This window comes from Alistipes sp. (genome assembly GCF_020026455.1).
In the GTDB taxonomy this organism is placed as follows: domain Bacteria; phylum Bacteroidota; class Bacteroidia; order Bacteroidales; family Rikenellaceae; genus Alistipes.
This window is the reverse complement of record NZ_JAHHQJ010000004.1, coordinates 171,868-216,785: the sequence shown is the minus strand read 5'-3', so window position 1 is coordinate 216,785 and position 44,918 is coordinate 171,868. Positions and strand designations below refer to the sequence as shown.

Genomic DNA, 44,918 nt, shown 5'->3' with positions numbered 1-44,918 from the left:
CATAGTGGCAGAAGCCGCTTAGCCAATATGTTGAATTTTTAACGGACTATTAATAATAAAGTTCTCATATTTATTGTTTATGATTTTTTTGCATTAAAAGGATAAACCTTTCCCTTAAATAAAGATTTTTTGCCTATAAGTGGCATTGGATCTTTTCCTATTTTAAAACCATGAGGTTCTTTTTCCCTACCATTGGTTACTTCCTCATACATTGCCTCTCCATTAATTGTTAATGTTATGCCGTCAAAATCTACATCAAATCCAAGAAACATCCCTTCTTCCGTATTGTAACCCATACTTGGCTTGAATGTAAGTCCGGTACTTGCGGGCGCCCGCGGAGCCAAAAACGGGAAATCCGGACAAGGGCATCACATCAGCCCCATGCGCTTGCGGGCGAAGGGCACGACCCATGCCGGGGCCTGCTGCTTCGACAACAGATCGCGCATGTAGTCCATATAGGGCTCCGCGTGGCGGAAATAGCGGAACAATCCCTCGCAGAGTGAATTCTTGCGACAGCCGTCGGACCCCGTCTCGAAGCGGTGTTTCGGACACTCGCCCCGGCAGGCGAAGTAGTATTTGCACCGCAGGCACTCGGCAGGCAAGGCATTGCGCTTGGCAAGACCGAAATCCACCCGCTTGCGCGAACGGTAGATCGCAGACAAGGGCGTGTCGCGGATATTGCCCAGTTTGTATTCGGGATAGACGAAGTGGTCGCACGAATAGACATCGCCGTTGTGCTCGACGACCAGCGCGTCGCCGCAGGTCTCGCCCATCGAGCAGACGCCCGGCTGCACGCCGCACCATTGGGCCAGCGTGGCGTCGAACAGCTGCACGTAGCAGCGACCCACGTCGCTCACGACCCATTCGTCGAACACGTCGCACAGGAAGTCGCCATAGCCCTTGGCCGTCACCGACCATTCGGCAAGCCGGGCCCCCTCGCGGTCGGGCGAGACGATCAGCGGGCGATGGAAATCCGGTTGGTCGACGACATGCTCCACGGCGGGAAGAAACTGCATGTAGCGGCTGTGCACCGTGTCGCGGAAGAAGCGGTAGATCTCTCCGCCGCGCCCCTCACACAGACGGTTCACCACGCTCAGCGTGTTGTACTCCACGCCGTTGCGCTGGAACATTTCGATCGTCCGCATCACGCGCCCGAAGGTCGGACGGCCGCCCTTCGTCAGCCGGAACGAGTCGTGAATGTCCTGCGGTCCGTCGAGCGAGATCCCCACCAGGAAGTTGTTCCCGGCGAACAGGTCGCACCAGGCCTCGTCGACCAGCGTGCCGTTGGTCTGGAGGATGTTCTCGATACGCTTGCCGGCGGCGTATTTCGCCTGGAAGGCCATCGCCTTCCGGTAGAAGTCCACCCCCAGCAGCAGCGGCTCGCCGCCGTGCCAGCAGAACTGCACCGTCGGGACTTCGTTGGCCTCGATGTACTGTTTGACATAGAGCTCCAGCAGCTCGTCGCTCATCACGGCCTGACGGCCGCCATACTGCACGGCCTTGTCCAGGTAGTAGCAATAGTGACAGTCGAGGTTGCAGGCCGAACCGGCCGGCTTGAGCATCGTCGAAAAGGCAACCGGACCTGCCTGTTTTTCCGCGTCGCGGAACGTGAAGATGTCCTTGGATTTCATAGGAGATTACCAGATTTACGCATGAAACGGACCGCGTCCGCAATTATTTTCGACAAATATACGGAAACGGCCGGGCAATCGGGAGCATTTCAGGCTCAAAATTTGTCGGACCGGGCCCAGCAGGCCCAAATTCCTCCCGAAAAGTCGGCAGCCGGTGCCCCTCCGCATCCTTTCGGACAACGAAAGGCGCGAAACTGCCGCACGCCGCCACGCGGGGAGTTAAGCCGCACGGGGAGTTCTGGCGTACGAGGAGTTCTGCAGCACGGAGAGTACTGCCACACGGAGAGCACTGCCGCACGGTGTCGAAAGCGGCGTCGCGCAGCGGGACGAGCCCGCCCGGCGGCCCGGCACGTCGTTGCGGGCTGCCGGCACCCTCTTCCGGCCCCGACGCAATACCGGGAAGGGTGCCTGGCGGGAAAAGCAGCCGATTTTTCGTCGGGAACGCCGACTTTCGTTTTTTTTCATTATCTTTCGTTCCCAAACCCAATGATCCATTATGAAAAAACTACTTCTGACCCTTCTGCTATTCGGAGCCGGGACCGGAATCTCCGCAGCCAAGACCTATGACCTGAAATCTCCCGACGGGAAAATCACCGTGCGCGTGGATGTAGGCGCCGATGCCGTCACCTACTCCATTGCACACAACGGCAAAGAATTGATCGCCCCCTCGCCCCTTTCGCTCACGCTCGCCGACGGACGCGTGCTCGGCCGGAAGGCCGCGGTGCGCAAGGCGTCGACGCAGCATGTCGACGAGACCATCGAGGCACCCCTTTACAAGCGCAGCACCGTCGAGGATCGTTACAACGCGCTGTCGCTTACGTTCAAAGGCGGCTACGGAATCGACTTCCGGGCCTATGACGACGGTACGGCCTACCGGTTCCGCACCTCGATGAAAGGCGAAATCACCGTCGCCGACGAGCTGGTGGACATCCGCTTCCCGGAGGACTTCACGACGCTGGTCCCCTACGCCCGCGACAGCAAGCGGGAATCGGGACTGGCCCGCTACTACTTCTCCAGCTTCGAAAACACCTACGACACCCAGCCCGTCTCGCAGGTCGCCAACGACCGCCTGGCCTTCCTGCCCGTACTGGCAGACGCCGGAACGGCGAAAATCGTCATCGCCGAGTCCGATCTGGAGGACTATCCGGGCATGTACCTCTACAACCCCACGGGAGAAAAGGCCCTGCGGGGCAACTTCGCACCCTGTCCGGCCAAGGTGGAGCAGGGCGGATACAACGAACTGCAGCTGCTGGTGACCGAGCGCGAGGAGTTCATCGCCCGCACCTCGGGGACCCGCACCTTCCCGTGGCGCATCTTCGCCATCGCCGAACGCGACATCCAGCTGGCCGACAACGACATGGTCTACCGCCTCGCCGCTCCGTCGCGCGTGGAGGATGTTTCGTGGATCAAACCCGGCAAGGTGGCCTGGGACTGGTGGAACGCCTGGAACCTCTACGGCGTGGACTTCGAGTCGGGGATCAACAACGAAACCTATAAATACTACATCGACTTCGCCGCCGACCACGGCATCGAATACGTCATTCTCGACGAAGGCTGGGCCGTGAACAAAAAAGCCGACCTTTTCCAGGTCATCCCCGAAATTGACCTGCCCGAACTGGTCGCCTACGGCAAGGAGCGCGGCGTGGGTCTCGTCCTCTGGGCCGGATTCCATGCCGTGGAGCGCGATCTCGAACGTGTCTGCAAGCACTACTCGGAGATGGGAATCAAGGGCTTCAAGGTCGATTTCATCGACCGCGACGACCAGAAGATCGCCGACTTCACCTACCGCCTGGCGGAAACCGCCGCCAAATACCACCTGTTCCTCGACATGCACGGCTATCACAAACCCGCGGGAATTCAGCGCACCTACCCCAACATGCTCAACTTCGAAGGGGTATTCGGGCTGGAACAGATGAAGTGGTCCAGCGCGAAGACCGACATGGTGACCTACGACGTGACGATCCCATTCATCCGCATGCTCGCCGGACCGATGGACTACACGCAGGGAGCGATGCGCAACGCCACACGCCAGAACTTCCGCCCCGTGCATTCCGAGGCCATGAGCCAGGGCACGCGCTGCCGCCAGCTGGCCGAATACGTGATCTTCGAATCGCCGTTCAACATGCTGTGCGACTCGCCGTCGAACTACATGGGCGAGCCGGAATGCACCGGGTTCATCGCCTCCGTTCCGACGACGTGGGATGAGACCGTGGGCCTCGACGGCCGTGTCGGGGAGTATGTCTCCATCGCACGCCGCAAGGGCGACACCTGGTATGTCGGCGGCATGACCGACTGGAGTGCCCGCTCCCTGACCATCGACCTCGGCTTTCTGGGCGAGGGCGACTACACTGCGGAACTGTTCCGCGACGGCGTCAATGCCGACAAGGCGGCCCGCGACTACAAACGCGAGCAGGTCGAAATCCCCGCCGACCGGAAACTGACGGTGGCGATGGCCCCGGGAGGGGGCTTCGCCCTGAAGATTACGCGCAAATAGCGCACGACGACACACACGGAAAACCCGGGCGGCCATCGAGGCCGTCCGGGTTTCGTTTCGAAAATCGGAATCCATGCCCGGGGGAACTCCCGCGCACGGAGCTCCCGACGGCAGATGTCAGGGCAGGCATCACGGCAGGAGTCACGGCGAGTGTCAGGGCGGGTGCCACGGCGAGTGTCACGGCGGGTGTCCTGCCGCCCGGATTGGAGGCTGTTTTTCGATCGGTCATGCGCCCGATTGTGCCCCACAATCGGGCAAATACACGAAAAGGACGCACGGAAGGCCCAAAAAACGGATGCCGCGTAGCAACCGAACTTCAAAATTCGTATCTTTGTATCACACACACATCATTTACATTACAACCCGAACAATGAAAAGAAAAAGCAACTGGTTAAAGAATTTGCTGCAGTGGGGCACGCTTGCGGCAATCGCGGGATTTGTGGTCTACGGGGTGACGCTCGGGGAGACACCCGCAGACGTGGAGGCCTACTGCCCGTTCGGTGGTCTGCAGGCACTGGGCAGCTACCTGGTCAACAACTCGCTGGCATGCACGATGTCCATGACACAGATCATGGTGGGCGTCATGCTCGCCCTGGGAGTGATCCTCTTCAGCAAACTCTTCTGCGGCTACCTCTGTCCGCTGGAAACTGTCAGCGAATGGATGGGCAGGGGCGGCAAAAAACTGAAGGTCAGCGTCACAATCCGCCCGGGGAGCATCGCCGACCGTCTGCTCCGCGCCGTCAAATACGTGCTGCTGTTCTACGTATTCTACATGTCGGCTTCGAGCAGCGAACTTTTCTGCAAGAATTTCGACCCCTATTACGCCATTGCCACGGGATTCAGGGGTGAGATCACCGCTTGGATGACCGTCATTTCGGTCACGCTGCTCTTCCTCGGCAGCTTTTTCGTCAAAATGTTCTGGTGCAAATACATCTGTCCGCTGGGGGCGTTGAGCAACATCTTCAAGTTCACCATCACCTTCGCGGGCATCGTCATCCTGATGTGGGTGCTCGGACTCCTGGGCGTGGCTTCGGCCTGGGTATGGGCACTGGGCGCCGCCTGCGCCGTCGGCTACCTCTGGGAGATGATCTATCTCAAGAGCAGGGTGTTCCCGCTGCTGCGCATCGTCCGCGACGAAGCCACGTGCACCGGGTGCGACGTCTGCCGCCGCAAATGTCCCTATTCGATCGACATCAAGAACCTCGACAAGGTGAGACACATCGACTGCACGCTCTGCGGAACGTGCGTCTCGGCCTGCCCCGAAGGCTCGCTGCAGGTCGGCGGCAAACGCTCGCTGCGCTGGCTGCCCGGCATGCTGGCCGTTGTGCTCTTCGCCTCGGCGCTGTGGTTCGGCAGCCACTGGGAACTCCCGACCATCGACGAGAAGTGGAGCGAATACGAACAGGTCGCAGGACTGCAGACCTACGAAATCGAGGGGCTCACGTCGGTAAAATGTTTCGGCAGTTCGAAAGCCTTCTCCGCGAAGATGCAGAAAGTGCCGGGCATCTACGGTGTGAAAACATTCGTGAAACGCCATGCCGTGGTCATCAGCTACGATCCCAAGGCGATCGACGAGCAAAGCATCGACAAGGCGATCTTCTCGCCGACGACCATGAAGTTCGCAACGCCCAAAGCCGGCGTCGACTCGCTGTCGGTGGTCCGCATCGGCGTCGAGGGGCTCCACGACAAGATGGACATGGTCTACTTCGGGGCCATCCTGCGCAAGATCGACGGCATCTGCGGCTTCGACGCCCAATACGACTGTCCGGTGGCCGTCACGCTCTACATCGACCCGTCGGTCGAAATCGCCGAAGAGATGCTCCGCGACTCGATCGAGGTCAAGGAGGCCCGCATGCCGGCTCACGGCGGCAAAATCCGCACGATTCCGGTTCACTACCGCCTCAAGAGCTACGACCCCGCCGCCGGCAGGATCGGACGCCGCGAGTTCCTCGACCTGATGTTCGAGCAGACCCGCAACCTCTCGGCTCCGTTCAGGCAGAACAGCGAGACGTACGGCGACGACGCAAAGTACCCCAAGGGAGTCTACGAAGTCGAGTGCCGGGGCATCGAGAAGCCGCTCATCAAGCGCAGCTTCCCCTATTTCCGCGGATTCCTCGCCCTCAAGGAGGGCATCACGCGGCTCGACGTGGCGCTGAACGACGAGGAGGTTCCCGTACTGAGGATCGTCTACGTCCGGTCGATGTGGGACGACGCGAAGATCTGGAACGAACTGCTCAACGCCAAGGTGTGGCCCGTGAAATACAAGGACGGATCGCTCAAGGACGAGGAACCGAAGTTCTCCTTCAGAGCCGAAGGGCACACGCTCTGAGGCAACATACATACGGGGGCTTGTGACAGGCAGGCCCCTTTTTCGCGATAAACCGAGAAGACTATGAAAAAAGCGATTTTTTACCTGCTGGGCTGTCTCCTGCTCCCGGGTGCGGCGACGGCCGACGAGGGTATGTGGCTGGTCAGCACGTTCCAGAACGTGATCTACCCCCGGATGAAGAAGGCGGGGCTGAAACTCAAACCCGGGGAGATTTACAACGAGGAGTCCCCGGCGCTGTGCAACGCCATTGTGGCCATCGACGGCGGCATGGGTACGGGCAGCGTGATTTCGGACCGGGGTCTCGTCATCACCAACCACCACGTGGCCTACGGCGACATCCACGCGTTGAGCACCCCCGCGAAGAACTACCTCGAAGAGGGCTTCTGGGCCCTCGACCCAAAGGACGAATTGCCGCTCAAGGGCAAGACCGTGACCTTCCTGCGCCAGGTCCGCGACGTGACGGACGAGGCTCTGGCCATACGCGACTCTCTCGAAAGGGCCAACAGTCTGGGGCTCTTCGGGACACGCAAGATCTACGGCATCCTCGAACGGAAATACGGCCGGCAGACTCACTTCGACGTGGAGTGCGCCTCGATGTGGAAGGGCAAAAAATTCCTGCTTTTCTACTACGAGATCTATCGTGACGTGCGTCTCGCAGGCGCGCCTCCCGCGAAAATCGGGGCCTTCGGCGGCGAGCAGGACAACTGGGGATGGCCCCAGCACAAGGGCGACTTCGCCCTCTACCGCGTCTACGGCGACGCGAAGGGGCGCCCGGCACCCTACTCGAAGGACAATGTGCCCATCACGCCCCGCAAGGTGCTGCAGATCGCCACGGGCGGCATCCACGACGGAGACTACGCCATGGTGATCGGATTTCCGGGCCGCACCAACCGCTATCTATCCTCGTCGGCCGTACGCGAAAAGGAGTATGTGACCAATCCCGTGGTGATCAAGGCGCGCCGCGAGCGTCTCGACATCATGCTGCGCCACATGGAGGCCGACCCGGACGTGCGGCTGATGTACAGCGACAAGTATTTCAACATCAGCAACTACGCCGACTATGCCAAGTGGGAGAACATCTGTCTGCGCCGTTACGACGTAATCGGCATCCGCGCCGCCGAGGAGGCACGCCTCGCCGCCTGGATCGACGCCAGCCCGACCCGCAAAGCCCAATACGGCGACCTGCTCGCCAACCTCAAAAAGGGTTATGAGGCCCGCGCCGAAGCCGTGCGCGAAAAGTGCTACTTCCAGGAGACGTGGATTCGCCCGAGCGACGTGATGATGACGGCCAACCGTCTCGGCATGCTCGTCGACCGCATGCGGCGCGACGGCATCGCCTCGGTGCAGGACGGCGACAAGAACTTCGCGGGCGTGAAGTCCAACACCCGCCGCATGATGAAGGACTTCGACCTGGCCACCGACCGAGAGGTGATGGCCCGGATGATGGAGCATTTCACCGACAACGTGCCCCGCAGGATGTGGGGCGAGCAACTGGCACAGCTTTACGACCGCTTCGAGGGCAATGTCCCGGCACTGGTCGACTACGCATTCGAAAACACCTGCTGCACCAGCTACGAAAAGCTCTGCGCCTGGTTTGCACAGCCCCGCACCGCCGAGGAGATCCTCTCCGACCCAATGGCGGCGATGGCCAATTCGGTCGGTTCGCGGCGCTTCACCGAGCAGCTCAGGCAGATCGGGGAGGCATCGGGCATCGACACCGACAAGGAGGAGCTCCGCTACGCCCATGCCATCTACGAGATGCGCGAATCGGAGGGCACGCCCCAATATCCCGACGCCAACGCGACAATGCGCCTCACCTACGGAAACGTGGGTCCGGTTTCGCCCAAGGACGCCGTGCACTACGACTCCCGTTCGACGATCGACGGCTACCTCGAGAAATACAACCCCAACGACTACGAATTCCGGGTCGACGAGCGAATGCAGTCGCTCATCCGCAACAGGGACTGGGGACGCTGGGGCGAAAACGGCCGGATGTATGTCAACTTCCTCACCAACAACGACATCACGGGCGGCAACTCGGGCAGTCCGGTGCTCAACGCCCGGGGTGAGGTGATCGGACTGGCGTTCGACGGCAACCGCGAGTCGATGTCGGGCGACATCTATTTCCACCCGACCAACTTCAAGACGGTCTGCGTCGATATCCGCTTCGTGCTGTGGATCATGGACAAATACGCCGGCGCCGGAAAGCTGATTGACGAAATGCAGCTGGTGGAATAATCCGCCCGGCGCATCCTTCGCCCGGGGACGGAGGTCTTTCGAAAGGCCTCCGTCCCTTTTTTCACGGATCCCCGACAACAAAAACCCCGCAGGACATTGCACACGCCCTGCGGGGTTTTCAACAACGGCCGGCCGATCAGAAGTTCAGACCCACGGCCGCAAACAGTCCGCCGCGCCGGCTGCCGTCCATCAGCCCGCTGCGTCCCCATGCCGCGCGACCCTTCAGATCGACGTACAGGCTTATTTTCTTCGCCGGGAAACAGTGCGTATAACGCAGGCCGGCCTCGCCGTTCAGGCGGTCGTTGGTCAGAAAGCCGTACTCCCGGGCCAGCAGATCGGCGCGGTAGTTCTCGTTGTCGATCTGCACTCCCTCGGGGCAGTTCTTCTCCTGCTCGGTCCCGCCGCCGAACGTGTAGCCGCCGCGCAGCGTCGCGTCGAGCCAGTTGCGGCTGCCCAACCAGAAATTCTTCGTAGCTCCCAGCATCAGTGTCGACCAGTGCAGATCCTGATTGTAGCGCGCCGGGGAGATCGTATACTCCGATCGGGTGCGGCAATAGGTATAGGCCGCATCGACGATCCACGAACTGCTCCACTCGTTGCGCTTGACGTAGAGTTTGTAATCGGCATCGACGCGGCGCTGCTGCCGGGAGAATTTCAGGAAGCGGCCATACTGCCTGTAGTGTTTCTGATCGGTATGCGGGTCGAGCTCCAGCTCCTGGATGTTGTTGTATTTCAGCAGGTCGCCGAACGACGCATCGACCGAAAGCCGCTGATCGACGTTGCGGCCCGCAATGTCAATCACCCCCAGATAGCGGTAGGTCAACTGATCGTTGTCGCCCAGACGCTGGTCCAGTTCGAAGCGGAAACGCTCCATTTTGCCGTATTCGGCCGAGAACTGGTTGAAGAACTTCACCCGCCGGCCCAATTTCAGCTCCAACTGGACGGCGCCTCCGTATTCGGACCCTTTGTAATAGATGTCATGGAAGGCCTCGCTTCCCCCGAGCTGCTGGCTGGTATAGAACCACAGGCCTTCAAAGAAATAGATCATGCCGCCGGTGGTATTCGTGCCGAAGGCCGCATAGCCGACCTGCTCCGTCGTTCGCCGATAGACGAAATTGAGACCCGCATTCACGGCCTTCGAGGTAAACATCACACCCGGCAGCACACTCAAAGACATGGAGGTGGTTTTATTGCGCGAATCCCGACGCTTTGCCAGGCTGCGATCCTCGTATTTCCCCATTGCTCCGATCACCCAGCGCCCCATACGGTAAGCAACCCCGGCCTCGATGGCATAGGTTTCATCGCGCGTATTTCCGGGAATCGAATCGCCGATCAGCATCGGAGAATCGCCGATGTCGGCATTTCCCGCCCAGCTGCGATCCTGCGAAGCCGCATAGTCGTAACGCAACTTGCCGTAGAAGGAAAGCCGCTTCCACCGGCGGTACGACTCGGACCCGACACCGAATGCGTGCACTTCGGCCCCATCGGTAACGTTGCGCAGGCCGCCCCGCCCGAATTCATAGTCCACTTCCGCAATGGAGAGCGACGCCCGATTGAGCATCAAACCCGCCGCATTGTCCGAAACGAGCCATCCGCTTTTCGAGCGGATCCGTTCCAGCGTATAGTATTTTTCCAGGTTCTCCTCCGGAGCGGAAGGCTGGGCAAAAACACCCGTTCCCGCACAGAACACAGTCAACAGGAGCACCGCATATGTCTTTTTCTTCATGGCTGTTTCGTTTTATCGATTTTTGTACTCCGTGCAAAGGGTCGGTTCATCGAGCGAGATCCAGTCGTCGGCCGAATTGTTCGTATCCTGATAAACCGTGCGGCCGACGATCGCCGACGCCGCCGCATCCACCCGACGGATATAGGACTGACCGCTGTACGAGGTCGTCGTGATAAACAGGGGCTGGAGGCTGATGTCGGCACAGAGGCGCGGAACATGCGTGTCGTTGTTGCGGAACTCCACACCGTCGAGAATGCACTCCTTGGGGACCATGATCGAGGGCATGCTCTGATACTTTGCCGGCTGGTACATCACCTGGCCGTAGGGCCGCCCCTTGACGGCTCCCTCCCGGACATAGGCATAAGGATCTCCGGGCAGCCGGTAGACGACAATCGCCGGCGAACTGATGGAAAGGACGATCGAATTGCCGGATGCCAGTTCGCAGAAGCATTCCAGCCGTTCAACGCCCGCAGCCGGGGCCTTTACCGCGGCCCCCGACCCGAAACGGTCGATATACATCGCCCAGACATTCTCCGCAGCAAGGTTCATCGGTCTGTTGGTCTGGGCCGCCGTATGTTCGACGGCACTCAGGGCGATCACAACCTCTTCGCCCGGCCGGATCGGATGGTCGCGGCCCGTACCCGGAAAAACAAAGCCGAAAGCGTTGACCGGAATCGAGTCGCGGAGTTCGGTACTGGTGCTTCCCAGCCAGAATTTATTGTAGACGACCGATTTCCCCGAATTGAACGTGGTGTGGAAGCCGACGCCCACCCCGTCGAGATACTGCACCTCATCCGAATTGTTGCAAAGCGTAAAATACTGATCGTAATTATATTTCGCACTCTCGTCGGCAGACATGGTCTTGTGGAAATAGACCTCCTTGAGGATGATCGCCCCGCGTGCCGTGGCCCTGATCTCAAGATGCTCCGTTCCGACCGACTGACCGTCCTTGTTGAGCACAAAATCCCGGGTAGCGTGCAGAAACTTGCTGACTCCGCCCACGTCGGCCACTTTGCTGACAATCACGCTGTAATTGCCATACTCGGCGTCAATGCGGACTTCGCCCCTCCCGTCGGTTTCGGCGGTATAGGTATTCCCGATCTTCGTATTGCGCATCGTCACCCTGAATCCCGCCTTGTCCAGCGATGCCAGTTCTCCGCCCAAATCGATGGAAATGAGCACCTCCCTGTTGCCATGGAGCAATTCGCCGTCTTTCAAATCCTTGAGGCAGCCGCACAACAGAAAGGCCGCCGCCAGAGGGATCAGGCAATATAAAATCCTTTTCATCTTCTGCGACTCTTTAGAATTTAAGTTTCAGTTCCGCACCAAAATAAATGTTCGTATTGACACGCTTGTAGGTTCCCGTACTCTTCAGCAACATCTTCGGGTGCGAATTGGTAAAGTTGTTGGCATAGAAGGAGATCTGGGCTATCCGTCCGATCTCTTTCGTGACACGGAGGTTGGCCATGAAATAGGGTTTGAACGAATTTTCGACGAACATCGTCGTCGCGTTGCCCGTCTGAAGATATTCCCGGTAAGCCGCCCCATAGGTGGGATCGTTGTACAGATCCCGATCGAAGGGCAGGAGCTGACCATCCTGATTCATGTAGAAATCGGGATCCCGGTAGATCGTCTTGCCATTCGTCCCGTGCGAAAAATCGCCGTAGACCGGATTGCCGTCCTCATCGAGGATGTAGACCCCGTCGGCCTGGAGACTCCGGGTCCGGTTGAGCCAGACACACTGAACCGTCAGTGTCGCGATCAGACGCAGCTTCGGAATGTGCGTGATCAGGTTCACATTGGAGTTGAACCGGGTGTAGACCGAACCGGAAGAGACGGACGGACCCCCGAAATAGGCCCCCAGAAACGGGTTGTAAATGTTCTTGCCCCCGGAAGGAACCTTCACCGTGGAATAAGCATCGTACGACAACACGCCCTCTCCCTCCTTCCGCGTTAGGGTCATGTATGCTCCGTTGACGACAACCGAGGTCCGCACCGCGCGAATCTGCCCGAAATCGAACGTGTACTCGACTCCCCACTTGTCGTATTTGCCGTCATTGGCCGGCTTTTTGACGGATGCCGTATTGAATATGCGCTCGTCCCGATAGGCGAGCGGGACGCCTCCCGCGCCCAGAACCGGTTGTCCCGGGCGGTTCGGATCGTCCATATACTCCGGGGCTTCGGTCCCCTTATAGGTCTCGTACTCCCGGAAGGTCAACACCTGCGGAACCATACGGAGCGTATAACCGTTACGCATCTTTTCGTTATAGTAGGTGATGCCTCCCTTGATCCCGAACATATCGAAGTCGAGACCCACTTCGAAGTTCTTGCTGTACTGCATCTTCAGATCGCGGTTAATCAGATCGGACCGCGGGGTCACGAACGTGGTCCAGGCCGCCACGGGACCCACCTCGGAAGTTCCGCCCCAGCTGAACGAAACCCGGTCGACATACGCCGGAAAAAGATAGAGCATCCGCAGGGACGGCAGTGTGGTCTGAATGCCCCAGCCGCCGCGCAGCGACAGCTCGCGGACCTTTTTCGGCGCACGATTGGCGATGATGGTATATTTGGCGTTAAAACGCGGATCGACGGCCCACCGGTCGTTCAACCAATCCGTCGCCATGCAGGTGAAGCGCCCACCGGCCTGCAGCGTAAGCGATGTCTTGCCGATCGGCAGCGTCGCCTTTTCCTCGGCGAAGAGAGCCACTTGATTCAGGAAGGGAATGGCGCTGAACGGCTCCGGACGGAACGACAGGGGACGCACTCCCGCGTAGTACTGTCCTTTGCCCGTGTTGCCCGAATTGTTCCACTCGATGCCGACCATCGCCTTGTTGTAGACCTTGCCGTAACGGCCCGAAAGTTCGGCCACCATTTTGGCTGTCGTGTAATAGGCCATGCTCAAATTCCGGATGTCGCTCAAGTAGTTGTCCGGGGTAAATTCGGTCAGATACTCCCCGTTTTCCAGGGCACCGGGATTGGCGACCCCCAGGGCGCCGGGCGCCATCCGCTGCCGGGCGTACTGGCGTATCATCGATGTGTTGAAAACGTATTTCAACGACGTGATCCACGACTTGTTGAGCAGCCACGAACCACTGAGGTTGACCGACAGGTTCCGGTCGTCGAGCTCCTTGCGCTCGGCCTGCGAGATATTGTCCGGATCAGCCTTGGCGGTGCCGCGCGAGAGGTAGCCGCTCACCTTAGCATGGAACTGAAACGGCGTGCGGTCCCGGTTGAAGGTATTGGTATAACCCACCGAAAAGGTTCCGCGGTCATAGGACTCCTCCACCGTGCGGATGTCTTTCATCGCATTGGCGTAGTCGATCGACACATTGAGGAAGCCCTTTTCGGACCCCAAGGCATAACCTTTCGTCAGCGACACGGCCTTGGTGTCCGGCACGGCCTTCACCCGGATCTCGTAGGGAGTGCGCCCCTGCTTGGTCTTGACGACGACCGCTCCCGCACTCATATTGCCGTATTGGGCCGACGCCACACCGCGAATCACCTCGATCGACTCGATGTTGTCGGTCGAAAGGGTGCGCATGTCTATCCCCCGGGCGGTCTGCTGCCCGAAAGCGGCCGCCTTGCCGCCCATCAGCATCGCGTTGTTATTCACAACGGCGCCATCGACATAGACTCCCACCGAACTGGAATTGAGGCTGTTCGCATCCTTGCCGTCCGTCATCGGGTTGGGCAGATCGCGGATGCCGACAAAATTCGACGCGGAGTTCGTCAACTCCGGATTCGACGTCAGCACTCCCGGCAACAGCTGCATCACGTCCTTGACGGAGGAGGCCTGCAGGTGGTCCATCGCCTGGCGGTCGATCGTCGACGAAGAGTTGATGCTGCGGCCCCTCTGGGCCGTTACGGTCACGGTGTTGAGCAGCAGGCTCGACTCCTTGAGGCGCAGCGAGAGCGCCTCGATCGGGGCATTGACCGTCACCTTGTAGGAAAGCGGCTCGTAGCCCAGGCAGCTCGCCTCGATGGTATAGCTGCCGGTGGTCACCGACGGCATCCGGAACCGCCCCCTGGCATCGGTCACCACCCACAGCTCAAGCGTCGGGATCGAGACCACACAGCCCGCAATCGGCTCCTTCGTGTCGTACTCCGTCACGGTCCCTTCGATGGAGATCTTCTTCGGAGCCTGGGTCTGCGCTTCCAGCGGAATGCAGACGACGACCAATAAAAACATCAGTAAAAATTTCTTCACGGCAAACAGGGTTATGTGAATAGTAAGCAAGTCGTTCGTTTTCGGGACAAGGACAGCATGCCGCACGACAGGCGGCACTCCCGAGGATGGGGAATTTTACCGGTCAGGGGACACAACAGCAACTCCCGGCGGCAGCACGACGCATCTGCCGGGCAGCGGAAAATGCGCGTCTGCCAACAGACGAGGCGGCAATTCCCGCGGGGGAGAGATCCCGGGCCGGGAATTCGTCGGCATGGACCGGAGAGTTGATCCAGGCGGTCGCCATGCGGCGGTATAATCCACTTTCCCTCATGCCTGTTTCCTTTGAAGCGAGACGAATTCAGCCCCGAAAGATAAGAAAAAAACGCCATTCCGGTTCCCTTTTCGCGCCATGAATTTCACAGAGGCTACAATCCGAACACATTCCGCGGCATATTGCACCCCTATCCGCCCGGATCATCGCCCTTGCCGCGACCTCCGGATCGGCCCCGCAGGAGCGGGGAACCGGGGCCGGGCCGATCCGCAGCGGACGGCTGCAACTTCCGTCCTCAAGGCCGCCCGGCGCACCGCCCTCACCGCTGCCGGCACACACCCCGGAATCCGGGATTCCACCCCGAGGGACAACAGGGACCGCTCCGCAGCGAAAGCCTCCCCGGGATTTGCCGTCGGGCGGCTTTTTCCTATCTTTGCCGCAGAACATTTTCCGAACATGATCGAACAAACCATATCCCGACGACTGCAAATACCTCTGCCCCAGGTGCAGGGAACCGTGCGTCTGCTCCGCGAAGGGGCGACGATCCCCTTTATCAGCCGCTACCGCAAGGAAGCGACCGGCTCGCTCGACGAAGTGCAGGTCGCCTCCGTCAAGGAGTGGCTCGACCGGCTCACCGAGCTCGAAGCCCGCAAGCAGACGGTGCTCTCGACCATCGAGGGGCAGGGACGGCTGACCCCGGACCTCCGCCAACGCATCGCGGAGTGCTGGGACCCGGTGGAGCTGGAGGACATCTACCTGCCCTACAAGCCCAAACGCCGCACGCGGGCCACCGTGGCGCGCGAACGGGGTCTGGAGCCGCTGGCCGAAATGATCCTGGCCCAGCAGTCCCGCAATGTCGCCGAACAGGCCCGGCGGTTCGTTTCGGCCGAAGTCCCGACTCCGGAGGAGGCCCTCGCCGGAGCGTGCGACATCGTCGCCGAGCGCATCTCGGAAGACGAGCGCGCCCGCAACACGCTGCGCCGCATCTTTGCCCGCGAAGGCCTCGTCCATTCGAAACTCGTCAGGGGCAAAGAGACCGAAGGGGCGAAATATGCCGACTATTTCGATGCCGCGACACCCCTGCGCAGCATCTCCTCGCACCGTTTTCTGGCCATGCGCCGCGGCGAGGAGGAGGGTATTCTGAAAATCACGGTCGACGTGGATGCCGCACATTGCATCGAGAACCTCCGCCGGCTGTTCGTGCGGCCCGGATCGACAACGCGCACATGGATGGAAGCGGCCGTCGCCGACTCGTTCAAACGCCTGATGCGCCCCTCGATCGAAACCGAACAGCTCGCGGCGGCCAAGGAGAAGGCCGACGACGAAGCCATCCGGGTTTTCGCCGAGAACCTGCGCCAGCTGCTGCTCTCCTCGCCGCTGGGGCAGAAGCGCGTCGTGGCCATCGACCCGGGATTCCGCACGGGATGCAAGGTCGTGGCACTCGACGCACAGGGCAACCTGTTGCACAACACGACCGTCTATCCCCATCCGCCGCAAGGCCGGCAAAGCGAAGCTGCCGAGACGCTGAAATCGCTGGCCGCCAGGTACAGGGCCGAGGCATTCGCCATCGGCGACGGCACGGCGGGCCGCGAGACCGAACAACTGGTCCGCGGGCTGGGGCTGGAAGGCGTGGAGATCTTCATGGTGAGCGAGGACGGCGCGTCGGTCTACTCGGCATCGGCCGCGGCCCGCGAGGAGTTCCCGGACTACGACGTGACGGTGCGCGGGGCCGTAAGCATCGGGCGCCGCCTGATCGACCCGCTCTCGGAGCTGGTCAAGATCGAACCCAAGTCGATCGGCGTGGGCCAGTATCAGCACAGCGTCGACCCGGCGAAACTCAAGGCACGTCTCCAGACGGTTGTCGAAAGCTGTGTCAATCGGGTCGGCGTCAACATCAACACAGCGTCGAAACACATCCTGACCTACATATCGGGGCTAGGCCCCGTACTGGCGCAGAACATCGTGGACTACCGGGCGGCGAACGGCGCGTTCAAAAGCCGCAGGGCACTTCTCAAAGTGCCGCGGCTGGGCGCCAAGGCCTTCGAGCAGGCGGCCGGATTCCTGCGGGTCGTGGGAGGAGCGAATCCGCTCGACAACAGCGCCGTGCACCCGGAATCCTATGCCATTGTCGAGCGGATGGCCGCCGATGCGGGTGTGACGGTCGAACGCCTCCTGGCCGACAAACAGCTGCGCAGCAGCCTCAAGGCCGAACGATATGTGAGCGGCGAAGTGGGTCTGCCGACTGTGACGGACATCCTCGAGGCGCTCGACAAACGGGGCCTCGACCCGCGCGAACAGCTGCAGGTCTTCGCATTCGACCCCAACGTGCACACGATCGGCGACCTGCGCGAAGGGATGCTTCTGCCGGGTATCGTCACAAACATCACGGCTTTCGGGGCCTTCGTCGACATCGGCGTCAAGCAGGACGGACTGGTGCACATCTCGCAGTTGGCCGACCGCTATGTGGCTTCACCGACCGACGTGGTGCACCTGGGGCAGCACGTCGAAGTGCGGGTGACGGGCATCGACACGACCCGCGGGCGCATCTCGCTGACGATGCGCCGCGAAGGATAGAAACGCCCATGCCAGAATCATCAGAGTCCGCCGCCCATGACCCGACGCCCACGACCCGACGCCAGCCGCCGCCAGCCCGCCGCCACTCCATCAAGCGGTAACTCCCCGCCGCCAGCCCGCCGCCCACGCCTCCGCCGCCCTCAGCCTGCTGCCGTGACCGCGAGGCACGGAAAACGGTGCGGACAATGGGGTGCAACGCTTATAAATATCAAAGATGAAACCGGCCAATTCGGTTTCATCCTTGACAAGATCTTCATCCACCTATTTTTAAAACCGGGACAACAAACAGCGAAGCAACTCCCGATAAGCGATCCAGTCAGGACTCCCAAAACAGGAGCCGTACAAATTCAGGACCGGAGTGCAGAGCACGACAGAAACAAAGAAAACCGCGCTGCAGGCATCTGCAACGCGGTTTCTGTGAGGTCTGAAGCGGATTCGAACCGCTGTACAAGGTTTTGCAGACCTTTGCCTAGCCACTCGGCCATCAGACCATCGTTTTTCCCGATACACCCTATCTACACCAACCTAACCTTATCGGTTTCCCATCCGCTCCCTCTCTCATCCGAAAACAGCATCTGTCCGGCCCGGGGATCGTTCGAAACCAAATTTCAAGCGCATCGGGAGTGCAAATATACGAACAATTCTGATTTTTGCAAAACTTCTGCCCAACTTTGCATTATTTCCCGAATAAATTCCCGTTATTTCCCAAAAACAGCTACCTTTATCAGCCACAACAACGATTTTCTCATTCGCGGATATGACCATCGAGGATATTGCCCTTCAGATGACTCCGGGCATCGGCATAAAAGGGACCGTGCATCTGCTCGAGCAGTTCGGCGATGCGCGGCACATTTTCGCCGCCTCGGCCGATGAACTCGTCGCCAGAGCCGGACTGAGGCCCGATACCGCCCAGCAGATCGTCCGCCGGAAAGGATTTCCGGCCGCCGAAAAGGAACTCGTCCACTGCAGCCGCAACGACATTGCGGCCGTAGCCTCCACCGATCCGGAATATCCGCCCCTGCTGCGCGAGATTCCGGACTATCCCCATGTACTATACATAAAGGGCCGTATCGAAGCCCTCGCGGCCCGTTGTATCTCCATCGTCGGAACACGTGAGGCGACCCCATACGGGCAGGCGGCCTGCAGCCGGCTGGTCGGAGGACTCGCCGAGCGCATTCCGGGACTTTCGGTCGTGAGCGGCCTGGCCTTCGGAATCGACGTTGCGGCGCACCGCGCGGCTCTCGAAGCCGGGGTGCAGACCGTCGCCGTCGTGGCCAACCCCCTGCCCGGGGTGACGCCCGCCCAGCATGCGAACGTAGCACGCGAGATCCTCGCCCGCGGAGGTGCGCTGGTCACGGAACTGCATGCGCAAACGAAACAGAACGGCAACTTCTACCTGGCGCGTAACCGCATCATCGCGGGATTGAGCGCGGGGTGTATCGTCGTCGAGTCGCCCGACAGCGGCGGGTCGCTTTTCACGGCCCACTGCGCCGACTCCTACGACCGGTCGGTGATGGCCGTGCCGGGACGCATCACCGACCGGGCATCGGCAGGCACCAACCACCTGATCCGCAACCGCAAGGCGCAGCTGGTACTGACGGCCGACGACGTGATCGGCGAGCTGCAGTGGGATCTCGGGGCGAATCCCGCAACGCTGCGCGCAAAGCCCCCGCCCCCGGAGCTGACGCCCGACGAAGCGGGACTGCTGGGCTGTTTCCGCACGGACGACCCGCTGTCGGTCGAAGCGCTCGGCGAACTGACGGGGCTGAATCCCGGAGAACTGGCAACGCTGCTCGTAGGGCTGGAGCTGGCGGGGGCCGTGCGTCAGCTGCCCGAAAACCGATACATGAAGCTATGAAACTGACAGATACACATTCACACCTCTACGACGAAGCGTTCGACCACGACCGCGAAGAGGCTTTGGCGCGTGCCGCGGCCGAAGGGGTCGGGCGGCTGCTGCTCCCGGCCATCGACTCGGAGAGTCACGAGCGGCTGTTCGCACTGTGCCGCCTACACCCGGAGCGGTGCATTCCGATGATGGGGCTGCACCCCACGTCGGTGAACGACAATCCCCGCTGGCGCGACGAACTTGCTCTGGCGGAAGGCTACCTGCAACGGCCGCCCGAGGGAATCGCAGGGTTCTGCGCCGTGGGCGAAATCGGGCTGGATCTCTACTGGAGCCGCGATTTCCGGGAAGAGCAGATCGAGGCCTTCCGCCGCCAGATCGACCTTTCGCTGCAACACGGACTGCCGATCGCCGTACATACGCGCGACGCCTGGCCCGAAACCGTCGCCATCATGCACGAATACCGCGGCCGGGGTGTCAGGGGCGTTTTTCACGCCTATTCCGACGGAATCGAAACCTACCGCCGACTGAAGGAGTACGGCGATTTCGTTTTCGGCATCGGCGGCGTGGTGACCTTTAAAAAGAGCAGGCTGGCCGGAGTCGTGGGCGAAATGGAGCTGCGGGACCTCGTGCTCGAAACCGACTGCCCCTATCTGACGCCCGCACCTCACCGGGGCGAGCGCAACGAATCGGCCTACGTGCGCCACATCTGCGAAAAAGTCGCCCAGATCAAGGGGCTCACCCCGGAAGAGGTCGCGGAAGCGACGACGGCCAATGCCGCCCGCGTGTTCGGACCGGCGCCAGAACTCTCGGGGTTCCCCACATCAAACAACGGCCTTCCCCGGCCCGAAAAAGCATGACACTGGCACACGGCGGCACGAACATCTACGACGGCTGGATGAAAAATCCCGCCTCGGCGATGATCTCCTGCAACGACGGGTTTCGTCCCGTGAGCTTTCTGATCGAAACATTAGAGAAATAAAAACGCTATGCGATCCTCCATTCTGATCATCTACACGGGCGGGACCATCGGCATGAAGACCGACGCCGCCACTGGGGCACTGGTCCCCTTCGACTTCAGCGGTATCTACGACGAATTCCCCTCGCTGAAACGCCTCAATGTCGACATCGACGTACACACGATGTCGCCCGTGATCGACTCCTCGAACGTGGAGCCGGCAAACTGGGTGGCCCTCGCCCGCCTGATCCGCGACAACTATGCCCGCTACGACGGATTCGTCGTGCTGCACGGGACCGACACCATGTCCTATACGGCATCGGCCCTGAGCTTCATGCTCGAAAATCTCGCCAAACCCGTGGTCTTCACCGGAAGCCAGATCCCGATCGGCGTGCTGCGCACCGACGGACGAGAGAATCTCATCACGGCCATCGAAATCGCCGGAGCACGCATCGGCGACCGCCCCGAGGTCCCCGAGGTGTCGCTCTATTTCCAAAACCGCCTCTTCCGCGCCAACCGCACCACCAAACGCAGCGCCGAGGCCCTGAGCGCCTTCCGCTCCTACAACTACCCGCCGCTGGCCGAAGTCGGCGTCAACATTGCCTACAACCTCCCGGCAATCCTGCAGCCCGACGAGGCGCCGGAGCAGCTGCGCATCGCCACGAAGCTCTCCGGAGGCATCGAGTTGATCAAACTCTTCCCGGGAATGGGCGAGGAGATCCTGCGGGCCATGTTCTCGGCTCCGGGACTGCGGGCCGTGGTGCTCGAAACCTTCGGCGCGGGCAATGCCCCCACCTCCGAATGGTTCATCCGCGTCATCGAAGAGGCCATAGCCCGCGGAATCATCCTCCTCAACATCACGCAGTGCGGCGCAGGCCGCGTCTCGATGGAACTGTACGAAACGGGGCTCAAACTGCAAAAAACAGGCGTCCTGTGCGGCTACGACATGACCACCGAGGCCGCCGTGACCAAACTGATGTACGTCCTCGGGCTGGAACTGCCGGACGAAGAGACCCGCATGCTCCTGCGCAAGCCTCTGCGCGGAGAATTTACGGCATAAGACATTGCACGTAACAATTTTTTTTTCTATATTTCGCACTGCTAACGTACCCTTTCCGCCGGGACCATTGGGCTGAGGCAGGCGTAGCAAACAGGCAAAAAGATTGATTGACAACTACTTGATCGGGTCCAGGATGGATTATCCGGGATTGGGTTTTACGTGCAGGAACGGACTTCGACAACTGCACCGGAGCACAAAAGGACGCCGCAAACGTTGCCAAAGACAAAAAAAATAATTATTTTTAATGAAAAAATAATCTGCCGGAAACGCCCGACCGGAAAGCCCGGCCGACCGGAAAAGAAGAAACCAAAACACAACAATAAAAAGATCAACTAATCAAAATTTAATTTATCCAACACAACTATGAAAAAACTTTTTTTGATTCCGTCGGCTGCCCTGTCCGTATTGGGTACCGTTAGTGCGTTCGCACAGGATGCCGCTGCCGCAACCGAAACGGTTGCCGCTGAAACCCAGATCGCAGGCGACAGCATGCACCACGTCATGATGCAGAAGTTCCTCGAAGGCGGCTGGGAGTGGATGCTTCCGGTGCTCCTCTGCTTGGTAATCGGTCTGGCCGTTGCCATCGAGCGCATTCTGTACCTGTCGCTTTCGACGATCAACTCGAAGAAACTCATCGCATCCGTCGAGGAGGCTCTCAAGAACGGCGGTATCGAGGCTGCCAAGGAAGTTTGCCGCAACACCCGCGGCCCGATCGCTTCGATCTACTACCAGGGTCTGGACCGTTACGACCAGGGTCTCGACGCTGTTGAGAAAGCCGTCGTTTCCTACGGTTCGGTACAGACCGGCCAGATGGAGTCGGGTCTCTCGTGGATCGGCCTGTTCATCGCCCTCTCGCCCATGTTGGGATTTATGGGTACCGTTGTCGGTATGATCGCGGCGTTCGACGCCATCCAGGCTGCCGGTGACATCAGCCCGACGCTGGTTGCAGGTGGTATCAAGGTCGCTCTGCTGACGACCCTCATGGGTCTTATCGCGGCGGTTGTTCTTCAGCTGTTCTACAACTATATCGTTTCGAAAATCGACTCGCTCGTGAACGATATGGAGGATTCGTCCATCACGCTGATGGATATTCTGACGGCTTACAACAAGAAATAATCGAACGCTGAAAAAGTCAAAAGCAATTATGAAAAAGATTTTAAACATAATGCTGGGCATTCTGATGGCTATCACCGTAGTCCTCATGGTCTACGCGATCGCTACCGGCGGCTCGGACGCATCGATCAGCATGAACCTGATGTGGGGCTACTTCCTCTTCGTGTTCGCTGTCGCTGCGGCCATTTTCTGCGCCGTTTTCGGAATGATTCAGAACCCGGCAGGCATCAAGGGAACCATCCTGTCTCTGGCGTTGATCATCCTGATCGTGGGCGTGTCGTACTTCTACTCGGCAGGCCACACGGTGAACATCGTCGACCTGCAGAACAACGGGTTCTTTGGCCACGGTGAAACCGTAATTACCGAAACGAGCATCCTCGTAACCTATGTTGCATGTGTCGCCGCATTCGTGACGGCCATCGCAACCGAGATCTGGGGCGCATTCAAATAACCGAGTAAGAAACAATGGCAACAGATAAAAGAAAAATCCAGGAGATCAATGCCGGTTCTATGGCCGACATCGCCTTCCTGCTGCTGATTTTCTTCCTGGTGGCCACTACCATGAATACCGACACGGGTCTGGTGCGCATGCTTCCGCCGATGCCTCCTGAGGATCAACCCCAGGATGAAGTCAAGGTCAAGGAGCGCAACCTCTTCCTGGTGTTCATCAATGGTAGAGGTGACATCATGGCAGGAACTTCGGGAAAACAGGAGGCGATCGACCTGCGCCAGCTCAAGGACAGGACCAAAGAGTTCATCCTCAACCCGATGGACGACGAGAACCTGCCCGAGAAGGCGGACAAGGACATTGAGCTTCCCGACGGCGACAAGTGGGTATACCCCGTGAGCGAAGGCGTCGTCTCGTTGCAGACGACCCGCGATACGGGCTACCAGTCCTATATCATGGTGCAGAACGAACTCACGCGCGCATTCAACGAAGTGCGTGACGAAGTGGCACAGCGTAAATTCGGCGCAAAATTCGCGGATCTTCCCGAGGAGTTGCGCAATGCAGTATCGAAAGCCGTACCTCTGAAGATTTCGGAGGCTGAACCGCGTAACATTAAGAAGTAAGCCATGGCAGTAATGAAAAAGAAGGGCAGCAAAGGTCTGCCCCCTATCTCGACCGCTTCGCTTCCTGACGTGATCTTCATGATCCTCTTCTTCTTTATGGTCTCGACGACCATGCGCGATCAGGAATTGCTGGTGAGATACAAACTTCCGGAAGCAACCGAAGTACAGAAGCTCGAGAAGAAATCGCTCGTTAGTTTCATCCACATCGGTCCTCCGGCAATGATGATGCAGGCAAAGTTCGGAACCGCGCCGCGCATCCAGTTGAACGACTCTTACAAATCGACCCGGGACATCCTGGACTTCGTAGCCGCCGAGCGCGACAAACTCTCCGAAGCAGACCGTGCTTCGATGACGATCTGCCTCAAGGCTGACGAAGCAACCAAAATGGGTATCGTGACCGACGTCAAGCAGGAGCTGCGTCGTGCCAACGCCCTGAAACTCTCCTATGCGGCTTCCAAGTCGATGGGTTACTGATCCGGAGATTTCAGTTGAAAAAAGAGCAGGTTTACCGCCTGCTCTTTTTTGTTGCCCAACGGTACAGGCACCACACACTCCGCAAGCCAGCGGAAACACCGGGAAAAGGAGGAAAAAGGAAGTCAGAAGGGGAACTCCAGCTGATCGATCTCGTGGTTGAATGTCAGCCGGTGGTGGGGTGTGAGGCCGTGCTCGCGGATGGCCAGACGATGCTCGCGCGTCGGATAGCCCTTGTTCTTCGCCCAGCCGTATTGGGGAAACTCCTCGGCGATACGGAGCATATACTCGTCACGGTGGGTTTTGGCAAGCACCGAGGCCGCGGCAATATCGGCATATTTGCCATCGCCCTTGACGATGCAGCGCCAGGGAATTTCAAGACGTGTGCGGAAGCGGTTGCCGTCAATGGCCAGAAACGCCGGAGCGGGATCGAGACGCACCACAGCCAGCGACATGCCCTCGAACGAAGCGTTCAGGATATTGATCTCGTCGATCCGCGCGGCGGAAACCGCCTCGACGGCCCATGCGACGGCCTCGCGCTCGATGATGACCCGCAGTTTCTCGCGGTTGCGTTCGCTCATCTGCTTCGAGTCGTTGAGCAACGGGTCGTGGAAATCGGGCGGCAGCATCACGGCCGCAGCAAACACCGGTCCGGCCAGACATCCCCGCCCGGCTTCGTCGCAACCGGCTTCCGGAAGGTCGTATTGATACTGGTTTTCTAACATCGCGCCACAAAGTTACGGATTATTCCGTCTTTTTTCGCTAATTTTGTCCGGAGAAAAAGCCCCAGACATGAAATTCGACATCGCACGGCAGCCGCTCGTTCCGGCCTTTCTGACCCTCGCCGCACTCGCCGTCGTAGCGATGTGGAACGCGGGCGACCCGGTCATGTCCACAGCCGCGCAGGCCGGCCAGGCCGCCGCTATCGGGCGGAATGCCGCCGAAGGACTTGCGGTCGCATCGCCCGGGGAGCTGCTGGGTCAGTTCCAGGCAGCACACCCCGTCTGGGCACGCTGGATCGCCGGGTTGCTGATGCTCTTCACGGGCATGTCCATCGGGCGTCTCACCGTCCGCTACAACCTCTACGCCGTCGGAACCTGTCTCGCCATCCCGCTCTACGGGGCCATTGCCTGCGGCCTGTCCGTCGGCGGCGACAGCCTGACGACCTTCACCGCATCAGCCCTGCTGGCCCTCGCCACGAAGAATTTCTGCCGTTCGTTCTGCAATGGCTTCGGCTTCGACTCAATTTTCCGCGCCTCGCTCTACACCGGACTGCTGCCACTCGTCATCACGGCCGCAACGCCGCTGTTGCTCCTGCTGCCGCCGGCCGTTATGCTTTTCCGGCGCACGCTGCGCGAAGTCACCGTTGCCGTTGCGGGCCTGCTGCTGCCCGCCCTCACGCTCTGCTACGTCAACTGGGGCGCCGGAGGCGAGTTTCTCGCTCCTGTTGCGGAGTCGGGACGGGCATTCATCACCGGAATACCGCTGTCGCTACTCCTCGCGACACCCCTGCCAAACCTCATCCTGCCGGGCGCCGTCCTCCTCCTCGACCTGACGGCCCTGCTGTTCTTCCTCTCGGACAGCTACGCCCTCGGCACCAAACCGCGCCTTCTATTCATCTTCACCATTAGTGTGCTCCTGCTGACCGTCGGCGCCCTGTGCACTCCCACCGCCAGCCCCGAAACCATCGCCCTTGCAGCCGTACCGTCGGCCGTACTGCTGCCCTTCATGTTCGTGCGCATCCACCGGGTAATCGCGCTCCTGCTCTACCTGCTCCTGCTCGGCGCAGGTGTTATCAGCGCAATATTGCAATAATATATTTAGTTTAATATATGATACAAACAGCTCTTTTTGCTGTTTTGCGTCCAAATATTCTATTCTTTATAGTAGATTGAAAAGTTTTAATTGTATATTTGAGAACGAACAACAGTGACGCAATGCTTTGTTCAGAAAAACTTAAATTACAACTTCTATGAAGAATTCAATGAATTCATCGGTTCAACAACCGATGATTGTGAAGTATGTCGAGTCGCTTCACAACGGTATCCAACCGCAGGTTCTTTCGCGCTATGCAATCGGCTACATCCTCCGCGGGACAAAGTACATCTACGACGGCGACAAGCGTCAGACCCTTTCGCGCGGCGACGTCTTCTATCTGGGCATCGGACACCACTACATTGAGAACTTCCCCGAAGGCGGCCAGCCATTCGAACAGGTGCTCTTCTATTACACGCCCGACGACCTGCAGCGCATCCTGATGCATCTGAACATCTCCTACGGACTGAACATTTCGAACGAACATTCGTGCGAAAACTGCCGCAACCGTTCGCACGTCGCCATGCCCGCATGGAATTCGCTGCGCAACTTTTTCATCAACACCAACAATTATCTGCGCGACGAGGATTTCCGCCACGACGAAACGGCCGAGAACATCAAGATGACCGAGTTGATCTACCTGATCGCCTCCCACGAAGACTGCTGCATCAAAAGCAAACTGCTGAGCAACGTCGACGCCGCAAAGGAGAATTTCGAACAGATCGTCTACGACCACATCTTCAAGGACATCTCGATCGAGGAGCTTTCGAAACTCACCAACCGCTCGCTCACCTCGTTCAAAAAGGAGTTCCGCCGCCACTTCCAGATGCCGCCCCACAAGTGGTACATCCGCCAGCGACTGATGCACTCGCGCCTGCTGCTGATCTCAACCTCGAAATCCATCTCCGAAATCGGCAACGAATGCACCTTCCCCAACACTTCGCATTTCATCAAACTCTTCAAGAAAGAGTATCAGATGACACCCGCCACCTACCGCCAAAAGCACCTCACGTCGCTGATCACCGAACCGGCCCTCAACGAAACGGCGGAAGCCGCCGAAATCCGTGCGGCACTTTAATCAAAAACTTACGAATCGAAAGTATTTTAATTTTTTTAATTATAATCTATAAACAAAAGAAGGCCAGCTTTTAGAAAAACAGTACAAAACATTTGGTGTTTCATAAATTTCAATTACCTTTGTGTAACAAATGTGGGATTCTCCCACTCTCATTAACCTAACTAACCTAACCAGAGAGGTCCGATACCGCCAGGCATCCGACCTCTTTTCTTTTGCGGGCGGGTGCAGAACCAGCCCCGACAGCGGCATGGCTCCGCGCCCGAAAAACCCGCCTCCCGGGCCGATGCCCGCTAAATATGCGCAAGCTGCAGGGGATATTCGTCCCGAAACAGCGGGTCATCCGCCAACACGGCGCGCAACCGCGCATCGCCCGCACAGCAGGACATCACCCTCTCTGCCATCCACAGAAAACGAATCCGCAGGAAGCGGCAGGGGAGCATATCGTCGCCGTTGTCGTAATAGTCGCCGTTGAAGCAGGCGAGGGCCGCATCCCGGTAAGCCCGCACGGCACGCGGCCGCGACCCGATGCGGAGAAAGAAGTTGCCGAGCCGCTCCCGCTCCACACTTTCGGCAAAGGCGCGCCGGTCGGCAGAGCATTTCAGCCCCTCCGCCTTGCGGATGGCCCGTAAATGCATCTCCTCCACGGATTTGCAAAGATCCGCATCCAACAACAGTTCGGTTCCGCGCAGGCGGGCCACAGGGCGACAGCCCGTCTTGCGGCGTTGCATTGTTTTCATAAAAGCACATTTTGAAGTTGAACAAATGCCGGAGCCTGCCGAAGCGAGTCAAAGAATGCAACAGGGCATAATATCCCCGTCGATGCGGTCTTCGACAGACTGCCGTTTCAAATGTGCGATTGATATGCAGGTAAGGGAATCACATGATTTTCGGACGCGCGGCCCGGCTCAAGCCGGAGACAACCGCTGCGGGGACAAATATAAGGCAAATTCCGGCTCGCTCCAAAAAAATCCGCATCCCCTCCGGCATCCCTGACTCCGCATCGGAAGAATAAATGGAAAATTCACGGGGTTTTTCAATTATTTTTTCTTATTTTTGCATCAATTGGAAAATAATGAACTTAAATGCCGAAGTTTTATGACAAGGTAGATGTACTGAAAAAACCCGGATGGCTGAAAATCCGACTCCACCGCACTCCCGAATGGGGCGAAGTGCGGCAGATCGTCGAAAAGCACAATCTGCACACGATTTGCAGCAGCGGCAGGTGTCCCAACCAAGCCGAATGCTGGAGCCGGAGGACAGCGACATTCATGATTCTGGGAGACATCTGCACTCGAGGTTGCCGTTTCTGTGCAACCAAAACGGGCCGCCCCCTTGCTCCCGACGCCGAGGAGCCCCGACAGGTGGCCGAAAGTGTCGCGTTGATGAAACTGCGGTATGTCGTCGTAACTTCCGTGACGCGCGACGACCTCCCCGACGGCGGAGCAGCCCATTGGGCCGCAACCGTGGAGGCCATCCGCGCACAGAATCCCGACGCCGTAATTGAGCTCCTTATTCCCGATTTGGACGCACGACCCGACCTGTTGGAGGTGATCGTCGCGTCGAAGCCCGACATCATCGGGCACAACATCGAAACCGTCGAGCGACTGACCCCCGTGGTGCGCTCCAGGGCAAAGTATCACACCAGCCTGGAGACCCTGCGCTGCCTGAACAGACAGGGCGTCGTGACGAAAAGCGGACTGATGGTCGGACTTGACGAGAGCGATGATGAAGTTTTGCAGACCTTGCACGACCTGCGCGACGCAGGTGTGCGGATTGTGACACTCGGTCAGTACCTTCGGCCTACTCTGGAGCACTACCCCGTTGCGGCGTATATCACTCCCGAAAAATTCGAATGGTACAAACTCCGGGCGCTGGAAATGGGTTTCAGCTACTGCGCGAGCGCACCTCTGGTCCGCTCGTCGTACATGGCCGAAGAAGCCCTGCGCAGCGTAAAAAGTTTGTAGCGATGAAAGCCTTCTGCCGAGACCTCGGACGCATGGACTACAAAACCTGCTGGGATTTGCAGCAGGAGTTGTTCGACGCCAGGGTAGCCCGAAAGCGCACCGGTCCGACCCACACCCCGGAAGCCGACGGCGATCCGGACGATGCGGGCACGGTCCTGCTGGTGGAGCATCCGCCGGTTTACACGCTGGGCAAGAGCGGGCATGCCGAAAATCTGCTCGTCAACCAGGAGGCGCTCCACGCAATGGGCGCACAGTTCTTTCACATAGACCGCGGCGGCGACATCACCTTCCACGGCCCCGGGCAGCTGGTCTGCTATCCGATCCTCGACCTGGAGCGTCTCGGCATCGGACTGCGCGAGTATATCGAAGCGCTGGAGGAGACCGTGATCCGCACGGTCGCGGAGTACGGAATCGCGGCGGGCCGCATTGCCGGAGCATCGGGCGTATGGATCGACCCTGCAAAGGCTCGGCCGCGCAAGATCTGCGCAATAGGAGTCCGCTCGTCGCGTTATGTTACCATGCACGGATTCGCGCTGAACGTGACGACCGATCTGGAGTGGTTCTCGCGCATCAACCCCTGCGGATTCACCGACCGGGGCGTCACGTCGATCACTGCCGAAACGGGATCGCAAGTGTCGATACAGGAGGTCAAACGGCGGATCGTCGGCGAATTGGCCGCAGCTTTGGGGTGTGAAATAACGTGCGGTTCGTGAAAGAGCTCCGCAACAGGATCTGACATCCCACCCGTCTCCCTCGGCGAAGGAGGGCCGGGACGGGACCGTAATTGCAAACGTCGCCACAGACGGCGGCAACACCGGCGCAACTCCGAAAAAGGATAAGGGCGCCATAACGAAAATTGGAAATTAAATGTTAAAATATATAAATAACAATTCGTATGCCTATAGAAAAACGCTGGGTAGTGAAGCCACAGGGCGACCCCGCGACGGCAGCCGGTATGGCAGCTGCTCTGCGGATCTCGCCAGTGTTGGCCAATCTACTCGTACAGAGAGGCATAGACACCGTAGAGAAGGCGGGGAAGTTCTTTAAACCGAGCCTCGCCGACCTGCACGATCCGTTCCTGATGAAGGACATGGAGAAGGCGGTCGAGCGGGTCGAACGGGCCGTTGCGAACCAGGAGAAGATCATGGTTTACGGCGACTACGACGTGGACGGCTGTACGGCCGTTGCTCTGGTTTACAAGTTTCTGCGCCAGATCGGGCACAAAAACCTGATGTTCTACATCCCCGACCGTTATACCGAAGGATACGGTATTTCGATCAAGGGGATCGACCTGGCCGCCCGCAAGGGCGTGGGGCTTATCATCGCCCTGGACTGCGGCATCAAAGCCACGGAAAAGGTTGTCTATGCGAAGACGAAAGGCGTGGATTTCATCATCTGCGACCACCACCTCCCGGCCGAGGAGATTCCCAAGGCCGTAGCCGTTCTGGACCCCAAGCGGGTCGACTGCTCCTACCCGTTCGACGAACTGTCGGGTTGCGGCGTGGGATTCAAACTCGTGCAGGCCTATGCGCAGAAAAACAACATGCCCTTCGAGCAGATTCTGCCGCTGCTGGACCTGCTGGTCGTATCGATCGCCTCGGACATCGTGCCGCTGGTGGGCGAGAACCGCATTCTGGCCTATTTCGGTCTGAAGAACCTCAACCGCGAGCCGTCGAAAGGTTTGCTGTCGATCATCAAGATCTGCGGGCTGGACAAACACAATATCACCATCGACGACATCGTCTTCAAGATCGGGCCGCGCATCAACGCCGCCGGCCGGATGCGGATGGACGAGAACGACGAAAATGCCTCGCCTTCGGGCGGACATGCCGCCGTGGAACTGCTGATCGAGGGCAACGAGTCGATCGCCGAGGAGTTCGGCAGCGTGATCGACGCCTACAACCAGGACCGCAAGTCGATCGACCGCTCCGTCACGCAGGAAGCGCACGACTATATCGAGGGCAATCCCGAAATGAAGGCCCTCAAGAGCACCGTGATCTACAATCCCCGCTGGATGAAGGGCATCGTGGGTATCGTCGCCTCGCGTCTGATCGAAACCTACTACCGTCCGACGGTGGTGCTGACGATGAGCAACGGCTTTGTGACCGGCTCGGCGCGTTCGGTCCCCGGATTCGACCTTTACCAGGCCGTCGAGTCGTGCTCGGATCTGCTGGAAAACTTCGGCGGACACATGTATGCCGCAGGGTTGACGATGCGTCCGGAAAACGTCGGCGAGTTCACGCGGCGGTTCAACGCATATGTGGAGGAGAACATCGATCCGCAGATGCTCGTCCCGCAGGTGGACATCGACAGCGAACTGCTCTTCTCGGACGTCACGCCGGCCTTCCGCAAGGACCTCAACCGCTTCCAGCCCTTCGGGCCGGGCAATACGGCGCCGGTCTTCGCAACCTACGGCGTGAGCAACCATGGCGACGCCAAACTCGTCGGCATGGAGTGCGAGCACCTGCGCATGGACCTGATGCAGCGGCAGAAGCCCAACACCAAGATCCAGGCTATCGCCTTCCAGCAACCCACGCACTACGAATGGGTGCGCTCGGGACGCCCGATCGACGTCTGCTACCAGATTGTCGAAAACCACTATCGGGGAACGGTGACCACCCAGCTCCGGATCAAGGACATCAAACCGGTTCTGAACAGGTAGTTCTACCCCCGTCACCAAAGAGAGGTCCGGAATTGTGTCCGGACCTCTCTCTTTTCGGATAAACGCAAACGCCCGGCACCGGCACTGAGGAGCGAGGAGCGGAGAACAAGGCGCAAATAATGGGGCGCAGAGAACAAGGAGCGACATTCTGCCGCACCGATATGAAACGGGAAAGGACACCCTTCGGGATGTCCTTTCCTGCTATTCGAGCCGAAGAATCCGCGCCTCGTCGTCGGCAGGCGGCAGCGGGGCAGGGGAGAAGTCGGAATAGCCCAGAGCGATGGCACAGAGGGGTTCGCAACCCTCGGGGACGGGCAGGAAGCTGCGGAGGTAATCGGCGGCCTGCTCCCCGTCGGGAGCATCCTTGCGGCGGGGCCGTCCGTTGACGTGCACCCAGCACGAAGCCAGCCCTTCGTCGACGCAGGCCAGCTGGAGCAGTGTGGCCGCAATCGCGGCGTTCTCGCGCCACAGATCGCTCGCCGAGGTCTCGCCCAGCACCAGAATCGCCAGCGGCGCACCCTTCAGAAACGCCGCCCCGTAATCGCGCATTTCGGCCATGCGGGCCACCAGCGCCGGATCGTCGACCACCAGAAAACGCGTCGTGCGCGTATTGCGGGCCGAAGGGGCAGAAAGGGCCTCGTGAAGAATGCGCTCCACCGTTGCACGGGGAACTTCGCGGTCGGTGAATTTACGGACCGAGCGGCGTTTTGCGATCAATTCTTTGAATTCCATAATCCGTTGCGTTTTCGTAGGTTTATTGCAAAAATACGAAAAAAACAATATCTTTGTTAAAATAAGTGAATCGGGTTGCATGACGAGCCGAACTGCCGGGCTCCGTTTGCGGGCCGGAACAGCCGAAAAACGGATTTCAGCCCGAAATTGATACACATGAATCTTCTTCAGAAAACAATGAAAACAGGAATCGGATTTTTTGGGTATCTGCTCTGTATGATCCTTTCCGGATGCTCCCCTGCAACCCGGAGTTCCTACATGGATTCCGGATATACGAAAGAGCAGCTCGAAGCCATGGGTGTAAATACGGAGCATCTGTTTGTTTTTACCGAAGAGCGCGCAACCTACAACGGCAGGAGTTTTTCGATAGACATACCCGTCGACTCCCTGATCGGGGTATTCGGCCCCTGCGAGCGGATCCTGTATGGAGACGAGTACAACAAGGGATACGACCACTATCTATGGGACGAAATCGGCTTCGCAGCCCTTGTCTCGCCCGAAAAAACGGTGATGGAGCTGAGCCTGCATTGGGACTACATGCCCAAGGAGGAGGAATACGACTACGACGATACGGACCCGGTTCCGGCCAAATTCTTCAAGGGCAAAATGCTGCTGAACGGGGTTCCGCTGGACAACACCTCGGATTATGCGGCCTATTGCAACAACAAGGACGTACAGGAGCGGCTGCTCGAAATGGCGCGGCAGAAAGGGATCGTAAGGAACTTTCACAAGGTTCTCTATCCTTATCACGCAAACCAAGGCTCCTTGCACCGCTACGAGTACTGGAATCACAAACTTTACTTCTTCGACTACACGGCATTTGAAGACGACACGTTCTTCTCATACAAGGTGAAAACCGCAACCCGGACGGGACGCATGCATGAATTCAGAATGCAGTACGACGTCTACACCAACCCCAACTTCACAGATATATTTTGACACGAATTTCAGATCCCACACCTTGAAAACAATGGAATTCAGATTTACCATAGCCCTGATCTACGACTTCGACGGGACACTCGCCCCGGGCAACATGCAGGAATACGACTTCATTCCGGCCGTCGGCAAGAGCAACAAGGAGTTCTGGACCGAGGCCAACTCGCTCGCCGAGGAGCAGGACGCCGACATGGTCCTCACATACATGGCGCGGATGATTCAGGAGGCCAAATCGAAGGGCCTCTCGCTCCGCCGCGAGGCCTTTCAGGATTCGGGACGCCGCGTGACGCTCTTCAACGGCGTCAGGGAGTGGTTTTCCCGGATCAACCGTTACGGCGAAGAGCGGGGAATCCGCATTTTGCACTACATCAACTCCTCGGGGCTGAAAGAGATCATCGAGGGAACGGAGATAGCCCACGAATTCCGCAAGATCTACGCCTGTTCGTTCCTCTACGACGTGGACGGCATCGCCTACTGGCCTGCCGTGGCGGTCAACTACACCAACAAGACACAGTTCATATTCAAGATCAACAAGGGCGTGGAATCGGTCTTCGATTCGAAGATGGTCAACCGCTACATCCCCGAAAACGAGCGTCCCGTGCCGTTCAAACACATGATCTATGTCGGCGACGGAACCACCGACATCCCCTGCATGCGGCTGGTGAAGAATTTCGGAGGACACTCGATCGCCGTCTACAACCCCGACCAGAAGGGAGCACGCAAGGAGATGGCCTCGCTGATCCACGACAACCGCGTGAACCACGTCTGCCCGGCAGACTACTCCCCGGAGTCGGAAATGGATGTGCTCGTGAAGACCATCATCGACAAAATCGACCTCGACGACAAACTCGAAAAACTGGAGGCCGTCAGATAACCATGTCAACCGAAAAGCAGCGCCGTATCTACTCAGGGCGGCTGTTGAGCGTCGGTCTACTCGGCGGATCGCCCGAATGGACCGCCACCCTGCGGCAACATCCGGGCGCGGCAGGGGCCATCGCCGCCGCATTGGCGGTCTGCGCCTGCGTGCCCCATGCGGGATTCCCCGCCCTCGGCGTCGCAGCCCTGCTCTGCGGCACCGTTTATGCCGACTGCGAACCCCTGGAGCTTCTGTTGCTCCCCGAGACGGGAGCCGCGCGCCTGCTTGTGCGCAAAACCTGCACGGCCTGGCGCAACTATTTCCTGCTGGCGACGCCCTTTGCCTTGCTGACGGTCGCTGCATACCCCCGTTCGGCATGGATGGCCGCGGCATGGATTCCGTTCGCGGCACTGCTGCTGTGTTACTTCGTCGTGGAGAAATACACCCGCTACAAACCCGACGGGATGCCCCGCCGGCCACTGGCCGCCAAGTTGGGCGCCGCGGGATTCCTCGTTCCGCTGCTGTCCCCGCTGACCCTCGGCCTGATGGTGAGCTACGCCTTCAGAGCCGAACGCAACCTCAACCGCTACCTCCATGATTACGATTGACGCACTCCGGGTCCGCGACGGGGAACAAATGCCGCTCGACGGCGTGACAATGCTCCTCACGTCCAATGCCGTCCACGGCATCGCAGGCGAGGGGCGAAGCGCCCTGCTCCGCACCCTGTACGGGCTCCTGACGCCCGAATCGGGGCGCATCGAGGCCGACGGACATCCCCTGCGGCGGACCGATATGGCCTATCTGGAGACGGAGCCGCATTTCTGGCCGGGGCTGACCGTCCGGGACTGCATCGACCTCGTGCGCCGCAGCAACCCCGCATCGGACCCGGCGCCGCTGCTCCGGTTTCTGCCCGTGCCGCCCGATGCCGAGGCGGCGACCTGCTCGCCCGCCGAACGCAAACGCCTGGCACTGCTCCTGCTGCTGATGCGGAACAAACGGGTCCTGCTGCTCGACGAACCGTTCCGGGGACTCGACACAGAAAGCCTCCTTGCCGTGCAGCGGCTCATCCTGCAGCTCGGCACGAAGGGGCGGACGCTGCTCATCGCTGCCAACTCGCTCACTCCGCTCGACGGAATCTGCGACGATCTCTACCTGCTCGGCGGGGGACGCGTCCGGGGTCGTTACGAACATTATGAATTCCAACGCGCGGCCCGGGATGCGGGTTTCACGGGAAAATAGTACCTTTGCACAAAACAACAACCGATGAAAATTCTTTTCGCCACCAACAATGCCCACAAAATCACGGAAGTACAAGCCGTATTGGGCGACGCCTATACCCTTGTGACACCCCGCGACTGCGGTGTCACGGAGGAAATCCCCGAAGATCAGGAAACGCTCGAAGGCAACGCCTCGCAAAAGGCCCGATACCTGCATGGCCGCACGGGACTCGACTGCTTCGCCGACGACACGGGACTCGAAGTCGAAGCTCTCGGCGGTGCCCCGGGCGTACATTCGGCCCGTTACGCCACCGACGGACATGACTTCGCGGCCAACAACCGCCTGCTGCTGAAAAACCTCGAAGGTGTTGAAAACCGCCGCGCACGGTTCCGGACGGTCATTTCGCTGCTCCTCGGCGGCGAAGAGCACCTGTTCGAAGGCATCGTCGAAGGAAGGATCATCGACCGCGAGACCGGACACGAGGGATTCGGCTACGACCCGCTGTTCGTTCCCGACGGCTACACGAAGACCTTTGCCGAGATGACGACCGAAGAGAAAAACGCCGTTTCGCACCGCGCCCGCGCCGTACGCAAACTCGCGGATTTTCTCCATGCAACCGAACAATAGCCTCCGAAAACCGCCAGGCGGAGCCCCCCAGGCCGGGCCAGCGGCAGCGAACAGCGGGCATAAGGACATAAGGACACAAGGAGAGCGGGCATAAGGGCTGCGAACACAAGAGTCAGATCCGCTGCGGCTCCCTTGCCGCCGACACCGGGCACGCCCCAGATCATATCCGAATAAAATCGTTATCTTTGCACCCATGGAACTGAAAAATTACCACAAGGAGGAACGGTTCGACCCGGCGACCATCGAGGAGCTGAAGGGCCATTACGCCGAAATACTGCGCCTGCTGGGCGAGGACCCCTCACGTGAGGGGCTGCTGAAAACCCCCGAACGCGTGGCCAAAGCCATGTCGTTCCTGACCAAAGGATACAACGAAAATCCGCTGGAGATCATACGCTCGGCAACCTTCCGCGAAGAATACAAACAGATGGTGCTGGTCAAGGACATCGAACTTTACTCGATGTGCGAACACCACATGCTGCCCTTCTACGGCAAGGCCCACGTGGCCTACATCCCCAACGGACACATCACGGGGCTCTCGAAAATCGCACGCGTGGTAGAGTGCTTCGCCCGCCGCCTACAGGTGCAGGAACGGCTGACGGTGCAGATCCGCGACTGCATCCAGGAGGCGCTCAACCCGATGGGTGTGGCCGTGGTGATCGAGGCCAGCCACATGTGCATGCAGATGCGCGGCATCGAAAAACAACAGTCGGCGACCACGACATCGGCATTCACGGGCATCTTCCTCTCGGACCACCGCACCCGCGAGGAGTTCATGACCCTCATTTCACACCACTGCCGGTAGACCCGAAAACAGCACTAAAGGTCCGCACACCGCCGAGGTATGCGGATCTTTTCGTTTTCCGGGGCCACCACCGTCTCTTCCAGAGCTGCAGCACCCGCTTCGGGCCCGGCTTCCACCCGATCCGCAACCGCAGCCCGACAGGCGGGTCCTTCGGTCTCCGGCCCGCAAAACGCCCCGTTCAACCGGGATTTCCGAACACGGAAGTCCCGGTTTTCCGCATCCCGAAAACGGCTCGTTTATACATGTTTCGGACCATGCACCGGAAAACGCCCGCAGAGGGAACGAAATTTGAAACGACAGACAGGACAGCAAACCAACAAAATTTCAAACACCATGAACGTCAAAAAAATCCGTTACATCGCACTCGCGCTCCTCGTAGCTGCGTTCTGTTCGTGCCAGAAAGAACCCTCGACGTCAGATCTCCACAGGGATTATCTGGTCTACACCGCCCACGATACCGGCGCCAACTTCACGGCGATCGACACCTACTATGTCCCCGACAGCATCCTGATCATCGGGAACAGCAACAAAACCGAATACTGGAAAGACGCCGACGCCATGGCGATCATCGGCACGGTGGTCGAAAAAATGAACCATGCGGGCTACACGCGCACCGAAAACAAGAACGCCGCCAATGTGGGCATTCAGCTCAGCTACGTCCGCAAGGTGACCTATTTCGTGGGCTACGACTCCCCCTACTGGTGGTGGTACTATCCCTACTACTGGACTCCCGGCTACTGGGGCGACTGGGCCGGATGGCACTATCCCTACAGCGTTTACTACGGGTACACGGCCGGTTCACTGCTGCTGGAAATGCTGGACCTCCAGGCCGACCAGCAGAGCGGCAAGAAACTGACGGTCCTGTGGGACAGCTTCATCGGCGGCCTGCTGACCTCCGACACCAGCCTCAACCAGCAGCGCACGATCGCCGCCGTCAAGCAGGCCTTCGACCAGTCACCCTACCTGTCCAAATAGTTTAACAGCAAAAAATCGTCCGATCATGAAAACATCGAAATACATCAAAACCATCGCTTTCTGCGCCTTCATGCTCGCTGCGGCCATGCCGGGAAAAGCACAGGTATTCCCCAACACCTACATCAACATCGACTGGCAGGTGGGTGTGCCCCTGGGTGGCGATTTCGCTGACAAGGCCTCGGGCTGGGGCATGAACTTCGAAGGCGGATACTTCGTCACGCCGGCCATCACCGTCGGTCCCTTCATCTCCTACCAGACCAATCTCCAGACCATTTCGCGCCAAACCCTCGACCTGGGCAACGGATCGGCCCTGACGACCAATCAGAAACACGCTCTGTTCCAGCTGCCGTTTGGTGTCACGGGACGATACAACTGGCTTACGAACAGCGTATTCCAGCCCTATGCGGGTCTGAAGCTGGGTGCCAACTATGCCGAAATGTCATCCTACTACTACATCGTCAAGCAGTACACCGACACCTGGGGATTCTACCTTGCGCCCGAAATCGGCGTGTCGATATTCCCAAAGCCCGACTATCGGCTGGGATTCCACGTAGCCCTCTATTACAGCTACTCGACCAACAGCGGCGACGTGCTGACTTACTCGATGGACAACATCAACAATTTCGGAATACGCGTCGGTATATCCTTCTGACGCCATTGGGTGACGCCTCACCGGAACGCCGGATCCGCTGCAGGGTCCGGCGTTTTCCTGCGTCCGGAATCGGCCGCTCCGGGTCGAACGACCGATCCTGAAGGATGTCGGCTCCGGATGCGCCAAAGACTCAACCGACGTATCTTGTTCCCAATCAATGCGCTTCCAGCCAGTTCCCGCCCACACCGGCGTCGGCGATCAGGCGGACCTTGAGCTGCGCGGCGGACTCCATGCACTCGGTGACGATCGCTGTGACGCGTTCCTGTTCCGAGCGGAGCATATCGACCACCAGTTCATCGTGCACCTGCAGGATCACCCGCGAGCGGATGCCTTCGGCGGCGAAACGCCGGTAGACGTTGATCATGGCGATCTTCATGATGTCGGCCGCCGATCCCTGGATCGGGGCATTCACGGCGTTGCGCTCGGCAAGACCGCGGGCCACAGCATTGTGCGACGAAATGTCGTTGAGGTAGCGGCGGCGACCGAAAATCGTCGACACAAACCCCTCCTCCCTGGCCTTCTCGACCACATCGTCCATATACTTCTTGACCCCGGGGTAGGAGGCGAAATAGCCGTCGATAATCTCCCTGGCCTCCTTGCGCGGAATTTCGAGCCGCTGGCTCAGTCCAAAGGCCGAAATGCCGTAGATGATGCCGAAATTGGCCGTTTTGGCCCGGCGGCGCTCCTCGGAGGTGACCTCCTCAAGCGATTTGTTGAACAGCTTGGCCGCCGTGGCTGCGTGGATGTCCTCGCCGTGCTCGAAGGCCGCAATCAGCGATTCATCGCCCGAAAGATGGGCCATCAGCCGCAGTTCGATCTGGCTGTAGTCGGCCGAAAACAGCAGGTGATCGTCGTCCGAGGGGATGAAGGCCATGCGGATGCGGCGGCCCATCTCGTCGCGAACGGGGATATTCTGCAGGTTGGGACTCGTCGACGAAAGTCTTCCCGTAGCCGTCACGGCCTGGTTGAACGAGGTGTGGATGCGCCCCGTCGAGCGGTTGACCAGCTGGGGAAGCGCCTCGACATAGGTCGAAAGCAATTTCTTCACGCCCCGGTATTCGAGTATCAGATCGACGATCCGGTGTTTGCGGGCGAATGACTGGAGGTAGTCCTCGTCGGTGCAGAACTGCTTGGTTCGGGTCATCTTGGGCTTCTCGGCAATGCGCATTTTCCCGAAAAGCACCTCGCCCAACTGGCGCGCGGAGTTGATGTTGAGGTTCGGCTCGCCTGCCTCCGCACGGATTGCCGACTCCAGTTCGGAGAGTTTGCGGTTCAACTCGACGGCATAGACACCCAGTGCTTCGGAGTCGATCCTCACGCCCGCCATTTCAATATCGGCCAGCACGGCGATCATCGGCTCCTCGATCTCGAAATAGAGGTGCCGGAGACCGATCTGCTCGACCATGGGGTAGAGGACCTGCTTGAGCTGCAGCGTGACATCGGCATCCTCGGCGGCATACTCCTTGACACGTTCGACATTCACGAGGTCCATCGTCAGCTGCCTGGCGCCCTTGCCGATGAGCGATTCGATCTCGATGGGCTTGTAATTAAGGTATTTTTCCGCCAGGGCATTCATGTTGTGGCGCGACTCGGGATCGAGCAGGTAGTGGAGGATCATCGTGTCGTACATGCGGCCCCGGATCGTGATGCCCAGCCGGCGCAGCACCATCAGGTCGAATTTGATGTTCTGTCCGATCTTGGCGATCGTTTCGTCCTCGAACAGCGGCCGCACGATCGATGCATATTCGGGCGTATCCTCCTCCCGGAAGGGCACATACCAAGCCTTGAACGGCTCCACGGCGAGCGACAGACCGACGATGCGGTCGTTGAAGATGTCGAGACCCGTGGTCTCGGTATCGAAACAGAATTCGGGGTATTTCCCCACCAGGCCAACCACCTCGCGCAGCTGTGCGGCACTCTCCACGAGGAGGTATTCGTGGGGCGTCGTCTGGGCCGTCCGCAACTGCATCGCCTCGGCTTCGGCCTGCAGTTCGGCGACGGGAACCTCCTGCGCCGCGGGAAGCGGCACGACAGGCTCGCCGAACAGATTGCCCTGACCCATCAGCGCGGCCTTCTTCGCCGCGGCCGACTTGGCGCGTGCCATCTCCGCCAGCTGGGTCTGCGCCTCCTGATGCGGACCGTCGGGAAGCAGCTCGGCAGGTGCGAGGTTCGTCAGATCGTTCAAGAAAGCCTTGAAATCCAACTCGGCGAAGATCGCGCGCAGGTCGTCGATATGCGGGTCGCAAACCGTGAGGTCCTCTTCGTTGAAAGGAATCGGCACATCGAGACAGATGGTTGTCAGGCGCTTGGCCAGACGCAGGTTGTCGGCCCATCCGGCGATCTTCTCGCCCTGCTTCCCGGGGATTTTGGCGACATTCTCCAGGATGTTTTCCACCGTTCCCCACTCCCTGACCAGTTTACAGGCGCTCTTCTCGCCGATGCCCGGAACGCCCGGAATATTGTCCGAGGCATCGCCCCACAGCGCAAGGATGTCGCGCACCAGCTGCGGATCGTCGATGCCATACTTCTCGCGGATGGCCTCGCGGTCGATGATCTCGATGCTGCCCTCGGCACCCCGCTGTTTGTAGATGCGGCAGTTGTCGCGCACCAACTGGCCGTAATCCTTGTCGGGTGTCACCATATAGACGTCGTAACCGGCTTCGATACCCTTCTGCGAAAGGGTTCCGATCACGTCGTCGGCCTCATAACCAGCCACTTCGAGAATCGGAATGCACATCGCGTCGAGCACCCGCTTCACATAGGGGATCGAGAGCACGATGTCCTCGGGAGTTTCGGAACGGTTGGCCTTGTATTCCGGAAAAATATCGCAGCGGAAGCTGCCGCCCTTGGGATCGAACGCCACACCCAACAGATCGGGTTTTTCGCGTTTCTGAATGTCACGCAGGAACTTCACGAAGCCGAAGACCACAGAGGTGTTCATCCCGGTGCGATTACGCATCGGACGACCCAAAAAAGCATAATAATACTTGAAAATCAACGCATAGGCGTCGACCAGAAAAAGTTTTTTCATAGCAGATAAGTTGCCTTGGTTAGAGTTGGTTTTCCCCGCTGCGGCCATTTCCACCAAACGGCCCCATCCGGATTGTCGTCTTGTCCTCCTACCTGTTATCCTCGGCGAACCACTCGGCGAACGATGTCGCCGTCTCGTGCAGGCGCAGCGAGTGGAGCGCTACGCCCTCGGGAAGACGCGCGGCAATGCGGACGGCAAAATCGCCGAGCATGTTCTCGCACGTGGGCTGGTAGTCCACCGTAACCACATTGCCGAAGCGTTCGGTCAGCACGCGGAAAAATTCCTCACCCGATTCCGAGGCGCGCAGCACCAGCGCATGGTCGAAACGCGAGACGATCTCCTCGCTGACAATTTGTTTCAATAGACCGAAATCCAGCACCATGCCGCATTTCGGATTGGAGGTATCTTCGGTCGGAGTACCCTTAACCGTTACAAACAGACGGTAGGAGTGCCCGTGAATCTCACGGCACGGACCGTCGTATCCTTCGAGCGCGTGAGCCGCCTCGAACGAAAATTCTTTGGTCAATCTGATAACTGTCATATTGCAAAGATAATGTAAAGCACAAAATATTCATATACCGATCGGACATATCTCTTCAAAATTCATCCTGCTGATACATTCCCGAAACCCCTTCGCTCCAGCCCGATCGGACAAACCGAAAAAGAGGCGCCCCCTGCGGAGACGCCTCTTTTTCACAACAAGTGCCGGATCAACGCACCTCGACCTTCCAGGGCGAGTACATCAGGAGACCCTGCTGGCTCAGGGCCTCGCGCACGGTCTTGTACTCCTTCATCATCAGCCCCAGTTCCGAACGGAAGAACGCCTCGCGGACGCTTACGTTCAGCGACGCGATGATGGCAGCGAAACCCGTCGGCTCATCCTTCACTTCGACAACCCGGTAGCTGTCGCCCAGTTCGGCCTTGTCTACGGCCAGTGCAATGGCCGTTTTCAATCCACCGTAGCTGTCGATCAGACCGATTTCCAGGGCATCCTTACCCAGCCAGACACGTCCGCCGGCGATGTCCAACACCTTCTCGATCGGAAGGTTGCGGCCCTCGGACACATGGTTGGTGAAGGTGGTGTACACCCGATCGACTCCGCGCATGATCATCGCCCGCTGCAGGGATGTCAGCGGCGAGGTGACCGCAAAATCGGCCGAAGCATTGCTCTTCACGCCTTCGACGGTGATGCCCAATTTGTTTTTCAGGGCCTCGCGCGTGTCGGGGAACATGCCGAACACACCGATCGAACCCGTGAGGGTCATCTTGTCGGCCACGATCACATCGGCAGGGCAGGAGATGTAGTAACCGCCGCTGGCCGCATAGGAACCCATCGACACGATGACGGGCTTCTCGGCTCGCAGCAGTTCGATCTCACGCCAGATGATATCCGATGCCAGCGCGCTTCCGCCGGGGGAGTTGACACGCAGCACGACGGCCTTCACCTTCTCGTTTTCGCGCACGGAGGCAATCTTCGCAGCCAGCGTATTGCCGTAAATTTCCTCTCCATAGCCCTCGCCGTCGACGATCTGGCCTTCGGCATAGACGATGGCCACCTGGTCGGCGGAGATGTTCTTCAGATCGGCACCCACCTGCGAGGCGTAGTCGCCCAGCGAGATGAAGTCGCAATCGTCGGAAACACCCAGTTCGGCAAAGACATCCTCCATCTGGTCCTCGTAGATCAGACTGTCGACAAGTCCTTTTTCGAGTGCCTCGTCGGGAAGCGACACCTCCAGCCGGTCGGCCATTTCGTTCAGCGTCTTCAGCTCGATTCCGCGCGCCTCGGCAACGCTTTCGGCAATGACGCTCCACATCGAGTCGACGAACTGCTGCATCTGTTCGCGGTTGGCCTCGGACATCTTGTCATAGATATACGGTTCAACGGCGCTCTTGTATTTGCAGGCCGTGGGGCGGAAGACCTCGACCTTGAGGTCGAGTTTGTCGAGCAGCCCCTTGTAAAACATCAGGTTCATCGCCAGTCCCGACCACTCCATCATACCCTCGGGCTGCATGTAGATCTTGTCGGCGACCGAAGCCAGGTAATAGCTGCCCTGCGAATAGACCTCGTTGTAGGCGACGATGAATTTGCCGCTCTGCTTGAACTCCACGAGCGCCTCGCGCAGCTCCTCCAGGAGGGCAGTGCCGGCCACACCGCCCGCACCGTTCATCCGCAGGTAGATGCCCTTGATGCGGTCGTCGTCACGCGCGGCTTCAAGGGCGCGCAGTGCCTTCAGAAGCGGCAGCTGCCGCTGGGTCTGCAGCGTCGTCAGGTCGATACCCGCCAGCGGATCGGACGACGGGGCGTCGGTCAGCACCTCCGAAAAGTCGATTTTCAGAATCGACTCGGGATGCACCGCGACACTTTTTTCCATCGAGCCGGCAACGCCCAGCAAAACGAAAATCCACAGGAAAAACACCAGGAACATACCCACGACAACCGCGAGAAGCCCAGCCAGAAAAGTTTTGATAAAATTCATAGTTTGCTCTATTTTGTTGTTGTCTTTTTCCGTACGTTGACGCAAATATAGCTATTTTACGCGAAAAACAAATAAAATTTATCGTTTTTCGATAAAAAAAGTGAGCATACTATATTTATTTTATAAAATATGCCTTATCTTTGGTGTCGTTACGACACTTTTAGCTGCCGGAACGTTTTACCAAACCCTGCGATTCGGCTTTGAACCCGTTTCGCTTTTTCATATTTTTGCCGAAGAAACTGAATACGACAATGGAAGAAAAAATCAAACGCCTGCTTGCATCGGTCGTCCACCCGGAAACCGGGCAGGACATCGTCTCGAGCGGATTCATCGAACATATGGCCTCGGCCGAAGGTAAAATCACCGTCGTGCTGCGCTTCGCCAAGGCCCGCGATCCGTTTGCGGTCAAGATCAAGAACCAGGCCGAAACCGTCCTGCGCGAGGCATTTCCGGATGCGGAGGTGCTCATCGTGATCAAGGAGGGCGGGGCGGCTCCGCGTCCCGAACCCAAATTGCAGAGCACCACGGGCGGCATCGCCCGGGTGATCGCCATCGCCTCGGGCAAGGGTGGGGTAGGCAAATCCACCGTCACGGCCAACCTGGCCATTGCCCTGCGGAACATGGGCTTCCGCGTCGGCATCCTCGATGCGGACATCTACGGGCCTTCGCAGCCCAAAATGTTCGGCGTGGAAAGTTACATGCCCGAAGCCGTCGTCGAGGATGGGGTGGACCACATCGTCCCGGCCGAATCGATGGACATCAGGCTCATGTCGATCGGCTTCTTCATCAAACCCACCGACGCCCTGCTCTGGCGCGGCGCAATGGCCGTCAACGCCCTCAAACAGATGATCCACCAAACCCAGTGGGGGACACTGGACTTCCTGCTGGCCGACCTGCCTCCCGGCACGGGCGACGTACACCTGTCGATCATCGGCGAGCTGAACATCGACGCCGCAGTGATTGTCTCGACGCCGCAGCAGATCGCCGTGGCCGATGTCGTCCGCGGTGTGGAGATGTTCCGCAACCAGAATGTCAACATCCCCGTGGCGGGCATCGTCGAGAACATGGCGTGGTTCACGCCCGCCGAACTGCCCGAAAACCGCTACTACATCTTCGGCCACGGCGGAGCACGCGCCTATGCCG

Annotated in this window: 36 protein-coding genes, 1 tRNA gene and 1 pseudogene (1 of these 38 running past the window's edge); 26 read left to right on the top strand and 12 right to left on the bottom strand. The window is 59.0% G+C overall.

Features of this window, described 5'->3' with window-relative positions:
• Positions 1-77: 77 nt before the first annotated feature.
• On the bottom strand, positions 78-296 hold the full coding sequence (locus QZ460_RS03955) for a hypothetical protein (RefSeq protein ID WP_290540296.1): 219 nt from the start codon (positions 294-296) through the stop codon (positions 78-80).
• Positions 297-368: 72 nt separating this feature from the next.
• Positions 369-1,631, bottom strand: coding sequence for an anaerobic sulfatase-maturation protein (locus QZ460_RS03950; RefSeq protein ID WP_290540295.1), 1,263 nt, complete (start codon positions 1,629-1,631; stop codon positions 369-371).
• A 496-nt stretch (positions 1,632-2,127) separates the two neighbouring features.
• Here QZ460_RS03950 and QZ460_RS03945 point away from each other — a divergent pair, with 496 nt between their 5' ends.
• From QZ460_RS03945 to QZ460_RS03935, 3 genes are all read left to right on the top strand, one after another.
• Positions 2,128-4,125 (top strand): glycoside hydrolase family 97 protein, encoded by a 1,998-nt coding sequence (locus QZ460_RS03945; protein WP_290540294.1) that lies wholly within the window; start codon positions 2,128-2,130, stop codon positions 4,123-4,125.
• Positions 4,126-4,495: 370 nt separating this feature from the next.
• Positions 4,496-6,454 carry a 4Fe-4S binding protein gene (locus QZ460_RS03940; RefSeq protein WP_290540293.1) on the top strand — a complete coding sequence of 653 codons (1,959 nt, stop codon included), beginning with the start codon at positions 4,496-4,498 and terminating at the stop codon, positions 6,452-6,454.
• A gap of 63 nt (positions 6,455-6,517) precedes the next feature.
• Positions 6,518-8,692, top strand: a complete 2,175-nt coding sequence (locus QZ460_RS03935) for a S46 family peptidase (protein WP_290540292.1) — start codon at positions 6,518-6,520, stop codon at positions 8,690-8,692.
• A gap of 136 nt (positions 8,693-8,828) precedes the next feature.
• Here the strand turns inward: QZ460_RS03935 and QZ460_RS03930 are convergent, their stop codons facing one another.
• The 3 genes from QZ460_RS03930 to QZ460_RS03920 are packed head-to-tail and all read right to left on the bottom strand — an operon-like array spanning position 8,829 to position 14,625.
• On the bottom strand, positions 8,829-10,418 hold the full coding sequence (locus tag QZ460_RS03930; protein ID WP_290540291.1) for a DUF6850 family outer membrane beta-barrel protein: 1,590 nt from the start codon (positions 10,416-10,418) through the stop codon (positions 8,829-8,831).
• Positions 10,419-10,430: 12 nt separating this feature from the next.
• Entirely contained in the window at positions 10,431-11,705 is a 1,275-nt protein-coding gene (locus QZ460_RS03925) for a DUF4876 domain-containing protein (RefSeq protein ID WP_290540290.1), read from the bottom strand.
• Between the two features lie 13 nt (positions 11,706-11,718).
• Entirely contained in the window at positions 11,719-14,625 is a 2,907-nt protein-coding gene (locus tag QZ460_RS03920) for a TonB-dependent receptor (protein WP_290540289.1), read from the bottom strand.
• Between the two features lie 688 nt (positions 14,626-15,313).
• Between QZ460_RS03920 and QZ460_RS03915 the strand changes: the two genes are divergently transcribed.
• Entirely contained in the window at positions 15,314-17,431 is a 2,118-nt protein-coding gene (locus tag QZ460_RS03915; protein WP_290540288.1) for a Tex family protein, read from the top strand.
• A gap of 420 nt (positions 17,432-17,851) precedes the next feature.
• Here QZ460_RS03915 and QZ460_RS03910 read toward each other — a convergent pair.
• A tRNA-Cys gene (locus QZ460_RS03910) sits at positions 17,852-17,922 on the bottom strand.
• Positions 17,923-18,188: 266 nt separating this feature from the next.
• Between QZ460_RS03910 and dprA the strand changes: the two genes are divergently transcribed.
• The 8 genes and pseudogenes from dprA to QZ460_RS03870 all read left to right on the top strand — a co-directional run bounded on the left by dprA (position 18,189) and on the right by QZ460_RS03870 (position 23,953).
• Positions 18,189-19,289, top strand: a complete 1,101-nt coding sequence (dprA, locus tag QZ460_RS03905; RefSeq protein WP_290540287.1) for a DNA-processing protein DprA — start codon at positions 18,189-18,191, stop codon at positions 19,287-19,289.
• Entirely contained in the window at positions 19,286-20,137 is an 852-nt protein-coding gene (locus QZ460_RS03900; RefSeq protein ID WP_290540286.1) for a TatD family hydrolase, read from the top strand. The genes dprA and QZ460_RS03900 overlap by 4 nt, the downstream gene beginning before the upstream one ends.
• Positions 20,134-20,259, top strand: a pseudogene (locus QZ460_RS03895) (TIGR04076 family protein); the annotation flags it as partial. The gene QZ460_RS03900 and the pseudogene QZ460_RS03895, both read left to right, overlap by 4 nt.
• Positions 20,260-20,266: 7 nt before the next feature.
• On the top strand, positions 20,267-21,295 hold the full coding sequence (locus tag QZ460_RS03890; protein WP_290540285.1) for an asparaginase: 1,029 nt from the start codon (positions 20,267-20,269) through the stop codon (positions 21,293-21,295).
• 363 nt (positions 21,296-21,658) lie between these two features.
• Positions 21,659-22,411, top strand: coding sequence for a MotA/TolQ/ExbB proton channel family protein (locus QZ460_RS03885; RefSeq protein WP_290540284.1), 753 nt, complete (start codon positions 21,659-21,661; stop codon positions 22,409-22,411).
• Positions 22,412-22,439: 28 nt separating this feature from the next.
• Positions 22,440-22,859 carry a hypothetical protein gene (locus QZ460_RS03880; protein WP_290540283.1) on the top strand — a complete coding sequence of 140 codons (420 nt, stop codon included), beginning with the start codon at positions 22,440-22,442 and terminating at the stop codon, positions 22,857-22,859.
• A 14-nt stretch (positions 22,860-22,873) separates the two neighbouring features.
• Complete coding sequence (locus tag QZ460_RS03875; RefSeq protein WP_290540282.1) at positions 22,874-23,479, top strand: biopolymer transporter ExbD; 606 nt, start codon at positions 22,874-22,876, stop codon at positions 23,477-23,479.
• Between the two features lie 12 nt (positions 23,480-23,491).
• Positions 23,492-23,953, top strand: coding sequence for a biopolymer transporter ExbD (locus tag QZ460_RS03870; protein WP_290540300.1), 462 nt, complete (start codon positions 23,492-23,494; stop codon positions 23,951-23,953).
• A 122-nt stretch (positions 23,954-24,075) separates the two neighbouring features.
• Here QZ460_RS03870 and QZ460_RS03865 read toward each other — a convergent pair whose 3' ends face one another.
• The gene (locus QZ460_RS03865) at positions 24,076-24,675 is read right to left on the bottom strand and encodes a ribonuclease HII (RefSeq protein WP_290540281.1); all 600 of its coding nucleotides are present in this window, start codon (positions 24,673-24,675) and stop codon (positions 24,076-24,078) included.
• 67 nt (positions 24,676-24,742) lie between these two features.
• Here QZ460_RS03865 and QZ460_RS03860 point away from each other — a divergent pair, with 67 nt between their 5' ends.
• Positions 24,743-25,765, top strand: coding sequence for a hypothetical protein (locus QZ460_RS03860; protein WP_290540280.1), 1,023 nt, complete (start codon positions 24,743-24,745; stop codon positions 25,763-25,765).
• A gap of 157 nt (positions 25,766-25,922) precedes the next feature.
• Positions 25,923-26,843, top strand: a complete 921-nt coding sequence (locus tag QZ460_RS03855) for an AraC family transcriptional regulator (protein ID WP_290540279.1) — start codon at positions 25,923-25,925, stop codon at positions 26,841-26,843.
• 290 nt (positions 26,844-27,133) lie between these two features.
• Here the strand turns inward: QZ460_RS03855 and QZ460_RS03850 are convergent, their stop codons facing one another.
• Positions 27,134-27,580 carry a hypothetical protein gene (locus QZ460_RS03850; RefSeq protein ID WP_290540278.1) on the bottom strand — a complete coding sequence of 149 codons (447 nt, stop codon included), beginning with the start codon at positions 27,578-27,580 and terminating at the stop codon, positions 27,134-27,136.
• A 345-nt stretch (positions 27,581-27,925) separates the two neighbouring features.
• Here QZ460_RS03850 and lipA point away from each other — a divergent pair, with 345 nt between their 5' ends.
• From lipA to recJ, 3 genes are all read left to right on the top strand, one after another.
• On the top strand, positions 27,926-28,807 hold the full coding sequence (gene lipA / locus QZ460_RS03845; RefSeq protein ID WP_290540277.1) for a lipoyl synthase: 882 nt from the start codon (positions 27,926-27,928) through the stop codon (positions 28,805-28,807).
• 2 nt (positions 28,808-28,809) lie between these two features.
• Entirely contained in the window at positions 28,810-29,520 is a 711-nt protein-coding gene (gene lipB, locus QZ460_RS03840; RefSeq protein WP_290540276.1) for a lipoyl(octanoyl) transferase LipB, read from the top strand.
• Between the two features lie 182 nt (positions 29,521-29,702).
• Positions 29,703-31,469: a single-stranded-DNA-specific exonuclease RecJ gene (gene recJ, locus QZ460_RS03835; RefSeq protein ID WP_290540275.1), complete on the top strand. Its 1,767-nt coding sequence runs from the start codon at positions 29,703-29,705 to the stop codon at positions 31,467-31,469.
• Positions 31,470-31,670: 201 nt separating this feature from the next.
• Here recJ and QZ460_RS03830 read toward each other — a convergent pair whose 3' ends face one another.
• Entirely contained in the window at positions 31,671-32,201 is a 531-nt protein-coding gene (locus QZ460_RS03830; protein WP_290540274.1) for a nitroreductase family protein, read from the bottom strand.
• A gap of 177 nt (positions 32,202-32,378) precedes the next feature.
• Between QZ460_RS03830 and QZ460_RS03825 the strand changes: the two genes are divergently transcribed.
• The 8 genes from QZ460_RS03825 to QZ460_RS03790 all read left to right on the top strand — a co-directional run bounded on the left by QZ460_RS03825 (position 32,379) and on the right by QZ460_RS03790 (position 38,267).
• Positions 32,379-33,140 (top strand): hypothetical protein, encoded by a 762-nt coding sequence (locus tag QZ460_RS03825; RefSeq protein WP_290540273.1) that lies wholly within the window; start codon positions 32,379-32,381, stop codon positions 33,138-33,140.
• 31 nt (positions 33,141-33,171) lie between these two features.
• Positions 33,172-34,011, top strand: coding sequence for an HAD family hydrolase (locus QZ460_RS03820; RefSeq protein ID WP_290540272.1), 840 nt, complete (start codon positions 33,172-33,174; stop codon positions 34,009-34,011).
• Between the two features lie 2 nt (positions 34,012-34,013).
• Positions 34,014-34,601: a hypothetical protein gene (locus tag QZ460_RS03815; RefSeq protein ID WP_290540271.1), complete on the top strand. Its 588-nt coding sequence runs from the start codon at positions 34,014-34,016 to the stop codon at positions 34,599-34,601.
• A complete protein-coding gene (locus QZ460_RS03810) occupies positions 34,588-35,232 on the top strand; it encodes an ATP-binding cassette domain-containing protein (RefSeq protein ID WP_290540270.1) in 645 nt (214 codons plus the stop codon). The genes QZ460_RS03815 and QZ460_RS03810 overlap by 14 nt, the downstream gene beginning before the upstream one ends.
• A gap of 24 nt (positions 35,233-35,256) precedes the next feature.
• Positions 35,257-35,838 (top strand): RdgB/HAM1 family non-canonical purine NTP pyrophosphatase, encoded by a 582-nt coding sequence (rdgB, locus tag QZ460_RS03805; RefSeq protein WP_290540269.1) that lies wholly within the window; start codon positions 35,257-35,259, stop codon positions 35,836-35,838.
• Between the two features lie 193 nt (positions 35,839-36,031).
• Complete coding sequence (gene folE, locus QZ460_RS03800) at positions 36,032-36,640, top strand: GTP cyclohydrolase I FolE (RefSeq protein ID WP_290540268.1); 609 nt, start codon at positions 36,032-36,034, stop codon at positions 36,638-36,640.
• Positions 36,641-36,973: 333 nt separating this feature from the next.
• Positions 36,974-37,615, top strand: coding sequence for a DUF4136 domain-containing protein (locus tag QZ460_RS03795; RefSeq protein WP_290540267.1), 642 nt, complete (start codon positions 36,974-36,976; stop codon positions 37,613-37,615).
• Between the two features lie 25 nt (positions 37,616-37,640).
• Positions 37,641-38,267 (top strand): outer membrane beta-barrel protein, encoded by a 627-nt coding sequence (locus tag QZ460_RS03790; protein WP_290540266.1) that lies wholly within the window; start codon positions 37,641-37,643, stop codon positions 38,265-38,267.
• A 154-nt stretch (positions 38,268-38,421) separates the two neighbouring features.
• Here the strand turns inward: QZ460_RS03790 and polA are convergent, their stop codons facing one another.
• The 3 genes from polA to sppA all read right to left on the bottom strand — a co-directional run bounded on the left by polA (position 38,422) and on the right by sppA (position 43,775).
• Positions 38,422-41,298 carry a DNA polymerase I gene (gene polA, locus QZ460_RS03785; RefSeq protein ID WP_290540265.1) on the bottom strand — a complete coding sequence of 959 codons (2,877 nt, stop codon included), beginning with the start codon at positions 41,296-41,298 and terminating at the stop codon, positions 38,422-38,424.
• A gap of 88 nt (positions 41,299-41,386) precedes the next feature.
• The gene (locus tag QZ460_RS03780; RefSeq protein WP_290540264.1) at positions 41,387-41,839 is read right to left on the bottom strand and encodes a 6-carboxytetrahydropterin synthase; all 453 of its coding nucleotides are present in this window, start codon (positions 41,837-41,839) and stop codon (positions 41,387-41,389) included.
• A 169-nt stretch (positions 41,840-42,008) separates the two neighbouring features.
• Positions 42,009-43,775 carry a signal peptide peptidase SppA gene (gene sppA / locus QZ460_RS03775; protein WP_290540263.1) on the bottom strand — a complete coding sequence of 589 codons (1,767 nt, stop codon included), beginning with the start codon at positions 43,773-43,775 and terminating at the stop codon, positions 42,009-42,011.
• Positions 43,776-44,026: 251 nt separating this feature from the next.
• Between sppA and QZ460_RS03770 the strand changes: the two genes are divergently transcribed.
• A protein-coding gene (locus QZ460_RS03770) for an Mrp/NBP35 family ATP-binding protein (protein WP_290540262.1) crosses the window boundary here: on the top strand, positions 44,027-44,918 show its 5' portion. Its footprint extends 161 nt past the window's final position; 892 of the gene's 1,053 nt are visible here — the first part of the coding sequence; its start codon is at positions 44,027-44,029; its stop codon lies off the right edge, out of view.

What these genes read in the sequence shown, in the direction of transcription:
- QZ460_RS03955 (WP_290540296.1), bottom strand. Translation starts at nt 296, where the DNA reads ATGGGTTACAATACGGAAGAAGGGATGTTTCTTGGATTTGATGTAGAT.
- QZ460_RS03950 (WP_290540295.1), bottom strand. Translation starts at nt 1,631, where the DNA reads ATGAAATCCAAGGACATCTTCACGTTCCGCGACGCGGAAAAACAGGCA.
- QZ460_RS03945 (WP_290540294.1), top strand. Translation starts at nt 2,128, where the DNA reads ATGAAAAAACTACTTCTGACCCTTCTGCTATTCGGAGCCGGGACCGGA.
- QZ460_RS03940 (WP_290540293.1), top strand. Translation starts at nt 4,496, where the DNA reads ATGAAAAGAAAAAGCAACTGGTTAAAGAATTTGCTGCAGTGGGGCACG.
- QZ460_RS03935 (WP_290540292.1), top strand. Translation starts at nt 6,518, where the DNA reads ATGAAAAAAGCGATTTTTTACCTGCTGGGCTGTCTCCTGCTCCCGGGT.
- QZ460_RS03930 (WP_290540291.1), bottom strand. Translation starts at nt 10,418, where the DNA reads ATGAAGAAAAAGACATATGCGGTGCTCCTGTTGACTGTGTTCTGTGCG.
- QZ460_RS03925 (WP_290540290.1), bottom strand. Translation starts at nt 11,705, where the DNA reads ATGAAAAGGATTTTATATTGCCTGATCCCTCTGGCGGCGGCCTTTCTG.
- QZ460_RS03915 (WP_290540288.1), top strand. Translation starts at nt 15,314, where the DNA reads ATGATCGAACAAACCATATCCCGACGACTGCAAATACCTCTGCCCCAG.
- dprA (WP_290540287.1), top strand. Translation starts at nt 18,189, where the DNA reads ATGACCATCGAGGATATTGCCCTTCAGATGACTCCGGGCATCGGCATA.
- QZ460_RS03900 (WP_290540286.1), top strand. Translation starts at nt 19,286, where the DNA reads ATGAAACTGACAGATACACATTCACACCTCTACGACGAAGCGTTCGAC.
- QZ460_RS03890 (WP_290540285.1), top strand. Translation starts at nt 20,267, where the DNA reads ATGCGATCCTCCATTCTGATCATCTACACGGGCGGGACCATCGGCATG.
- QZ460_RS03885 (WP_290540284.1), top strand. Translation starts at nt 21,659, where the DNA reads ATGAAAAAACTTTTTTTGATTCCGTCGGCTGCCCTGTCCGTATTGGGT.
- QZ460_RS03880 (WP_290540283.1), top strand. Translation starts at nt 22,440, where the DNA reads ATGAAAAAGATTTTAAACATAATGCTGGGCATTCTGATGGCTATCACC.
- QZ460_RS03875 (WP_290540282.1), top strand. Translation starts at nt 22,874, where the DNA reads ATGGCAACAGATAAAAGAAAAATCCAGGAGATCAATGCCGGTTCTATG.
- QZ460_RS03870 (WP_290540300.1), top strand. Translation starts at nt 23,492, where the DNA reads ATGAAAAAGAAGGGCAGCAAAGGTCTGCCCCCTATCTCGACCGCTTCG.
- QZ460_RS03865 (WP_290540281.1), bottom strand. Translation starts at nt 24,675, where the DNA reads ATGTTAGAAAACCAGTATCAATACGACCTTCCGGAAGCCGGTTGCGAC.
- QZ460_RS03860 (WP_290540280.1), top strand. Translation starts at nt 24,743, where the DNA reads ATGAAATTCGACATCGCACGGCAGCCGCTCGTTCCGGCCTTTCTGACC.
- QZ460_RS03855 (WP_290540279.1), top strand. Translation starts at nt 25,923, where the DNA reads ATGAAGAATTCAATGAATTCATCGGTTCAACAACCGATGATTGTGAAG.
- QZ460_RS03850 (WP_290540278.1), bottom strand. Translation starts at nt 27,580, where the DNA reads ATGAAAACAATGCAACGCCGCAAGACGGGCTGTCGCCCTGTGGCCCGC.
- lipA (WP_290540277.1), top strand. Translation starts at nt 27,926, where the DNA reads ATGCCGAAGTTTTATGACAAGGTAGATGTACTGAAAAAACCCGGATGG.
- lipB (WP_290540276.1), top strand. Translation starts at nt 28,810, where the DNA reads ATGAAAGCCTTCTGCCGAGACCTCGGACGCATGGACTACAAAACCTGC.
- recJ (WP_290540275.1), top strand. Translation starts at nt 29,703, where the DNA reads ATGCCTATAGAAAAACGCTGGGTAGTGAAGCCACAGGGCGACCCCGCG.
- QZ460_RS03830 (WP_290540274.1), bottom strand. Translation starts at nt 32,201, where the DNA reads ATGGAATTCAAAGAATTGATCGCAAAACGCCGCTCGGTCCGTAAATTC.
- QZ460_RS03825 (WP_290540273.1), top strand. Translation starts at nt 32,379, where the DNA reads ATGAAAACAGGAATCGGATTTTTTGGGTATCTGCTCTGTATGATCCTT.
- QZ460_RS03820 (WP_290540272.1), top strand. Translation starts at nt 33,172, where the DNA reads ATGGAATTCAGATTTACCATAGCCCTGATCTACGACTTCGACGGGACA.
- QZ460_RS03815 (WP_290540271.1), top strand. Translation starts at nt 34,014, where the DNA reads ATGTCAACCGAAAAGCAGCGCCGTATCTACTCAGGGCGGCTGTTGAGC.
- QZ460_RS03810 (WP_290540270.1), top strand. Translation starts at nt 34,588, where the DNA reads ATGATTACGATTGACGCACTCCGGGTCCGCGACGGGGAACAAATGCCG.
- rdgB (WP_290540269.1), top strand. Translation starts at nt 35,257, where the DNA reads ATGAAAATTCTTTTCGCCACCAACAATGCCCACAAAATCACGGAAGTA.
- folE (WP_290540268.1), top strand. Translation starts at nt 36,032, where the DNA reads ATGGAACTGAAAAATTACCACAAGGAGGAACGGTTCGACCCGGCGACC.
- QZ460_RS03795 (WP_290540267.1), top strand. Translation starts at nt 36,974, where the DNA reads ATGAACGTCAAAAAAATCCGTTACATCGCACTCGCGCTCCTCGTAGCT.
- QZ460_RS03790 (WP_290540266.1), top strand. Translation starts at nt 37,641, where the DNA reads ATGAAAACATCGAAATACATCAAAACCATCGCTTTCTGCGCCTTCATG.
- polA (WP_290540265.1), bottom strand. Translation starts at nt 41,298, where the DNA reads ATGAAAAAACTTTTTCTGGTCGACGCCTATGCGTTGATTTTCAAGTAT.
- QZ460_RS03780 (WP_290540264.1), bottom strand. Translation starts at nt 41,839, where the DNA reads ATGACAGTTATCAGATTGACCAAAGAATTTTCGTTCGAGGCGGCTCAC.
- sppA (WP_290540263.1), bottom strand. Translation starts at nt 43,775, where the DNA reads ATGAATTTTATCAAAACTTTTCTGGCTGGGCTTCTCGCGGTTGTCGTG.